The sequence below is a fragment of the Stenotrophomonas sp. TWI1151 genome (assembly GCF_039673135.1).
Classification (GTDB): domain Bacteria; phylum Pseudomonadota; class Gammaproteobacteria; order Xanthomonadales; family Xanthomonadaceae; genus Stenotrophomonas.
On the sequence record NZ_JBDJLA010000007.1, the window covers coordinates 56,584 to 112,854 of the forward strand.

The window sequence follows — 56,271 nt, forward strand, 5'->3', positions numbered from 1 at the left end:
CGCCCCCCGCCGGCGCCCGCCAAGGAGTGAAGCATGACCCGCGATCCCACGCTCCACCTGCTCATCATCGGTGGCGGTTTTGCCGGCCTCTGGGCTACCCGTGCCCTCGCCTCGGCGCACGTGCGCATCACCCTGGTGGACCGTCGCAACCACCATCTGTTCCAGCCGCTGCTCTACCAGGTGGCCACCGCCGGCCTGTCCGCGCCGGATATCGCCGCACCGCTGCGCCACATCCTCGGCGACCAGCGCAACGTTGAAGTGCGGCTGGGCGAAGTGACCGACATCGACAAGGCGGCGCGCACCGCGACCCTGGCCGATGGCACGCAGATCGCCTACGACACCCTGATGCTGTGCACCGGTGCCACCCATGCGTATTTCGGCCACGACGAATGGGCGGCTGATGCGCCGGGCCTGAAGACGCTGGACGATGCCATCGCGCTGCGCCGCAAGCTGCTGCTCGCCTTCGAGCGCGCCGAGGCCGAACCCGATCCCGCGCGCAAAGCGGCCTGGCTGAGTTTCGCCGTGGTCGGTGGCGGCCCCACCGGCGTGGAACTGGCCGGCACCCTGGCCGAGATCGCGCGGCACACGCTGCGCAATGAGTTCCGCCATATCGATCCCGCCTCGGCCAAGGTCCGCCTGGTCGAAGCCGGCCCGCGCGTGCTGTCGACCTTCCCCGAGGTGCTCTCGCTCAAGGCACGGCGGCAGCTGGAAAAGCTGGGCGTGGAAGTGCTCACCGGCACCCCCGTCAGCGACATCAATGCCGAAGGCTTCCAGCTCGGCGAGCGCTTCGTCGAGGCCCGCACCGTGGTCTGGGCCGCCGGTGTCGCCGCCTCACCGCTGGCGCGCACGCTGGACGTGCCACTGGATCGCGCCGGCCGCGTGCCGGTGCAGCCCGATCTCACCCTGGACGGCCACCCGGAGATCTTCGTCGCTGGTGACCTGGCCGCACTGACCCAGGCCGACGGCAAGCCGGTGCCCGGCGTCGCGCCGGCGGCCAAGCAGATGGGCAAGCACGTGGCCACCACGATCCAGGCGCGCCTGGCCGGCAGGCCCGCACCCGGGCCGTTCAAGTATCAGGACTTTGGCAACCTGGCGACCATCGGCCGCATGGCCGCCATCGTCCACCTCGGCCGGCTGCAGCTCTCCGGGGTGCTGGCCTGGTGGTTCTGGCTGGCCGCGCACGTGTTCTTCCTGATCGGCTTCCGCAACCGCGTGGTGGTGCTGTTGAACTGGGCGGTGGCGTACTGGAGCTACCAGCGCAGCGCCCGGATCATCTTCGGTGATGCGCAGGACGATCGCCGACCGAAACGACCGCCCACGCCCTGATCAGCCCTGCGACAGACATCCCCAGCCATCGACCTGGCCGCTGTAGGAGACCGCCTCGCTGGCGAGCAGACCTTCGAAGCCCGAGATGTTCTGGTGGGTCGGCAGCATCAGCGGATGCACCACCACCTGCCACGGGTAGTCGTCGTTGCCCTCGTACGCCGCGAAGGACACCTTCTGGTCGTTCTTGAGCAGGTGCACGGCGAAGGCGATCGCCACGTCCTGGGTCGGGAAGATCAGCGCGAAATCCACCTCGCGCGGAATCGACAGGTCGTCGCCATCCTGCAGCATGTTCCAGAGCACATCGCCATTCTCATCTTCCGGGTACAACGACAGATCGCGGGACATGGCACTCCAGGGCTTGGGCAAGCGGATCAACGAACGAGGGTCGATGGTATGCCGCCAACGAAGGCCCGAACAACCCGCACGCGGGGCTACGTGGGATCGGGCAGCGCCAGCCACGCCAGCTTGCGCTCGCGCGGTTGCCGCTTGAGCTGCCACTCGGCCTTCGACGCCGTCGCGCGGTCCGGGTAGGCGCGCATCGCCAGCACCTTCACCGGGGGGTTGGCCCGGGTGTACTTCGCCCCTTTGCCGGCGAGATGGGCCTGGAAGCGCGCGTCCACGTCGTTGCTGATGCCGGCGTAATAGCTGCCGTTGCGGCATTCAAGCAGGTACAGGTACCAGAGGGCGGGTTCAGCGGGCATACCGGGATTATCCCCCGGCACGGGCCCGGCGGCTGCTAGAATCCGCCCCGGATGCAGGAGAGAGGCGCCGCGCTGGCGCCCGCCGAAGGCGCAGGCTCCCATAATCGCTCAGGCCGGTGGCTGCACAGCCACCAACCATGCATCCGACACGCCGATCTGGAGAGAGGTCTTCAATGACCCGCCGAAGGGGCACGTGGCCTTGGCCACCGAACTCTCAGGCAAAAGGACAGCGGGAGCGGCAACGGAATCCCACCCCACGACAGTGCAGCGGCGCTGGCGTGATGCGTGTGCGTTTCCGTCCCCGCCTGACGTGCTTCCCGGAGCCACCCCCATGCTGCTCTCCCTGATCTACCTCATCGCCATCTCGGCCGAAGCCATGACCGGCGCGCTGTCGGCCGGCCGCCGCCGCATGGACCTGTTCGGCGTGGTCATCATCGCCTGCGTCACCGCGCTCGGTGGCGGCTCGCTGCGCGACATCGTGCTCGGCCATTACCCACTGGGCTGGGTGAAGCACCCGGAGTACCTGGGCTTCACCATCTGCGCGGCGCTGATCGCGACCTGGGTGGCGCGCTGGATGCACCACTTCCGGCGCACCTTCCTGGTCCTCGATGGCCTGGGCCTGATCGCGTTCACCCTGATCGGCTGCGCAGTCGCGCGCGAAGGCGGGCACACCGTGCCGATCATCCTGATCGCCGGCATGCTGACCGGTGCGTTCGGCGGCGTGCTGCGCGATGTGCTGTGCAACGAGGTGCCGTTGATCTTCCAGAAAGAACTGTATGCCGTGATCACCCTGCTCACCGGGGCGGCCTACCTGACCCTGCTGGAACTCGGTGTATCGCTCAACGCGGCCACGCTGTGGTGCCTGGGCGGTGGCTTCCTGTTCCGCCTGCTGGCCATCCACTTCAACTGGGAAATGCCGAAGTTCGTATACCGCGACGAGGTGCATTGAACGGAACGTTCAATGCACCGGTAGCACCCGACCGTTGGTCGGGTGGCCTGACACACGTTCAATGCACCGGTAGCACCCGACCGTTGGTCGGGTGGCCTGACATACGTTCAATGCACCGGTAGCACCCGACCGTTGGTCGGGTGGCGGCGTGTACCGACGGTATGCATGCGCCGCCCCGTGACCACCTTGGTCGGATGACGCAATGCACCCATCCGCCCGGGCCCTGCCCCGCCCCATGACCAAGGGCATGTGAGTGCAGGCATCCACACGAGGTACCATGACGCCCCCGCCCCTCCCGGGTCGGTATCCAGCCACGCTGCGGCATTCGACCAGCGGCCCCGCCAGACAACCCCACTTCGCCCCGCCTGCCCCCACGGGCCGGTAAACCATGGACGCGTTCGCCGTGTGGCGTGCGCGCAGGATGCCCCATGTCTGCCCCGCTCCCCTCGCGTTCCCGTCGTCTGTTCAAACCGCTGTTGGTCGTGGCCGTACTGGCCGCCGCCGTGATCGCCTGGCGGGTGTTGTCGCCCGCGCCGACCGCCGAGGCCGCGCCTGCGAGCACCGCCACCCCGGTGCGTGTGGCCACCGCGACGCGGGAAGATCTGGTGGTGCGCCTGAAAGCGCTCGGCACGGTGACCCCGTTGCATACGGTGAGCATCCGCAGCCGCGTGGATGGCGAACTGCTGCGGTTGGCATTCTCCGAGGGTCAGCACGTCACCGCCGGCGAGCTGCTGGCCGAGATCGATCCGCGCCCGTTCCAGGTGCAGCTGTCGCGTGCACTGGGCACCCAGCAGCAGAACCTGGCCGAGCTGGACAATGCCGAAAGCCAACTCAAGCGCTTCGCCGAACTGCAGACCAAGCACTTCGTCTCCGCGCAGGACCTGAGTGATCAGCAGAGCAAGGTCCGCCAGCTGCAGGGCCGCCGCCAGACCGATCAGGCGGCGGTGGATGAAGCACGCCTGCAGCTGCAGTACACCCGCATCACCGCACCGGTGGCCGGGCGCATGGGCCTGCGCAACGTCGATGTCGGCAACCTGGTGCGCAGTGGCGATACCGAGCCGCTGGCCACCATCACCCAGACCACCCCGATCAGCGTGCTGTTCACCGTGCCCGAGCCGGACCTGCCGGCGGTGGTGGCTGCGGCACGCGCCAATCCGCAGTTGACCGTGGAAGCCTGGGACCGCGAGGAGCGCACCGCGCTCGGCGACGGCGTGCTCTCCAGCCTGGACAACCGCATCGATACCGCCACCGGCACGCTCAAATTGCGCGCGCAGTTCGCCAACGCCGATGAGTCGTTGTTCCCCAACCAGTTCGTCAACGTGCGCCTGCAGGTCAGCAGCAGCGATGCGGTGGTGATTCCCAACGCGGCCGTGCAGTTCGGCAGCAAGGGCAGCTACGTCTACGTGATCGCGGCCGATGACACCTCGTCGCTGCGCACCGTGGTGCTCGGCCCGGCCGATGGCGAGCGCGTCTCGGTGCGCCAAGGCCTCAAGCCTGGCGAGCGCGTGGTGGTGGAAGGCATCGACGGCCTGCGCGAAGGCGCCAAGGTCGAGGTGGTGGAGCAGGACCCGCCGCGGACCGGCGCATGAACCTCTCGCGCCCCTTCATCGAGCGCCCGGTCGCGACCACGCTGCTGATGGTGGCGCTGCTGCTGTCCGGCGTGATGGCCTATCGCCTGCTGCCGGTCGCGGCACTGCCGCAGGTCGATTACCCGATCATCCAGATCACCACGCTGTATCCCGGCGCCAGCCCGGATGTCACCACCAGCGCGGTCACCGCGCCGCTGGAACGGCAGCTGGGGCAGATCCCGGGGTTGAAGCAGATGTCCTCGACCAGCTCCGGCGGCGCGTCGGTGATCACCCTGCAGTTCTCGCTGGAGGTCGCGCTCGGCGTGGCCGAGCAGGAAGTGCAGGCCGCGATCAACGCCGCCGACAGCTTCCTGCCCGATGACCTGCCGGTGCCGCCGGTGTACCGCAAGGTCAACCCGGCCGATACCCCGATCCTGACCTTGGCGGTGACCTCGCAGGGGCTGTCGCTGCCGCAGGTGCACGACCTGGTCGATACGCGCATGGCGCAGCGGATCTCGCAGCTGCCCGGCGTCGGCCTGGTCAGCCTGGCCGGCGGGCAGCGCCCGGCAGTCCGCATCCAGGTCAATCCCTCCGCGCTGGCCGCCAACGGCCTGAGCATGGCCAGCATCCGCACCGCGATCGGCACGGCCAACGTCAACCTGCCCAAGGGCAGCTTCGACGGCCCGACCCGCGCGATCATGCTCGATGCCAACGACCAGATGCGCTCGGTGGCCGAGTACCGCGCCCTGATCCTGGCCTGGAAGGACGGCGCACCGCTGCGCCTGGGCGATGTCGCCACCATCGAAGATGGCGCCGAGAACCGCCAGCTGGCCGCGTGGTCGGGCACCACCCCGGCGGTGCTGATCAACATCCAGCGCCAGCCCGGCGCGAACGTGATCGCCGTGGTCGACCAGGTGCGTGCGCTGCTGCCGCAGCTGCAATCCTCGCTGCCGGCCGGTGTGGATGTGGCCATCCTCAGCGATCGCACCGAATCGATCCGCGCCTCGATCCGCGGCGTGCAGCACGAGCTGCTGATCGCGATCGCACTGGTGGTGATGGTCACCTTCCTGTTCCTGCGCAACATCCCGGCCACGATCATTCCCAGCATCGCGGTCCCGCTGTCGCTGGTCGGCACGTTCGGGGTGATGCTGCTGGCCGGCTTCTCGCTCAACAATCTCACCCTGATGGCGCTGACCATCGCCACCGGTTTCGTGGTGGACGATGCGATCGTGATGCTGGAGAACATCGCCCGTCATCTGGAGCGCGGTGCCACGCCGATGCAGGCAGCGCTGAAGGGCGCCCGGCAGATCGGCTTCACCCTGATCTCGCTGACCCTGTCGCTGATCGCGGTGCTGATCCCGCTGCTGTTCATGGCCGACGTGGTCGGCAAGCTGTTCCACGAATTCGCGATCACCCTGGCGGTGGCGATCGGCATCTCGCTGCTGGTCTCGCTGACGCTGACGCCGATGATGTGCGCGCGCCTGCTCAAGGCCGGTCATGCCACCCGCCGCGACGCGGATGGGCAGGAATCGGCGCAGCAGGGTGACCCGTTCGATCGCGTCGTGGCGGTCTACGATCGTCAGCTGCACTGGGTGCTGCAACGCCAGCCGCTGATGCTGGCCGCCACCGTCGCCACCCTCGTACTGACGGCACTGCTGTACGTGTGGGTGCCCAAAGGCTTCTTCCCGGTGCAGGATGCCGGGCTGATCCAGGGCATCAGCGAGGCGCCACAGTCGATCTCCTTCCAGGCGATGGCGCAGCGCCAGCAGGCGTTGTCGGCGGCGTTGCTGGAGGATGAGGACGTGGCCAGCCTGTCCTCGTTCATCGGCGTGGACGGCAACAACGCCACGCTCAACAGCGGGCGCCTGCTGATCGAATTGAAACCGCATGCACAGCGCGCTGCCGATGCGCAGGCGATCATCGCGCGGCTGCAGCAGCGCGTGGCGCATGTCCCGGGCATCAGGCTGTACCTGCAGCCGGTGCAGGAGCTGGGCATCGAAGACCGGATCAGCCGGACCCAGTACCAGTTCACCCTGACCAGCCCGGATATCGCGCAGCTGGAGACGTGGACGCCGCGCCTGCTCGAGCATCTGCAGCAGGCACCGGCACTGGCCGACGTCGCCAGCGATCTGCAGAACCAAGGGCTGCAGGCACACGTGGTGATCGACCGGGTCGCCGCCGCGCGCCTGGGGATCAGCGTGGAGACCATCGCCGATGCGCTGTACGACGCGTTCGGGCAGCGCCAGATCTCGACCATCTTCACCCAGGCCAACCAGTACCGCGTGGTGCTGGAAGCGCGCCCGGACGTGGCCTTCGGCCCGGATGCGATCGCACGCCTGCACGTCACCGGTCCGGACGGACGGCAGGTGCCGCTGGGCGGCATCGCACGGATCGAACAGCGCCCCGCGCAGCTGCTGATCAACCATGTCGGCCAGTTCCCGGCGGTGACGTTCTCCTTCAACCTCGCCCCGGAGGCATCGCTGGGCGAAGCGGTGGAGGCCATCGAAGGCGCCCGCGCCGCGATCGGCCTGCCGGCCAGCGTCGAACTGCGCCTGCAGGGGGCGGCCGATGCGTTCCGCGCCTCGCTGTCGAGCACGTTGTGGCTGGTGCTGGCGGCGGTGGTGGTGATGTACCTGGTGCTGGGCGTGCTCTATGAGAGCTTCATCCATCCGATCACCATCCTCTCCACCCTGCCCTCGGCCACCGTGGGTGCGTTGCTGGCGTTGCTGGTCAGCGGGCGCAGCCTGGACCTGATCGCGGTGATCGGCATCGTGCTGCTGATCGGGCTGGTCAAGAAGAACGCGATCATGATGATCGACTTCGCGCTGGAGGCCGAGCGCGAGCACGGCATGGCGCCGCGTCAGGCGATCCATCAGGCCGCATTGCTGCGCTTCCGCCCGATCCTGATGACCACGCTGGCCGCGCTGTTCGGCGCGATCCCGCTGATGTTCGCCAGTGGCTCGGGCGCGGAGCTGCGCCAGCCGCTGGGCCTGGTGATGGTCGGTGGGCTGATCGTCAGCCAGGTGCTGACCCTGTTCACCACGCCGGTGATCTACCTGTTCTTCGACCGCTTCCGCCAGCGCCCGGCGCCGGTGACCGACGGGGCTGACGAGGCGCTGGCGTGAGTCCGCTGTCGCGGGCGATCGGCTGGTTCGTGCAGCATCCCGTCGCCACCGTGCTGCTGGCGGTGGCGGTGGTGCTGGCCGGCCTGCTCGGGCTGCGCCTGCTGCCGGTCGCGCCATTGCCGCAGGTTGATTACCCGGCGATCAACGTCAGTGCCAGCCTGCCGGGCGCGAGTCCGGAATCGATGGCGGCCAACGTCGCCACGCCGCTGGAGCGTGCCCTGGGCACCATCCCGGGATTGACCGGGATCGACTCGGCCAGCACCCAGGGCTCGACCCAGGTCGAGCTCAAATTCGCGCTCGGCCGCAACGTGGACGATGCCGCGCGCGACGTGCAGGCGGCGATCAATGCCGCGCGCGCGCAGCTGCCCAGCGGCATGCCGGGCATGCCCCAGTACCGCAAGGTGAATCCCTCGCAGGCGCCGATCATGGCGCTGGCGCTGAGCTCGGACAGCCTCGCGCCGGGTCAGATCTACGACGTGGCCTCCACCGTGATCGCACAGAAGCTGGCGCAGATTCCCGGCGTCGGCGAGGTGCAGGTGGGCGGCAGCTCACTGCCCGCGGTGCGCGTCTCGCTCGATCCCAATGCCCTGAACCATCAGCGCATCGCGCTGGACGACATCGCTGCGGCGATCCGCAACGCCAACGCGCTCAAGCCACTGGGCACGGTGGCCAGCCAGGCCCAGCAGTGGCAGCTGGAGGCCACGCTGCAGCTGCGCACCGCCGCTGAGTACCGCCGCCTGATCGTGGCGATGCGCGACGGCCGCCCGGTGTACCTGGAGGATGTGGCCGGGATCAGCGAAGGCGTGGAGGATCGCTATGCCAGCGGCTTCCACAACGAGCGCCCGGCGGTGCTGCTGATCGTCAGCCGCCAGCCGGACGCGAACATCATCGAGACCGTCGATGCCATCCAGGCGCAGATGGACACGCTGCAGGCACTGCTGCCGGCCGCCATCGACATGCAGGTGGTGATGGACCGCTCGCCGGTGATCCGCGCCACCCTGCGCGAGGCCGAGCTGACGCTGCTGCTGGCGATCGCGCTGGTGGTGCTGGTGGTGTTGGCCTTCCTCGGCCACTGGCGCGCGGCGCTGGTGCCGACCGTGGCGATTCCGGTCTCGCTGCTGGGCGCGCTGGCGATCATCGCCCTGCTCGGGTTCTCGCTCAACACGCTTTCGCTGATGGCGCTGATCGTGGCAGCGGTGCTGGTGGTCGACGATGCGATCGTGGTGCTGGAGAACATCGCCCGCCACCGCGAAGAAGGCGCTTCGCCGATGACCGCCGCGCTGCGGGGCGCGGGGGAAGTCGGTGCCACGCTGCTGTCGATGAACATCGCGCTGGCCGTGGTGTTCATCTCGATCCTGTTCCTGGATGACTTCGTCGAGAAGCTGTTCCGCGAGTTCTCGCTGACCCTGGTGGCGGCGATGGGCGTCTCGCTGCTGGTCTCGCTCAGCCTGACCCCGATGCTGTGCGCACGCCTGCTCGGGCAGCCGCGACCCGGCCCGGGCAATGGGCTGCAGCGCGCCGGTACCGCGCTGTTCGAACGCCTGCGCGGCGCCTATGTGGGCAGCCTGCAGACCATGCTGCGCTGGCTGGCGGTGCCGTTGCTGCTGTTCGCCGGCGTGATCGCGTTGAACGTGTGGCTGTTCCAGCAGGTGCCCAAGGGCATCGTGCCCAAGCAGGACACCGCCCAGCTGCGTGGCTTCGCGCGTGGCGACGACGGCCTGTCGTTCCAGGTCATGCAGCCCAAGATCGAGGCGTACCGCAAACTGCTGCTGGCCGACCCGGCGATCAGCGACATCATCGGGTACATCGGCGGGCGCAGCGGGGTCAACAACGCCTTCATCATGATCAAGATGACGCCGCTGGCCGAGCGCAAGGTCTCCAGCCAGCAGGTGATCGACCGCCTGCGCAGCAACATGCCGAAGATTCCCGGCGGCGGCATGTTCCTGTGGGTGGACCAGGACATCAAGCTGGAGGGCAGCGGCGACAGTGGCCAGTATGAGTTCCAGCTGCTCTCCGGCGAGCTGGAACCCCTGCGGCAATGGGCCCCCAAGGTGGCCGACGCACTGCGCGCCCTGCCCGAACTGGTGGACGTGGAATCCAAGGGCGATGAAGGCATGCGCCAGGTGGTGCTGGACATCGACCGCGACGCCGCCGCACGCCTGGGCGTGGACATGCGCATGATCGCCTCCGTGCTCAACAACGCCTTCAGCCAGCGCCAGGTCGCCACGCTGTACGACACCCTCAACCAGTACCGCGTGGTGATGGAACTGGACCCGCGCTATACCCAGGATCCCTCCACGCTGGAGCAGATCCACGTGATCGGCAAGGACGGCCAGCGCCTGCCACTGTCCTCGATTGCCAGCTGGTCCTACGGCATGGCACCGGACCGCATTTACCACAGCCAGCAGTTTGCCTCGGTCTGGATCGAGTTCGCCCTCGCACCCGGCGTCACCCTGGACCAGGCGGTGAAAGCCGTGGACCGCGCGATGGCCGGCATCATGCTGCCCACCCATGTGCAGGCCAGGCTGAGTGGCGAGGCCGGTGGCTTCGAGAAACTGCGTGAGCGCCAGCTGTGGCTGATCCTCGGCGCGATGCTGGCGGTGTATCTGGTGCTGGGCGTGTTGTACGAAAGCTTCGTGCAGCCGCTGGCGATCCTCTCCACGCTGCCCTCGGCGGGCGTGGGCGCACTGCTGGCGCTGATGGCGTTCGGCAACGAGTTGAACCTGATCTCGCTGCTCGGCCTGTTCCTGCTGGTGGGCGTGGTGATGAAGAACACCATCCTGATCATCGATTTCGCGCTGTCGGCCGAACGCGAGCGCGGGCTGTCGCCGTACGACGCGATCTGCGAAGCCGCACGGCTGCGGTTCCGTCCGATCCTGATGACCAGCGTGGCTGCCCTGCTGGGCACGTTACCGCTGATGCTGGCGACCGGTGAGGGCTGGGAGATGCGTCAGCCGTTGGGCATTGCGATTGTCGGCGGCCTGCTGGTCAGCCAGTGGCTGACCCTGTACACCACGCCGGCGATCTATCTGGCGTTGGCGAAGCTGCGGCGGGTGGCGTGATCAGCGGACGCGCGACACCCCAGGGGTAGAGCCACGCCATGCGTGGCTGCTCCTGCATGATCTGCATGAAGCTCCGCGGCGCTGTGCGCAGCCACCCATGGGGTGGCTCTACCCCGGATCAACGCACGCTTATGCCGCCTTGCTGATCCGCACCGCCCGCCGCGCACGCACCGCTTCGGCGAGGCTTTCCAGCACCGCCAGCGAGCTGTCCCAGCCGATGCAGCCATCGGTGATGCTCTGGCCGTAGGTCAGCGGCTGGCCGTCGACCAGGTCCTGGCGACCGGCCACGAGGTGGCTTTCCACCATCACCCCGACGATGCGCTCTTCGCCATTGGCCAGCTGGGCGTTGATGTCGGCGATGACCTTGGGCTGGTTTTCCGGGTTCTTGCTGCTGTTGGCGTGGCTCGCATCAATCATGATGCGCGCGGCCAGGTGCGACTTGGCCAGGGTCTGGCTGGTCGCTTCCACGTGGTCGGCATCGTAGTTCGGCGTCTTGCCGCCACGCAGGATCACGTGGCAATCCGGGTTGCCGGCGGTGGCGACGATGGCGGTGCCGCCTTCCTTGGTCACCGACAGGAAGTGATGCGGGTTGGAGGCCGCACCGATCGCATCGGCGGCGATCTTGATGTTGCCGTCGGTACCGTTCTTGAACCCGACCGGGCACGACAGCCCCGAGGCCAGTTCGCGATGCACCTGGCTTTCGGTGGTGCGCGCGCCAATGGCGCCCCAGGCCACCAGGTCGGCGATGTACTGCGGCGAGATCACATCGAGGAACTCGACGCCGGCCGGCAGGCCGAGCTTGTTGATGTCGCGCAGCAGACCACGCGCCACGCGCAGGCCCTTGTTGATGTTGAAGCTGCCATCCAGGTCCGGATCGTTGATCAGGCCCTTCCAGCCCACCGTGGTGCGCGGCTTTTCGAAGTACACGCGCATGACGATTTCCAGCTCGTTGGCGTAAGCGTCACGCAGCGGCTTGAGGCGCTGGGCGTATTCGATGGCGGCCACCGGGTCGTGGATCGAGCACGGGCCGATCACCACCGCCAGGCGGTCGTCGCGGCCGTGCAGGATCTCGTGCAGGGCCGCGCGCGAGGCGCTGACCGTATCGGAGGCTTCATCGTCGCAGGGCAGCATCGCCAGCAGCTGCGCCGGCGGGGTCAACGGTTCAATCTTGCGGATGCGCAGGTCGTCGGTATGGGGGGGCATGGGGTAACTCCTTGGCAGTGGGGGTCCCCAGCGCGGCGGCAACAAAAAAGCCGCCAGGTGCGCTGGCGGCTTTCGGGAATGCGTCTGAAGGTTTCTTCAGGGTGAGCGCATGCCTTCCTCCGCCGGTGGCTTCGGAAAGTAATACCAAAAGTAGGAATTGGCGGGGCGTGCGTTCATTGGGGAGTATTGATAACACAGGGGTTTGGAGGTGCCAACTGTTTCATTCGCAACTGCGAAGAGCATTCAGCCGCCACGCACCCGCCGTATACGATCAGCCCCGCGGCAGCGCCGCCAGCTCAGCCAGATGCTGCTGCAGGTTCCCCGCTGCACCTACCGCGTGCGTGGTGGTGAAGTACTCATGCCAGCCGGTGGCCCCGATCGCGGCCAGCAAGGCATCGGCATCCAGCCGTTCGGCGCACTGCCACACCGCATAGAACTGCTCGGCCGTGGTGTGCGGCACGTCCTGCTCGATACGGCCCATCGCTACCGGTGTGACGCGTGCGGGGTCCACGTTTTGCATACCCGCTCCGATGCGGGCGAAGAGCGCCCCGCGCGATACCGGGTCCAGCGCGGTCCAGGCAGGGGTGGCGGTATACAGCTCGATCAACATGTGCGACATGGCATTCCTTGAGGTCAGAGCGAGCGCAGTGCGCGCTTGCGGATATAGGTGTTGGCCGGATCATCGGCATGCCGCTGCTGCCATTCGCTGCAGAGCGCGCGGACCCAGTCGGGCTGGCTTTTGCCGGCGTCGTTGAGCCAGTTGCCGACCGAATCCTGCACGTAGCGCGAGGCATCGCAGCACAGCGCCTGCAGCAGCGGCAGGGCGTGCTGTGGTTCCTGCTTGAACAGCGCGATGTGGGCTGCCCAAACACCCCGCGGTCGCAGCGCTTCGCAGGCGAAGCGGCGCACGTTGGGCGAGGCGTCGGTGGTCCAGCCGTGCAGGTGCGTGAGCACCCGCAGCGGTTCGGACACGATATGCGGACGCACGGCCAGCCACGCCCACTCGCGCACGCCGAAGTGTGCGTCGTCGGCCAGCGCGCGCAGCGCATCCAGCTTGTGCTCCAGTGACAACCCCGGGTCGCTGCCAATCAGATAGCAGGCCCAGCCACGTACCGTGTCACTGGCATGGCGCGACCACCGCGCGTGATCGCCGTGTCCGTGCACGCGCAGCAGCGTGGCGGCGCCCTGCATGCGCAGGGTGATGCCGCGCTTGGCAGCGTTGCGCATCGGGGTGATCGCCGACGCGGGCAAATCAGGGGCGACATTGGCCATCAGCTTGGCGAAATCGACGGCCAGCACTTCGGTCAGATGCGTGGCTTCGGCTTCACCGCGATCCAGCTGTCCGCGTCGCTCGCGGGTGACGGGCGGTTTCATGCGGCACGTCCTGCGTCAGTGCGCGACCACACGCGTTGCAACAGCGTGCTAAGCGTGCGCCGTTCCCTGGGGCTGATGTCGGCGAACAGCGAGGCGATCCAGTCGGTCTGCTGGTCGAACAGTTGCGCAGCGAGTGCCTGACCCGCCGGGGTCAGCCGTACATGGATGCGGCGTTTGTCATCCGGATCACTGTGGCGGCTCACCAGGTGTTCGCGCTCCAGGCCATCCAGCAGGCCGGTAACGGTGGCACGGGTGACGCCGGCGCGCTCGGCCAATTGGTGGGGCGACAAGGCCGTATCCGCACCGCGCAGCAGGAACAGGAGCACGAAACGCCCTTCGCTCAGGCCCAGCGGTGCCAGACGACTCGCGCAGTCCTGGTTGATCGCGCTGGCCAGCGACAGCACCTGGAAACACAGCGCCAATTCCCCCGTATCCGGCTGGCCACGACGCGCCAGTTCGGTCAGGAAAGCCTGGTGTTTGATTTCCAGCATGCAGGCGGATCCGGGATAGTACGGCGGCTAATTATACCGCTACTGCGACTTGTCTGACACCCCGCCGCGCTTTACCTCGCCCCGGTGACAGGCGAAGATCCGGGCCAGGATCAACCACAAGGATGCGTAGATGACCCCTTCCCAAGCTGACGCGATCGCCCAGGCCATCCTGCGGCCGAACGACAAGCGCGAGGCCGTCCAGCAACGTCAGCGTGCGCAGGCGCAGCACCTGGCGCGGCAACGCGTTGCCGCCGCCGTCAGCCTGGTCGGCATGGCGCTCGGCGCGGCGGCAGCGATATGGCTGCCCATGGCGTACGCGCAGGGAATGTTGGTGGGCGGCGCACTGTCCTTCCTGCTTGCGCATCTCGGCCTCGCTTGGCGCGAGCGTAGGCGCGCGGTGCGTTCTCCGGCCTGACACATGCCGCGCCGCCCCACATGGCGGAGCGGAGGGCATGCCTACCAGCGCGTGCCGGCCGGCAGCGCCCCGTCATGCGAAGGAAACAACGGCAGTACGTACTCGGCCACTTCCTGCAGCACCTCGGCCGCCGGGCGCTGCGAGAACTGGATGCCCAGCGCAGCATGGTTCACGCCGGCACGCTGCCACTCGCCCAGCAGATCGATCAATCCGTTGCGGCCGGTTCTCAGCGTGTAGCCGCCATTGAGCGGCGTGCGGGGATGGTTCGGGTCCTCGACCAGATCCAGCCATTCGTTGGTGACATGCGGGCGGAAGCCACCGTCGGGGATGAGACGGCGCCATGCCTGGATCTTGTCGGCCAGGCGCTGCGGTCCGCCCGCGTGATGGGTTGCCTCGGGATAGGTCAGCCAGCCATCGGCATGCTGCCCGACCCAGTCCAGTGTCTGGCGCGAGGTGCCGGTCACCAGCAGGGGAATCGCCCCGGCCACCGGCTTGGGCAACAGCTCTACGCCCTGCAGCGCGCCCAGTGGCGAGTCGATATGCAAGGGACCGTGCTGCATCAGCTGCCTGACGTACAGCACCGAATCGGCGAAGCGGTGGCCGCGGTCGGCATGCTCCAGACCGTACGCGGGGAACTCGACCGGACGATCGCCGGAGGCGATGCCCAGCACCAGGCGCCCACCGGACAGCTGGTCGATGGTGGTGGCCGACTTGGCCAGATCGATCGGGTGGCGCAGCGAGAAGATCGCACTGCCCGTGGCCAGCGCCAGCCGCTTCGTGGATGCCGCCAGGAAGGCCAGATAGGTAAACGGATCGAACACCTGCCCGGCATCGCCGAACAGCGGATCGAACAGCGGCACATCGCGCACCCAGGCCGCAGCGAAGCCGTCACGGTCGAGCTGGCTCACCAGATCCGCCTGCCCGGCCAGCACCTGCATGTCGCCTTGATAGAAGCGCAGGGGCAGGAACACACCCAGCGTCAGCGCCCCCTCGCGGAACATGCGCTGGTAACCGGCATGGCGGGCGAACGTCGGTGCGGATGCGCCGGTCAGTGGCGCCTGCATCGGGGTGATATCAGTCAACAGGGTCATCGTGGTCGCTCCTGGGTCAGGGGCCGGTGGCCGGTTCGGGGAGCAGCACCCCACGCTGTACGGCGGGCCGCTGCGACATGCGCGCGTGCCACGCACTCAGGTGCGGGTAGGCGCTGAAATCGAAGCCGATGAGCCGGGCGATATGGGTCCAGCCATAGCCGGCGATATCGGCGATGGAGTACGCCTCGCCTGCCAGCCATGAGCGGCCTGTGAGGCGCTGGTCCAGGGTGGCGAAGAACTCGGCGCTCAGGCGCCGGTAGCGTTCGATGGCGGGTGCGTAGGGCGCGTCGGCGAACATCTCGAAGTGCACGCGCTGCCCCAGGATCGGCCCGACGCTGGCCGAGTGGAACATCAACCAGGTGATGGCCTCCCAGCGCGCGCGTGGCGCGTCGGGCAACAGCCGTCCGCTCTGCTCGGCCAGATACAGCAGGATGGCGGCGGATTCGAACACGGTGATACCCGTCGCCTCGTCGACCAGCACCGGAATGCGGCCATGCGGATGCCGTTGCAGGAAATCGGGATGGCGGTGCTCACCTTCGTCGATGCGCACGTGATGCAGTACGTAAGGGAGGCCGAGTTCTTCCAGCGCGATGGTGATCTTGAAGCCGTTGGGCGAGCTGTCGGTGTACAGGTGCAGCGAAACGGGGGACACAGCGGTCTCCTTGGCAGGCGGAACAGCGGGCGGGGTTCGCGCAGCAGGGCTGGATCAATGCAGCTGGACTAAACGACATCGATTCAACATGATCACGATGCTACGCAGGCCAACGCGCTCTGTAGAACGATTCTTCCTGCACTACCAAGAGAGAAAATCTAAGGTCATGGGCGCCGTCCTTCCCCTGCTCGCACTGCGCGCCTTCGTCGAAACCGGTCGTCATGGCAGCCTCAAGGCCGCTGCTGCGGTCATGGGGGTCACCCCGGGGGCGATCAGCCAGCAGCTCAAACTGCTGCAGGCGCGCACCGGCGTTGTGCTGTTCACCCGCACCCCTCACGGGGTCGCACTGACCCCGGCCGGCACACAGGTGCACCCTGCCCTGCTGCGCGCGTTCGATCAGATCCAGGACAGCATGGCCACGCTGGACGCCATCCACGCGCGGCAGACCCTCACCCTCAGCACCGTGCCCAGCTTCGCCGCCTCCTGGCTGGTGCCACGGCTGGGCCGGTTCACCGAACGCCACCCGGCGATCGAAGTGCGTGTGGAGGCCTCATCGGCGCTGGCGAATCTGCGTCGCGATCGCATCGACATCGCCATCCGCCACGGTCTCGGCGAGTATCCCGGCCTGGTCTCACGCCCGCTGGCGGCGCCGGTGCTGTTGCCGGTGGCCTGCCCGGCACTGCTCGCCGACGGTCCACCCATCCACTCGGCGGTGGACTGCCTGCAGTACCCGCTGCTGCAGGATTCAGACCGCAGTGACTGGTCGCTGTGGTTCCGCGCGCTCGGCCTGCCATCCGATCCGCGCATCGAACGTGGCCCGGCGTTCGATGATGACGTGTTGCTGATCCGCGCCGCAGAAGCGGGCCAGGGCATCGCGCTGGTGCGTGACCTGTATGTGGAATCCGAAGTCGCCAGCGGGCGGCTGGCCGTCGTACTGGATCAGCCGTGGCCGACGCGGTTTGCGTACTACGCCGTCACCCTGCCCGGCGCCGAGGAGAACCCGGCCATCGCGGCATTCCTGCGCTGGCTGGAGGATGAGATCCAGGCGCCGACCAGCGCGCTGTGAGCCCGGGATGCGCGCACAAAAAAACCCCGCCTTCCGGCGGGGTTTTTCGTACTGCGTTGGCGCATGGCGGGTACCGACCAACGGTGGGTACCTACCGCTCCGATGCGTGCCGACCGATGGCCGGCATCTACATCAGAAGTCCATGCCGCCCATGCCACCCATACCGCCCATGCCGCCGCCAGCTGCGCCAGCGCCGTCATCCTTCTTCGGGGCTTCGGCAACCATCGCTTCGGTGGTGATCATCAGGCCAGCGATCGAGGCAGCGTTCTGCAGCGCCGAACGGGTGACCTTGGTCGGGTCCAGGATGCCGAATTCCAGCATGTCGCCGAACTCGCCGGTGGCGGCGTTGTAGCCGAAGCTGCCGGTGCCTTCCTTGACCTTGTTGACGATCACGGACGGCTCTTCGCCAGCATTGGCCACGATTTCGCGCAGCGGGGCTTCCATCGCGCGCAGGGCGATCTGGATGCCGTGGTTCTGGTCTTCGTTGGCACCCTTCAGGCCGCTCAGCGCGGTGACCGCACGGACCAGGGCAACGCCGCCGCCCGGGACCACGCCTTCTTCAACGGCTGCACGGGTCGCGTGCAGGGCGTCGTCGACGCGATCCTTCTTTTCCTTCATTTCGATTTCGGTCGAGGCACCGACCTTGATCACGGCAACGCCGCCGGCCAGCTTGGCCACGCGTTCCTGCAGCTTCTCGCGGTCGTAATCCGAGGAGGTGTCTTCGATCTGGGTCTTGATCTGGGTGACACGCGCTTCGATGTTGGCCTTCTCGCCGGCGCCATCGATGATCGTGGTGTTTTCCTTGGAGACCTGCACCTTCTTGGCGCGGCCCAGGTCCTTGATCGTCGCCTTTTCCAGCGACAGACCAATTTCCTCGGAGATCACGGTGCCGCCGGTCAGCACGGCCATGTCTTCCAGCATCGCCTTGCGACGATCACCGAAGCCCGGTGCCTTGACGGCCACGACCTTGACGATGCCACGGATGGTGTTGACCACCAGGGTGGCCAGCGCTTCGCCTTCGATGTCTTCGGCGATGATCAGCAGCGGCTTGCCGGCCTTGGCGACGCCTTCCAGCACGGGCAGCAGGTCGCGCACGTTGGAGATCTTCTTGTCGTGCAGCAGCACGTACGGATCATCCAGGTCAGCGGTCTGCGACTGCTGGTTGTTGATGAAGTACGGGGACAGGTAGCCACGGTCGAACTGCATGCCTTCGACGACGTCCAGCTCGTTGTCCAGGCCCGAGCCTTCTTCAACGGTGATGACGCCTTCCTTGGTCACGCGGCGCATCGCTTCGGCGATGATGTTGCCGATCGACTCGTCCGAGTTGGCCGAGATCGTGCCGACCTGGGCAATGGCCTTGTCGTCAGCGGTCGGCTTGGAGATGTTCTTCAGCTCGGCGACGGCGGCGATCACGGCCTTGTCGATACCGCGCTTGAGGTCCATCGGGTTCATGCCGGCAGCAACGGCCTTGGCGCCTTCGCGGATCAGGGCCTGGGCCAGCACGGTGGCGGTGGTGGTGCCGTCGCCGGCGTCATCGTTGGTGCGCGACGCGACTTCCTTCACCATCTGCGCGCCCATGTTCTCGAACTTGTCAGCCAGTTCGATTTCCTTGGCGACGGAGACGCCGTCCTTGGTGATGGTCGGCGCGCCGAAGCTCTTTTCGAGCACGACGTTGCGGCCCTTCGGGCCCAGGGTAGCCTTGACGGCATTGGCGAGAACGTTGACGCCGCGAACCATGCGGGCGCGGGCGTCTTCACCGAAACGAATATCTTTGGCAGCCATTGCGATTACCTTTTTATGTAGAGCCGGGCCATGCCCGGCTGCTTGAACGGGAGGAAGTGCGGAAGCGCCGGCACGGGGCCGGCCGCATCACTCAGCCGACGATGGCGAGGATGTCGTCTTCGCGCAGGACCTTGAACTCGACGCCTTCGGACTTGTAGCTGCTGCCGGCGTACTGGCCGTAGATGACCTTGTCACCGACCTTCAGCGACGGCGCGCGCACGCTGCCGTTGTCCAGGGGCTTGCCCGGGCCGACGGCCACGACTTCACCCTTGGTCGACTTTTCCTTGGCGGAATCCGGAATCACGATGCCGCCGGACGAGATTTCGTCGGCTTCGATCGGCTTGACTACGACGCGGTCATGAAGCGGCTTGATGCTCATGTGAGACCCTTTTAAGTTGTTGATTGGTCTAGAAAAGTCTGGCGATGTTAGCACTCGCACAGGGCGACTGCCAGCCACGCTCACGAAAAAACCCGACGGTGCGGGACAGAGCAGAGATGGTGCTGGCCCCATCCCTTTCAAGGGCAGGCGACCGGTTTTTTTTGTCGATCCGGGCCCACGCGTGAATGTTTGACGCAGTTCTCAATGCGAAAGGTCGAATCCGACAGACCAATCGATGTGTCATCTGGATTGCGTAGATTCGAGCGGCACTGACCAATCACAAGGAGCCGTAGATGAGGTTGCTGACGCCGCTGTCCCTGGCCTGCCTGCTGGTGCTGGCCACCAGCCCGGCCCGGGCCGATGTATTCATCAATGAACTGCATTACGACGACAGCACCCCGGCCGGAGACGTCGGCGAGGCGATCGAAGTGGTCGCCACCGCCGGTGAAGACCTGTCCGGCTACCGGCTCTATCTCTACAACGGCAGCAACCCTTCGGCCGCCGCGGTCTACGCCAGCAACGCGGTCCCGGCCGGCACCGCCAGCTGCGGCAGCGCCCGGCTGGCCACGGTCAGCTACCCGACCAACGGGATCCAGAACGGTCCCAACGACGGCATCGCCCTGGTCGATCCCAGTGGCAAGGTGGTCCAGTTCCTCAGCTACGAGGGCACCATCACCGCCGCCGGGGGTCCTGCGGCGGGCCTGACCAGCCAGAACCTCCCGGTCAGCGAGACCAACAGCACCGCCCCGGGCACCTCCCTGCAGCTGACCGGCACCGGCAGCCAGTACGCGCATTTCACCTGGGCCGAATCGGCCCCACAGAGCTTCGGCGCCTGCAACCACGGCCAGACCTTCAGCGGCGGCGGCCCGACCGGCCCGAATACCGCGCCCTCGGTCACCGCCACCACCCCCGAGCAGGGCGCCAGCACCTTCCCGGCCGCCGCCGACCTGAGCGTCACCTTCAGTGAGCCGGTCACCCTCGCCAGCGGTGCCTTCGCGCTGAGCTGCGGCCAGTCCGGCACGGTCGTCCTGAGCCACCCGACCACCGGTACCCGCTTCACCCTGGCCACCAACACCGCGCTGGTGGCCGGTGAAGCCTGCCGCTTCGACATCCGCGCCACCCGCGTGAAGGATGCCCAGGGCGCCCGCCCGGCCGCCGATACCCGCATCGCCTTTACCGTGGCCACCGCCACCACGCCCGATCCGGGCAACCCCGGCACGCCCGGCGAGTACTACGCCCGGGTCAACACCTCCACCCCCAGCCAGTTGCGCTGCTCGCTGCACGAGACCATCAAGGGGCACACCGCCTACCCCTACAGCGGCTCGGGCACCAGCACCTGGACCATCCTGGAAATCGCCGACGAAGATCCCAACAACAGCGGCAAGATCCTCGATGCCTACCGCAACCGCAGCTACACCAAGGTCAGCGGGCGCGCAGGCACCGGCAGCGGGCTGACCTACAACCGCGAGCACACCTGGCCCAACTCGCTGGGCTTTGCCAGCACCACCGGCGACAAGGGCCTGCCGTACGCGCCGTATACCGACACCCACATGCTGTACCTGACCGATGCGCAGTGGAATGCGGACCGCGGCAACAAGCCGTTTGCCAAATGCGACAGCAACTGCGGTGAACGCGCGACCGAGGCCAACAATGGTTTCGGCGGCGGCAGCGGCGGCTACCCGGGCACCTCCAACTGGGTGCGCACGCCGGATGGCAATGGCGGCTCGTTCGAAGTGTGGGGCCACCGCAAGGGCGATATGGCGCGTGCGGTGATGTACATGGCGATCCGTTATGAAGGCGGTAAAGATGCCAAAACCGGGCAGTCCGAGCCGGACCTGGAGTTGACCGACGACCGCAGCAGGATCGTCAAAACGTCGGCCTCGCCGGCTTACATGGGCCTGCTCTCGACCCTGATCGACTGGCACCTGTCCGACCCGCCGGACGCGGCAGAACGCGCTCGCAACGAGGTGATCTTCAGTTTCCAGGGCAACCGCAATCCGTTCATCGACCACCCGGAGTGGGCCACCCCGACGCTGTTCACCTCGGCCAAGCCGACCACCTGCCAGCTGGCCAACTGAGCCCGGCCGACCGGCGCCCCCTCGCGGCGCCGGTCGGACCATTGACCTCTGGCGGTCCTATACTCGGCGGTCATGTCGATTGCCGATCCCGTCTTCCTGCTGTTCACCACCTGCCCCGACGTGGCCTGCGCCACGCGGCTGGCACACGCGCTGGTGGACGAACGCCTGGCAGCCTGCGTGACGCGCCTGGACGGGGCGCATTCGACCTACCGCTGGCAGGGCGAGGTCACCGAGGACCACGAGGTCCAGTTGCTGATCAAGACCACCGGCAGCCGCCTGGACGCCGCGATCGCGCGCGTGCAGGCCCTGCATCCGTATGAACTCCCCGAGTGCATCGCGGTCGAAACCCGCGCCGGCCTACCGGCGTACCTGGATTGGATTCGGGCGCAGACCCGTGAGGAAAGTGATTGATGACGCTGTTTCGTCGTGTTGCCGCGCTGTGCGCGTTGCTCGTGGTCTCCCTGCCGGTCTGGGCGGTCAGCGAAAAGGACCTGCTCCCGGTCGATGAAGCCTTCGGGCTGACTGCGCAGGCGCGTGACCGCGATCGCGTGGAGATCAGCTGGAAGATCGCCCCGGGCTATTACCTGTATCGCCACCGCACCACGGTCAAGGCCGATGCCGGTTTCGACGCCGAGGCGTTGCAGCTGCCAGCCGGCAAGAAGCATCACGACGATTTCTTCGGCGAGGTGGAGACCTACCGCGAACGCCTGACCGGCGTGCTGCCGGGCAAGGCTGCCGACGGCACCGACACCGTGACGCTGGAAGTGCGTTACCAGGGCTGCGCCGATGCCGGCGTGTGCTACCCGCCGCAGAAGCGCACGCTGCAGGTGAAGCTGCCGGCCGGTGGCAGCGGCGCTGGCACCGCCCCGGCCGCCGCCAGCGCTGCCGCGTCCCCGTTCAACACCCCGTTGGCCGGCAACACCGGCAGTGGCCTGCGCCTGCCCGGCACCAGCAGCACCCAGGCGCTGCCGCTGCCGTCCGAGCGCGCCTTCGGCTTCGATGCGATCGTCGGCGATGGCAACACCGTGCTGCTGCGTTTCACCCCGGCACCCGGTTACTACCTGTATCGCGACCGCACTTCGCTGGCACTGGAAGGCGCGCCGGGCATCCGCGCGGACAAGCCGACGTGGCCGGCCGCCAAGTCGCATCGCGATGAGCATTTCGGCGATGTGGCGGTGTATTTCGACCAGATCGACGTGCCGCTGCCACTGCGCCGCAGCACGGCCAACGCCACCGATGCCACGCTGGTGATCACCTTCCAGGGCTGCCAGACCGATGGCATCTGCTACCCGCCGATGACGCGCCGGGTGAAGTTGGCGCTGCCGGCCGGCACGATCAATGCCAAGGCCGATGAGGTCGCGCAGAAGACCGAGGTCATCGCGCCCCTGCCCAATCGCGATAAACGGGCACAGGCCCGCGGTGATGCCGGCACCGGCAGCCAGCCGATGCTGATCCGCCCGAACGAACCCGCGCTGGCCGTGCCGGGCGACACCGCCGCCACCCCGGATGCCAGCGCCGACAACGCGCAGCGCACCCCGCCGCCGGTCGCCCCGGCCGCCGCGCCGGGCAACCTGCTGGTGCTGCTGCTGTTCGCCGTGGCCGGTGGCCTGATCCTCAATCTGATGCCCTGCGTGCTGCCGATCCTGTCGCTGAAGGTGCTGGGCGTGGCGCAGAGCGGCGAGAGCCGTCAGCGCGCGCGCAGCCATGCGCTCTGGTACACCGCCGGCGTGCTGGTCGCCTTCGCCGCCATCGGTGCACTGGTGATCGCGCTGCGTGCGGCGGGCCAGGCCGCGGGCTGGGGCTTCCAGCTGCAGCACCCGTGGTTCATCGCCGCGTTGGTGTATCTGATGTTCGCCGTTGGCCTGAGCCTGTCGGGTGTGTTCACCCTGGGCGGCAGCATGGGCGGTGTCGGCCAGTCGCTGGCCTCGCGCAGCGGCCCGGTCGGCGATTTCTTCACCGGCGTGCTCGCCTGCGTAGTGGCCAGCCCGTGCGTGGCCCCGTTCATGGGCCCGGCCCTGGCCTACGCCTTCGCTGCCCCCGGCCTGCAGGCGATGCTGGTATTCCTGGCGCTCGGCCTGGGCCTGGCCCTGCCGTTCCTGCTGATCGGTTTCGTGCCCTCGCTGGCCCGCCGCCTGCCGCGCCCCGGCGCGTGGATGGAAACGCTCAAGCTGGTGCTGGCCTTCCCGATGTACGGCACCGCGATCTGGCTGCTGTGGGTACTGGGCAAGCAGCGCGGCGTGGACGCGATGGCGCTGGTGCTGGGTGGCCTGGTGATCCTGTCGCTGGCGCTGTGGTGGTTCGAGCGCAGCCGCTGGCGCAGTCAGCGTGTGGGCGGCCTGTTGGCCCTGCTGTTGGTCCTCGGCGCGCTGTACCCGATCTGGGGCGTGACCCGCATGGCGCCGCCGGCCAAAGCCGCGCAGGCGGCCAGCGACAACGTGGTGGAGTACTCGCCGCAGATGCTGGACCGGCTGCGCCAGGACAACCGCGTCGTGTTCGTCAACATGACGGCCGACTGGTGCGTGACCTGCAAGGCCAACGAGCGCGCCGTGCTGGGCACCAACGCGTTCCAGGACACCCTGCGCCGGACCAACGCGGTGTACATGCGCGGCGACTACACCAATGTCGACCCGCAGATCACCGCGTTCCTGGATGAGCACAAGGCCGTCGGTGTGCCGCTGTATGTGGTCTATGGCCCGGGCGCACCGCCGACAGTGCTGCCGACGGTACTGACCCAGGCGCTGGTGGAAGAAGCGCTGCTGCGGACCGCGCGATGAGCCTGCGGCCACCACGCCGGACGGTCGTGGTGGTCGTGATCGCGGCCGTGCTCGGGATCGGCGCCGGCGTCTGGTTCGCCGGGCATGACGAGCGCCCGGCCAAGGCCCCGCCACCGCCCCGGCCGGTGGTGGTCGCCGCCCAACCGGGTGATCCGATGCCGGCGATCACCCTGCCGGACCTCCAAGGGGAACCGCAGGACCTGGCCAGCTTCCACGGGCGTCCGCTGCTGATCAACGTCTGGGCCAGCTGGTGCGGCCCGTGCGTGGAGGAAATGCCCGCGCTGACCGCCTTTGCCGATGCCCAGGGCGCGACCGGCGTGCAGGTGCTCGGGCTGGCGCTGGATACGCCCGAGGGCGTGCGCGATTTCCTGACCCGCATCCCGGTCGCCTACCCGATCGTGCTCGATACCCCCGGCCCAGCCGACGCCAGCGTGCGGCTGGGCAATGCACGGGGCCTGCTGCCGTATTCAGTGCTGGTGGATGCGCAGGGGCGCATCGTGAAACAGAAGCTGGGGCCGTTTGCGGCCGGTGAGATCGAGGCCTGGGCACGGCACTGACGCACGGGGGATCGGTAACGGTTTGATCGGGATGCCGCGCTGGCCCGCCTTGGGCTATTGACCGCCCCTGCCCTGCACCCAACAATGACGAGATCCATTCTCATCTACAGCCGGGCCTGCTTCGCCTTGCCGCCGGAACCGCCCGCATGTTGAAGACCGTTGTTTTCCAGCTGCACTGGCTGTTGGGCATCACTGCCGGCACCGTGCTGGCGGTGATGGGCCTGAGCGGGGCCACGCTGGCCTTTGAAGACGAGATCATGCGCGCGGCCAATCCTGCGCTTGCGCAGGTCGTGCAACGCCATGCGGCCGGCGAGCAGCCGCTGGCGCTCACCGCGCTGTTGCCGCGGTTGCAGCAGGACATGCCACAGCCGTTGCAGCGGCTGCGCGTGGATGCCACCGGGCAGCGCCTGTCGGTCGCGCGTTTCGACGGCGGCCAGGCGAACTGGCGCTACTTCGATCCGTACACGGGTACCGTGCTGACCGAGCTGAAGGGGCTGGATTTCTTCGCCTTCGTCGAAGACCTGCACCGCCACCTGGTCAGTGGCGAACGCGGCAGCCTGATCACCGGCAGCTGCGCGATCGCGCTGGTGTTCTTCTGTCTATCCGGCCTGTATCTGCGCTGGCCGCGACGCTGGTGGCACTGGCGCACCTGGCTGGCGGTGGAGTGGTCGCGCAACGGGCGCAGTTTCCTGTGGAGCCTGCACTCGGTGGTCGGCACCTGGGTCCTGCTGGTCTACCTGATGATCGCGCTGACCGGGCTGTGGTGGTCGTTCGACTGGTACCGCAAGGGCGCCACCACGCTGCTCGGCGGGGCAGACGCAGAGCAAAGCGAGCGGCGCGCCAGCCGCGGCCCGCTGGATCTGGGCAAGGTGCAGGCGACGCTGTACGGCCTGGAGGGTGTGCGCCGCGGCTACATCGATCTGCGCTTCCCGGCCACACCGGGCCGCCCGCTGACCAGCCGCGTGCAGGGCGGCGATGCCGCCCATGACCGCGCGCAGGATATCGTCCAGCTGGATCCGGCCACCGGTGCCCTGCTCGCCTACGCGCCGTACCGCGCCAGGAATGCCGGCGGCAAGATCATCGTCAGTGTGTTCGCATTGCACTCGGGCAGCTTCTTCGGGCTGCCGGGGCGGGTCATCGTGATGCTGTCCAGCCTGGGCATGCTGGTGTTCTTCATCACCGGCTGGATGCTGTATCTGGACCGCCGCCGCAAGAAGCGCGAGGTGCGTGCCTCACGGCTGCCTCTCGCGGCGGCCGTCGGCACCGGGCAGCCGTGGCTGGTGGCGTTTGCCAGCCAGAGTGGTTTTGCCGAACAGCTGGCCTGGCGTACGGCGGCGCAGTTGCAGGCGGCTGGCCTGCCGGTGCACGTCCGGCCGCTCGCGCAAGTGGATACGGCGTTGCTCGCGGACACGGACAAGGCCTTGTTCGTCATCAGTACGTTCGGCGATGGCGAAGCGCCGGATGCGGCGCGTGCGTTCGAGCGACGGGTAGTGGCGCAGTCCACCTCGCTGCAGGGCCTGGCGTACGCCGTGCTCGGGCTCGGCGACCGCGAATACCCACGCTTCTGCGGTTTCTCGCGACAGGTGGACAGCTGGCTGGTGGCGCAGGGTGCGCAACGACTGTTCGCCAGCATCGAGGTGGACCGCACCGATGCCGTGCCGCTGGCGAACTGGCAGCAGCAGCTGGGTGTGCTGACCGGGGTGGAGGATCACACCCCGCTGCCGGCACCGGTTGAACTGCACCCCTGGGCGTTGGATGCGCGCGCGCAGCTCAATCCGGGCAGCGCCGCCGGGGCGATCTGGCAGGTGTCCCTGCGGCCGCCGGCGCACGCGCACTGGCATGCCGGCGACATCCTGGAGATGGCGCCGCGCCACGCGCGTGCGCATGTGCTGTCGGTGCTGGCTCGCAGCGGTCTGGATCCGCAGGCGCCGGTGACGGTCGATGGACGCATCACGGCATTGGTCGAGGCCGCTGCCGCGCGTGTGCTGCCTGAGACAGCGGAGGCAGTGGACGCCGCTGCAGCACCCGATGCTGCCCGCTGGCTGGCACGACTGCCTGCGCTGCCGCATCGCGAATACTCGATCGCCTCGGTGCCCGGCGATGGTGCCGTGCAGTTGGTGATCCGCCTGACCGATCTGCCCGACGGCCGCCACGGACTGGGCTCGGGCTGGTTGTGCGTGCATGCGAGGGAGGCAGACAACATTCATGCCCGCGTGCGTCACAACACCGGCTTCCATCGCCATCCCGAGCACGCCCCGATGCTGCTGATCGGCAACGGCACCGGCATCGCGGGTCTGCGCAGCCTGCTGCGTGAAGCCGACGCGCAGGGCGATCGCGGGCATTGGCTGGTGTTCGGCGAGCGCACCCGCGCGCACGATTTCCTGTACCGCGAGGAGATCGAGGCGTGGCGGGCGCAGGGTCACCTCAGCCGTGTGGACCTGGCGTTCTCGCGCGATCCGGACGGCGGCGGCTATGTGCAGGACCGCCTGCGCGCCGCACCGGAGGCGCTGCGGGCGTGGGTGGACCTGGGCGGCAGCCTCTACGTATGCGGCTCGTTGCACGGCATGGCCGAAGGCGTCGATGCCGTGCTGCGCAAGGTGCTCGGCAACGATGCCGTGGATGCCCTGCTCGACGACGGACGCTACCGCCGCGACGTGTACTGAGGTGCACGGCGCCGCTCAGGGAAACCAGCGGCGCAGATAGCGCGCGGTGGCGCCCTGCCTGGCGCGACTGACCTGGGCCGGCGTGCCTTCGGCGACGATCCTGCCGCCCTCCTCGCCCGCGCCCGGCCCCACATCGATCACCCAGTCCGCGTCGGCGACGACACGCAGGTCGTGCTCGACCACCACCACCGTGTTGCCGGCGTCGACCAGGCCGTGCAGCTGCGTCATCAGCTTGTCCACATCGGCCGGATGCAGGCCGGTGGTCGGCTCGTCCAGCACATACAGGCTGTTGCCGTGCTGGCTGCGCTGCAGCTCGGTGGCCAGCTTGATCCGCTGCGCCTCCCCACCGGACAATTCCGTGGCCGGCTGGCCCAGACGCAGATAGCCCAGGCCGATATCCCGCAGCAGTTGCAGCGGCCGCTGCACGGGCGGCTCGTCGGCGAAGAACGCCAACGCCTCCTCCACCGTCATCGCCAGCACCTGCGCGATGTTGCGGCCGTTCCATTGCACCTCCAGGGTCTTGGCGTTGTAGCGCTGCCCATGGCAGGTGGGGCATGGCGCGTAGACGCTGGGCATGAACAACAACTCGACGTGGACGAAGCCCTCGCCCTCGCAGGTTTCGCAGCGGCCTGCCGCGACGTTGAAGGAGAAGCGGCCGACGGTGTAGCGGCGCGCCTTGGCCGCGCGCGTGCCGGCGAACAGACGGCGCACATGATCGAACAGCCCCGTATACGTGGCCAGGTTGGAGCGCGGCGTGCGCCCGATCGGCTTCTGGTCGACGTTGACCAGGCGCTTGATCGCCTTGGCCCCGTTCAACCGGCCACGGGTCCGTTCGATGCGGCTGGGCTGCGGCAGCTCGCTGTCGAGCTCTTCGATCACCGGCTCCTGCCCCAGGTGCTCGCCGACCAGCTCGACCAGCGCCTGGCTGACCAGACTCGACTTGCCCGAGCCGGAGACACCGGTCACCGCCGTGAACGCCCCAAGCGGAAAACGTGTATCCACGCCATGCAGGTTGTTGCGGTGAACGCCCTGCAGGCCCAGCCAGCCGGACGGCGCGCGCGGCGTGCGGCGCGGGCCGGCACCGCTCTGGAACAGATACGGCGCGGTGACCGAGGCCTCCACCGCGCGCAGCCCCTCCGGCGGACCGCTGTAAAGCACCTGGCCGCCGTGCTGGCCCGCACCGGGGCCGACATCCACCAGCCAGTCCGCACGGCGCAGCATCTCCAGATCATGCTCCACCACGAACAGCGTGTTGCCGCCGGCCTTGAGCTGGGCCAGTGCGTCGTACAGGGCCTCGCCATCGGCCGGATGCAGGCCGGCGGTGGGCTCATCGAGCACGTACACGACGCCGAACAGGCTCGAGCGGATCTGTGTCGCCAGGCGCAGGCGCTGCAGTTCGCCCGGCGACAGCGTCGGGGTCGCGCGGTCCATCGACAGATAGCCCAGCCCCAGCGACTGCAGCGTGCCGATCCGTTCGACCAGATCGTGCGCGATGCGCTGGGCCGCGATGCGCTTCTCCTCCGACAGATCCGGCGTGCGGCGCACATCGCTGCCACCCGCATGCGCGTTGCCACCGGCGGCCACCCGCTTGGCCGTGGCCTGGCGACCGGCGCTACGGCTGCGTGTGGCGGTTGCGGCCGCTACCTCGAAATGCCCCTGCGCCGCCGGACGCAACGCCTGCGCCATGGCACTGAGCGGCAGCCGCGACAACGTGCCGATATCCATGCCGGCGAACGTTACCGACAGCGCTTCGCGCTTCAACCGGCGGCCATCGCAGACCGGACACTCGGCGCCGATCATGTAGCGAGCCACGCGCTTTTTCATCATCGCGCTCTGCGTGGTGGCAAAGGTATGCAGTACGTAACGGCGTGCTCCGCTGAAGGTGCCCATGTAACTGGGCTCCTCCTTGCGACGCACGGCGGCGCGGGTTTCGGCCGGGGTGAAGCCGGCATACACCGGCACCACCGGTTGTTCCTCGGTGAACAGGATCCAGTCGCGCTGCTTTTTCGGTAGATCGCGCCAGGGAACATCCACGTCGTAGCCCAGCGTGACGAGAATGTCGCGCTGGTTCTGCCCGTGCCATGCCGGCGGCCACGCAGCGATGGCGCGCTCGCGGATGCTCAGCGACGGATCGGGCACCATGGACTGCTCGGTCACCTCATACACGTAGCCCAGGCCGTGGCAGTTCGGGCAGGCGCCCTGCGGCGTATTCGGCGAGAAATCCTCGGCATACAGCATCGGCTGTCTGGCCGGATAGGTACCGGCGCGCGAATACAGCATCCGCAGCAGGCTGGACAGCGTGGTGACGCTGCCGACGCTGGAGCGCACGCTGGCGGTGCCGCGCTGCTGCTGCAGGGCCACGGCCGGTGGCAGCCCTTCGATCGCATCCACATCCGGCACGCCGACCTGGTCGATCAGCCGCCGCGCATAGGGCGACAACGACTCCAGGTAGCGCCGCTGTGCTTCGGCATACAGCGTACCGAACGCCAGCGAGGATTTGCCCGAGCCGGAGATGCCGGAGAACACCACCAGCGCATCGCGCGGGATGTCGACATCCACGTTCTTGAGGTTGTGTTCGCGTGCGCCCCGGACGCGCACGAAGGTATCCGGGGCAGTAGAGGGCGACGGCCGGCGCGTGGAGGTCTTCATGGATGAAGAATAGCGAACCACAGCGCCGGCTCACTGCCGGTGAAGACCCGTGAGTGCGGTGTTGACGCCGGGCTCAAGCCGTCGCCCGCACGCGCGCGCACGGCGGTGCAGTCATGACGAAGGCATCCACCGCCTCGCCCAGCAGGGAGGCCTGGCGATCCAGCGCGCGCGCCGAGGCCGAGGCCTCCTCCACCAGCGCCGCATTCTGCTGGGTGCTGCCATCCATCTGCAGCAACGTCTGGCTCACCTGCTCGATGCCCGCGGTCTGCTGCTGCGACGCGGCCGAAATGCTGGCCATGATCGATGTCACCCGCTGCACGCTGCCGACGATCTCGCCCATGGTCGCGCCTGCGCTGTCGACCTGCCGGGTACCCGCATCAACGCGCTCGACCGAGGCTTCGATCAGCTGCTTGATCTGGCGCGCGGCGTCGGCACTGCGTTGTGCCAGCAAACGCACTTCGCTGGCTACCACCGCGAAGCTGCGCCCCTGCTCGCCTGCCCGCGCCGCTTCCACGGCGGCGTTCAGGGCCAGGATGTTGGTCTGGAACGCGATTCCGTCGATCACCCCGGTGATCTCCCCGATCCGCCGCGAGGACAGGGCGATATCGGCCATGGTGGTCACCACCTGCGCCACCGATTCGCCGCCGCGGGCCGCAACCTCGGCCGCACGTATCGCCAGCTGGTTGGCCTGCTGCGCCGAATCCGCGTTCTGCCGCACCGTGGCCGCGAGCTCCTCCATCGAGGAAGCGGTTTCTTCCAGATGCGCCGCCTGGCGCTCGGTGCGATCGGAGAGGTCGTGGTTGCCGGCGACGATCTCGCCGGCGGCATGGTTGATCGCCACCGAGGCCTGCTGGATGCGCGCGACGATGTCGGTCAGCTGCATCACCGTGGCATTGGCATCGTCACGCAGGCGCGCGAACACACCGTGGAAATCGCCCTGCATGCGTACGCGCAGATCGCCCTGCGACAACGCCGAGAGCAGCCCCTGCAATCCGGACAGGTTGCTCTGGAAGGTATCGAGCAGGTGGTTGATGCTCAGCGCCAGCGTCTTTACGAAGCCCTGCTTGTCCTCGACCGCGATCCGCCCATGCAGTTCGCCCCGCGCGGCCGCATCGACCAGCGCGGCCACCTCGTTCTCCACGGTGGTTTCCAGCGCGCGGCTGCGCCACTCCACCGCCGCCCCCAGCAGCTGGTCGTGCTCCACGATCAGGGTGATCACCAGCTGGTAGCGGACGCCTGCGTGCTCGATCTCCCGGCTGGCACGCTGGCCGCGCTGCAGCCTCGGCAACAGGCTGGCGAAGGCCGGATGCAGGGCGGCCGCCGGTTGGCCGCTCCAGTCCGCGTGCGTGAGCTGCAGTTCGGTGAGCAGCGCCTGGTTGAGGAAGCCGATCCGCCCCTCGCCGTCGAGCACCATCACGCCGGTCTGCGCACTGTCCAACGCCTGGCGGGCGCGGGTGTTGTCGCGCGCGACGGCGCGCTCGGCCTCGATCCGCTCGCGCAGCCGTTGCTGCATGTGGCGCAGGCGCGCGGCCAGCTGGCCGATCTCATCGTGCGGATTGTGGATGGTCAGCACGGTGTCGAGCCGGTCATCGGCGATGTCCTCGGCAAAGCGCAGCGTGTCGCGGATCGGTTGACGGACCGCGCGCAGCACCAGCAGCAAGGTGGCGATCAGCACCACCGCCACCAGCAGCAGGGTAAACGCGAATACGACCCCCATGGTGCTGGCCCGCGCCGCCTGTCGCTCGCGTGCCGCGGCCAAGGCCAGCGTCTGCGCCTGTTGCAGCGCCTGCAGCCCGGGCCCGATCTGGGCCGCGGTCTCGGCCAGTGACTGCGCCTCCACATCCAGCCCGATGCGGGCGGCGGTGTAGGCCAGCAGCGCCCCTTGATACGCCTCCATCTGCCTTCGCAGCGCTTCCTGCGTTTCTGCATCCAGGCGCGCCTGCGCCAGGGACAGATCGAACGGCAGCTTCTGTTCGCTGGCACGATCGGTGTGCGCCGCATCACCGGTGAGCAGCAGCAGGCTTTCCTCGCGCCGCATCTTCTGCAGCTGGGCGATCACCACCGGGCGCGCGCTGGCCTCGACGCTGGCCTCCAGCGTGGCAGCCACCGCCTCCAACTGCGCACGCAGGCCAGCATCGCCGCGCCCCATCTCATCCACCCGGGCATTCAACGCGCTGATGCCCTCGGCGAAGTCACCCGCGCGGGCAGCCAGCTCGCGCAGCGCCCCGGCACTACCGGCATCGTGGGGATCGCGCTGCAGCTGGCCCAGGGTCGCCTGCAGGCGCTGCTGCGCGGCCTGCAACGCCTCGCGATCGCTGTCATCGAAGGTGCTGGCATACCGTGTCTGCAGGCGCCGCGCATCGGCGATCTCGGTCGCCAGCGTGGCCGCCAGTGCGGCCTCCTGCTGGTGCGCGGCGAAGGTTTCGGCTGCACGCTCGGTATCATGGCGCGTCCAGCCGTAGACGACGGCGACCGCAAACAGGCCCAGGCCGCAGATCAGCAGGCTGGCCCTGAGTTTCTGTGCCACGCTGAGGCGGCCGAGCGCGGCCAGCCGGGTCGGCTGGGCGAGACGGAAGCGGAACCGATCGCCCAGACGGGCGACGAACAACGACAGGCGACGGGGGACGACCGACATCACGCACTCCAGGCGGAAGGACGCACCGGTATCGGCGGGACCGCGCTGAACTTGAGGGCCGATCTCACTGAGCGCCCCTGGCGTCGCCAGTCGCTCCCGTTGTAAGGGCGCCAGACGACGAAGTGATGACGGTCAGGCGACGAGCGCCGGGCGGCTCGGGGTATCCCTCGCCGGGCGGTGGCATGCGTCGTCTTGAACGGGCGGGTTGCAGCAACACCGGGATCACACCGGCTGAACGTGCGACAGTGAAGGAAGGGACAGCGCCTTCACGGCGATTGCGCTGAACTAGCGCTGGGGTCGCGGCCGGGGCCGCTGCAGGATCCGGTGCGCGCCACCGCACCTTGGGCCGATCACGACGCACCAACGCCATACCGCACGGAGAGAGACCGCCATGAATGCCGCCTTCAAGATCTTTCTGCTCGCCGGTGCACTGCTGTACGGCCTGCCGGGGCTGGTGTGGTGGGTGAACCATCGGCGCGCCAAGCGGGCGCGGCTGGCCCAGGGCGTGGTCAGCGTCGAGGCCCGCGCGCCATGAGCGGCGGCACCGGGACGAGCGCGGCAACGCACCTGACCGACGAACAGCGGCAGATCCTGCGCGACATCAACGCCACGCGTCCGGTCAGCGATGAAGCCGCCAACTGGGCGGTCAAGGCCGGCTACGCGGCCCAGGCGGAAGACGGCGACATCGATTTGACCCAGGCTGGCCGCCAGCGGGTGGATTCCAGCACGCTGTAACACGCCGGGGCCATGTGCCTTCTGCCGTGCCCACAGGTCATCGTTCCGAATGACACTTGAAGGACGCCCCGGCCCATGCGAAACCTGGCGCCCGCTCTGGTCCGATTGAAGCAGGCACCCCCGATGACACACTGCCCCACCGCTTTCGCCGCCCTGCTCGTGGCTGCCGGCATGCTCGCGCCCCTGTCAGCGTCCGCTGGCGAGGAGGCCGTGGAGGCAGCCACCCTCACGCGCACCATCACCGCGTTGGATGACCAGGTCTTCGACGCGTACAACCGCTGCGACCTGGAGACCTTTGCCCGCTACTTTTCGCCGACCGTCGAGTTCTATCACGACAGCGGCGGGGCCAGCTTCGATCGCGACACGGTGGTCTCCAACACGCGCAAGTACATTTGCCACAAGGTCCGCCGCGAACGGGTTCCAGGGACGCTCAGGGTCTACCCGATCAAGAACTTCGGCGCGATCGAGGAAGGCGAGCACCGCTTCTGCGAGGTGGCGACCGGCCACTGCGAAGGCAGTGCGAAGTTCGTGATGGTCTGGCAGCACAAGGACGGGCAATGGCAGATGACCCGGGTGCTGAGCTACGGCCATCGCGCGTTGACCGAGGCTGAAAAGGCGGCGCTGCAGACGACGGAAACCAGATAGCGCCGGGGAGGATTCGGGCCACCCTGTCACGGTGCGCGCGAAGGCATGCCGGTGTCCCGCTCCGTCCATTCCATCCGGCGGCCAGCAAGGCACACCACCCCTGCCGCGACCGCGAAGCCACCGGTGAGCCACAGATTGGCGGTCACACCGAGCCGATCCAGTGCTTGGCCGCCCACCCACGCCCCGGATGCGATCCCGACATTGAAGGCACCGACATAGAGTGCGGAGGCGATTTCCATCGCCCTGGGCACGGCCTTCATCATCCACGTCATCAAGCCCACCGATACCCCGCCGTAGGCCAGCCCCCACGCCAGCAGCGCGACGGCACCGCCCAGGCGCGACTCCCCGAGGGTCAGGAACAGCGAGGGCGCCAGCACCAGACCCGCCGCGATCAGCGACACCGTCAGCCTGGTACGTCGTGCTGCCGCGATGCCGGCAAGGAAGTTGCCGGCCATGCCCGCGGCGCCGTAGCCGAACAACAACAGCCCCACCCAGCGCGCGTCGAATCCCGAGACCGACATCAGCAGCGGCCGAACGAACGTAAAGGCGATGAAGTGCCCGGCGACCAGCAGGAAGGTCAGCATCAACCCAAGCTGCAGCCCGCGGTTGCCCAGTTGCTGACCGAACTGGCGCACGCTGGTCGTGCCGGACGGCGGCAGCCCGGGCATCACGGCCAGGTGCAGGGCAAGGACGGCGGCCCCCAGCAGCGCCATGCTGCCGAACGCCCAACGCCATCCCAGCAGCTCCCCGATCAGCGCGCCAAGCGGAACGCCCAGCACGGAAGCAGCCGCCACGCCGCCAAAGATGAGCGATGTGGCCAGGCCGACCGATCGCGTTGCCACCAGCCGCACCGCCAGCCCGCCGGCAATGGCCCAGATGCCGCCCATGCACAGCCCGACCAGCACGCGGGCCGCCAGCATCCAGCCCAGCGTGGGGGCGAAAGCCGTACCCAGGTTGGCGATCACCAGCAGACCCAGCAGCCCGCACAGCAGCGAGCGTCGATCCACGCTGCCGGCGCTGATCACCACCAGCGGTGCGAACAGCGCTGCCAGCAGTGCGGGCAACGAGATCATCAGGCCCGCAGTGCCGGTGGTGGTGTCCAACGCTTCGGCGATCGGGGTCAGCAGGCCGACCGGCAGCATCTCCGTGGTGACGACCGAGAAGGTGGCCAGACTGACCGCGGTGACCGCCCACCACGGGTGGCGCGGTGTGGATTGCGCCTGCATCAGCAGATCCCCAGGTGGCGTGGCTCACGCGGACGCAACACGCCGTGCGCGAACGCCGCCGCCAGCAGCACCGCTCCTCCCGCACACAAGGCAACCAGGTACCCGGCGCGTGGCCCGTGTGCATCCACCCCATAGCCGGCGATCGCCGCGCCCAGCGCCACGCCCACGTTCAGCGCCGCCAGCAGCCAGGTCATGCCCTCGGTGAGCTGGCGCGGCGGGACCTGTTGCTCGATCAACGACATCGCCACGATCATCGTCGGGGCGAAGAACACACCCGCCGCGAAGACCGTCACGGCGAGTGCGGCGATGCTTCCCACCAGCAGCAGCGGCAAGGTGGTCAATGCGGTCGCGATCCCGCCCAGCAGCAACAGGCGGCGCAGTGGCGTCTGCAGCTTGAGCGCACCGAACAGTACCCCGGACAGGCAGGAGCCGGCGGCATACGCACACAGCACGACGCTGGCGGCGGCGGGCTGCCCCACGTGCGCGGCGAAGGCGACGCTGACGATATCGACGGTGCCCACGATCACGCCCATCGCGACCATCAACACGGCCAGCCACCGCACACCCGGCAGACGGATGACGGACGCAGCAGGTGCGGCATGGGGTAGTACGGCCTCGATCGGGGGCTCGGTTCGGCGCTGCGCGATCAACGCAAGCGCGCCGATCGGCAGCAGCACGGTAGCGGCGAGGACACCCGCCTGCGGAAACAGCGAGACCGCCAGGCCGATCGATAACGGCGGCCCGACGATGAAGGTGACCTCATCGAACACGGTTTCCAGCGCGTACGCGGTCTGCAGGCGCGACTGTCCGCGATAGATCGCGGTCCAGCGCGCGCGCACCATGGCCGACATGCTGGGCATCGCCCCGGCCAGCAGTGCCCCGAGGAACAGCACGGCCGCCGGCGCTTCCCACCACGAGGCCGCCAGCAGCATCAGCAGGCCGATCACGCTGACGCCGGTGGCCATCGGCACGACACGGCGCTGTCCATGCCGGTCCACCAGACGGGATACCTGCGGCGACAGCAACGCATAGGTCAGCACGAACGTCGCGGCTACCGCGCCGGCCAATGCATAGCTGCCGCGCACCTGGGCCAGCAGCGTGATGAGGCCGATGCCGGTCATCGGCAACGGCAGCCGCGCCAGCAGCCCCGCCAGCGCAAACCCGGTGGTACCGGGCGCAGCGAACAACTCTCGATAGGGACGGGTCACTGCGCGTTTCACTGGTTTTCCACCTTTTACATACACAACGTATGTTTAAAATCCTATATACATACGCTCCGGATGTAAACAGCGGTCCGCCCCGCAAGCAAGGAGATATCGATGGCCCGTCGCACCCGCGCCGACATGGAGCAGACCCGCGCCACGCTGCTGGCGACGGCCCGCGTGGTCTTCACCGAGCGTGGCTACGCCGAGACCTCGATGGACGACCTCACCGCGCAGGCCGGGCTCACCCGTGGCGCCCTGTATCACCACTTCGGTGACAAGCAGGGCCTGCTCGCGGCCGTCGTCGATGAGATCGACGCTGAGATGGACGACCGCCTCAAGGCGATCTCCGACGCCGCCGAGGATCCCTGGACGGGCTTTCGTCTTCGCTGCATGGGGTATCTGGAGATGGCCCTGGAGCCGACCATCCAGCGCATCGTCCTGCGCGATGCGCGGGCGGTGCTCGGCGGCGCCTCGCCGGAATCGCAGCGCCACTGCATCGATTCCATGCAGCGCCTGCTCGCGCACCTGATCGATCAGGGCGTGGTCGCCGAGGCCCATCCGCAGGCCCTGGCCTCCCTGGTGTACGGCAGCCTGGCCGAGGCCGCGTTCTGGATCGCCGATGGCGATGATGGCGATGCGCGGCTGGCACAGAGCGTGGCGGCGCTCGACCTGCTGCTGCGTGGGCTGCGGGTCACCACACCGCACTGACCGCTCATCCGGTCAGGCCGCCATTGGATCCGGTCCCTGACCGCAGGTCATATATCGCTCCCTGTGGCCGCGAGGCCGACGCGTTCTTCAAGGGCGCGTCCGGCACCGACGCTTCACTCGGTCGCGCAAGGAAGGCGATCAGCGCGAACAGCGACCAACCCAGCACGTGCAGGAGCCAGAACCTGAGGGTCACCGCATCGATGCGCTGGAGGGGAGCCGTACGCTGCCCGATCCGGCTGGCACGTCCCGCTCAGCGGCGCCGTGACGTCGCGCGCGGCTGCAGCGCATCCAGGGCGCCAGCATTGCGGCGCGCCCAGTCGTAGATCAGTTCGATCGGTTCGACCAGTTGCCGCCCCAGTGGGGTCAATGTGTACTCCACCGAGGGCGGCACGGTGGGGTACTCGGTGCGCAGCACGATCCCCGCATGCTCCATGTCACGCAGCGTCTGGATCAGCATCTTCTTGGAGACGGCCGGCAGGCTGCGGTGCAGCGCGTTGCTGCGGGCAATGCCGTCATGGCGCACGGCCAGGGTGTGCAGCACCATCGAGGTCCACTTGGTGCTGAACAGCTCCAGCACCCGCCGGGGGGCGCAATCCTCTCGCCAATGCGCTTCGGGAGTACCCGTTTTCATGTGTGGTTACCGTTTGGTGCCTTCTTTCGAGGCGTACCTCGATATCCTAAGGTGTGCGCCTGTAAAGCAATGAAAGAGGCGACATCGTGAAGCAGAAAGCGTTGGTGGTCGGTGCAACGGGCATCGTGGGCAGTGCACTGATACAACGACTGCTGCAGGAGGGCTGGGACGTCCACGGCCTGGCCCGTCGGCCCGATTCGCTGCCCGCCGGCGCCCACGGCGTCTGCGCCGACCTGCGCGATGCGCAGGCCACGCGCGCCGCGCTGTCCGGACTGGCCCCCACGCACGTGTTCATCACCACCTGGTCCCGGCAGGCCAACGAGGCCGAAAACATCCGGGTCAACAGCGCGATGGTGCGCCATCTGCTGGATGCACTGCAGCCAGCCGGCAGCGTGCAGCATGTGGCACTGGTCACGGGCCTGAAGCATTACCTGGGACCGTTCGAGGCGTACGCGCAGGGCAACCTGCCGCAGACGCCCTTCCGTGAAGAACAACCGCGCCTGCCCGTGGACAACTTCTACTACGCACAGGAAGACGAGGTGTTTGCCGCCGCCGCCCGCGATGGCTTCCACTGGAGCGTGCATCGCCCGCATACCGTGATCGGCGCAGCGGTGGGCAATGCCATGAACATGGGCACCACGCTGGCCGTGCATGCCACCCTGTGCCGCCACACCGGGCGCCCGTTCCAGTTCCCCGGCTCCCTCGCGCAGTGGGACGGGCTGACCGACATGACCGATGCCGGACAGCTGGCACGGCACCTGTTGTGGGCGACGCAGACCCCGGCCGCCGCCAACCAGGCCTTCAACGTGGTCAATGGCGATGTGTTCCGCTGGCGCTGGATGTGGGGCCGGATCGCCGCGTGGTTCGATATCGAGGCCGTGCCGTTCAGTGGTCAGGTCCGTCCGCTCGCCGAGCAGATGGCCGATGATGCCGCGCTGTGGTCGTCGCTGGCCGCCACCCACGGCCTGGCCGAGTCTGACATCCACCAGCTGATCTCGCCCTGGCACACCGATGCCGATCTCGGGCGCCCGCTGGAAGTGGTGACGGACATGTCCAAGAGCCGCCGGATGGGGTTCCTGGATTACCAGCCCAGTGACGATGCGTTCTTCGCGCTGTTCACGCGGCTGCGGGCGGCGCGGTTGATTCCCTGAGGCGCTGCCGCGCAGCGCTGGGAGGGTTCCACAGCGACACCCCGCAGCGATACGCTAGGGCGGCCGCCCCCCGCTGATCGCAGGTACCGCTTGAGCTCTTCACCTACCACGGGTTCCCACGGCGAACGGGATACCGAGCGCGTCAAACTGGCGCTGGCCGCCGGCGCAATCATCGGCACCTGGTTCTGGGATGTCGCCCGCGACAGTCTGACCATCGACGATGCCCTCGCCGAGGTGCATGGCCTGGACCCCGCACTCGCGCGCAGTGAACTGCGCCTGGAGCAGGTGGTGTCCGCCGTTCACCCCGAGGACCGCCCGGGTCTGGCGGAGGCGATCGCCGACGCCGTGCGCCGTGGCGGTCGCTATGCCCACCAGTACCGCACCCGCGGCGCGGACGGTGCCTATCGCTGGATCGAGGCCATCGGCCGGGTCGATCTGGATGCCAGCGGAAACGCGGTCGGGTTTCCCGGCGTGCTGATCGACATCGATGACCGCAGGCGGGTGGAGGCCGAGCGTGACCAGGCGCAGACCCTGCTGCGTTCGTTCGTGGAGGCCGCGCCGGGTGTGGTGTACGCCAAGGACCGCCAGGGCCGGATCCTGATCGGCAACCGTGGCACCACCGATCTGATCGGTCTGCCACCCGAGGTGTATGTGGGGCGCACCGATGCCGAACTGCTCAGCGACCCGGCCCAGGCCGCCACGGTGATGGCCACCGACGAGCGGGTCATGGCCAGCGGCCAGACCGAGCAGCTCGAAGAAGACGTGAGCTTTGCCGATGGCCGGCGCGCCTGCTGGCTGTCCACCAAATCGCCGTTGCGTGATGCCGACGGAACCGTGGTGGGCTTGGTCGGCACCTCGCTGGACATCACCGACCGCAAGGCGGCCGAAGCCCGTCATGCTGAAGTGGAGGAACGCTATCGGCTGGCCGCGCAGGCCACCAACGATGCGATCTGGGACTGGCGCATCTCCGATGGTCACGTGATCTGGAACGAGGCACTGACCACGCTGTTCGGCCATGCGCTGAGCGAAACCAGCGCGCAGTGGTGGCTGGACCATATCCACCCCGACGACCGGGCGCGCGTCGATGCGGATATCCATGCCGTGATCGAGGGCGACGGTACCGCGTGGAACAACGAATACCGGTTCCGCCGCGCCGATGGCAGTTTCGCCTCCGTGCTCGACCGCGGCACCGTCCTGCGTGGTGCGGTGGGCGAGCCGCTGCGGATGATCGGCGCGATGCTGGATCTGACCGTGCGTGAAGCCGCCGAGGCCGCCCTGGCCAAAAGCGAGGAGCGCCTGCGGTTTGCCACCGAGGCAGGCGACATGGGCTTCTGGGATGTCGACCTGGTGGCGGACGCCTTGATCTGGCCGCCCCGGACCAAAGCGATGTTCGGCATCTCCGCCGATGTTCCGGTGTCGCTGCGTGATTTCAACGAAGGCATCCACCCCGACGACCGTGCAGCGACCCTCGCCGCCTTTGCCGCCGCGGCTGATCCGGCCCAGCGCGCGCTCTATGACGTGGAGTACCGCACGGTCGGCAAGGAAGACGGGATCGTGCGCTGGGTCGCGGCCAAGGGCCGGGGTCACTTCGAGGGCGACCGCTGCGTCCGCGTGGTTGGGGTGGTGATCGAGATCACCGCGCGCAAGATCGCCGACGCCCGCTTGAAGGAATTGAACGAGCAGCTGGAAAGCCGCGTGCTCGAAGAGGTCGCCGAGCGCACCCGCGTGGAAGATGCGCTTCGGCAGAGTCAGAAGATGGAGGCCGTCGGCCAGCTCACCGGCGGTATCGCCCACGACTTCAACAACATGCTGGCGACCGTGATCGGCCCGCTGGATCTGCTGGCGATGCGGCTCGGCGACAACGACCCGCGCACCAAGCGCTACATCGACATGGCCATCGATGGCGCCACCCGGGCGGCACAGCTCACCCAGCGGTTGCTGGCGTTCTCGCGCCAGCAGCCATTGCAGCCGGTGCCACTGGATGTGAACCAGCTGGTGGCGGGCATGTCCGACCTGCTGGTGCATTCGCTGGGCAGCAGCATCCGCCTGCAGACCGTACTGGCCGCCGACCTGTGGCGGACGTTCGCCGATGCCAATCAGCTGGAGAACGTGATTCTCAACCTGGCCGTCAATGCGCGCGATGCGCTGCCTGGCGGTGGGCGCCTCACGGTGGAAACCGCCAACGGCGAGATCACCGCGGGCGCTGGCTCCGCCCAGGCGGAGGTTCCCGATGGCGAATACGTTCTGATCACCGTGGCCGACAACGGCAGCGGCATGCCGCCGGAGGTGGTCGCCAAGGCATTCGATCCTTTCTTCACCACGAAAAAGGTGGGACAAGGCACTGGGCTTGGCCTGTCGCAGGTGTATGGCTTCGTCAAACAGTCGGCCGGTCACGTGAAGATCCGCTCTGCCGTCGGGCAGGGAACAACGGTGACCCTGTATCTGCCGCGCCTCATGGCCGACATCGCCGCCACGCCTTCGCCGACAACCAGCGGTACCGCTCCGCTGAGCGGGGGCCGCGAGCGGGTGCTGATCGTGGAAGACGAGCCCGGCGTCCGCCAGTTCTCCATCGATGCGTTGAGCGAGCTGGGCTACCCGGTGCTCGCCGCCGAAGGGGCCGCCACCGCGCTTGCCCTGCTCGACAGCCATCCCGATATCGCCCTGCTGTTCACCGATGTGGTGATGCCCGAGGTCAACGGGCGACAGCTGGCCGATGAGGCCCTGAAGCGGCGCCCGGATCTGAAAGTGCTGTTCACCACCGGCTACAGTCGCAATGCGCTGGAGCACGACGGCGTACTGGACCCCAGCGTCCACCTGATCGGCAAACCGTTCACGCTGGAGGAGTTGGCCCTGCGGGTGCGCGCGGTGCTTGCCGAAGTGCGCTGACGGGAGAACTCCGGGAAGCGAATCCCGGAGTCCTGGAACGTACTGCACGCCGTTGATGCGACACGGATCAGGCAGCCTGCTGGCTCCTGCCTACCTGGGTCCACCATGAAACGTTCACTGCTCTGCGCCCTCTTCTCCGCCGCGCTGCTGTTCTCCCCCACCACCGTTCTGGCACAGACCAGCGACCATGACGCCGTAGACCAGGTCATGCAGAAGATGCTGCGTGGCTTCGAGGCAGGTGACCCGGCGCTGGTATTCGAGGTGCTCAGGAAAGATGGCGTGGTGGTGGGCTACTCCCCCGCCGCTGGCCGCATGGTCACCCAGACCACAGAAGAATGGGCCAAAGGCTTCACTGGCGAGCCGGCCGCGGATGAGGCGCAGCGCAAACGCAGTTACCGGATCCTGGACGTCACCCCACACGCTGCGCAGGTGAAGCTGACGCTGGATTACCCTGGTTGGGATGGCGAAGACTACCTTGCCCTGCTGAACATCGATGGCAAGTGGATGATCGTGAGCAAATCATGGAGCGGCCAACGCAAGTCGCCGGCGTCATGAGTCTTCATCCTTCACGCTCACGTACAGCGTAGGCACGGCCTTCATGAAATCCCCCAGTCGTCCCATCTGGATCTGCAGATCATCGGGGAGGACGTCGGCCGCAGCGTCGAGCAGTGCCTGGCAGTGCTGCTCGAACGGTGCGACCACGCGACGGCGTGGCTCGAGCATGAAGGAGTAACAGGCCTGGCTCGACCACGGCGGGGGCGCCAGCGCGTAGTGCGAGCTGCCCAAGGCAAACAGCGGCGCGTGGCTCTCGCCTGGCAGCGACAGCGTGATGTCGTTGGCGTTCACCTCGGCCCGGGTGTGGGTGCGCTGGATCGCCCACGCATCGAGTGTGTTGCGGCCCGGCACCGGGCCTACGGTGCCATCCACGGCGCCGGCCAGAAGGGACAGCGCGGCATCCACGCTCACACCGTAGTGGTCCAGCATGTGAGGCTCCAGCGCCATCCACAGCTGTATCGCGCCGGCCACCGGACCATACGCGTGCAGGATGTCTGCTGGTGCCAACGCCGGCAGCAGCGTGGACTGCACCAGGTGCGCGAGTTCCTCCACGCTGCGTGTGGCGCTGGTGACGGTCAGGAACAGATACGGCGCCATCCCCGCCCGCCCGGACGCCAGCGTCGGCACGGCCACCGCCCCCTCAACCGCATTGCCTTGCGCGCACGAGGGCAACAATGCGGCGCCCGCAAGCGCGGCCAACAGCCGGCGCCGCCGCGCCAGAAATTGAGTGTCATCCATGTGCAGAGAATACACGGGGGTAAAAGCGACCCGCTTGACGGGCCGCGTATTTTCTCAATACTGCGCCAATGCTCAGCCAACACTTTCTCTTCTTCTTCGCGATGCTGGGCGCCTTCAATGGCATCGTCGCGGCGTCGGTATTGTGGTGGCGCGCCAAGGGCGAGCCCACGCAGCGTTGGCTGTCGCTGCTGATCCTGATGGTGGGTGTGCGAACGGGAAAATCCGTGGCCTTCCACTTCTGGCCGGATATTCCGCTGGTCGTTCTCCAGCTCGGGCTGACCGCCTGTTTCCTGATCGGCCCCTGCCTCTACTTTCTGGTGCGCTCCAGCCAACGGGAGACTGCCGGGACGGACACGAACGGCCGGTGGCACCTCGCCGCGCTGCTGGTGCTTGCCGTGGCAGTGAATGTCCTGCTGCCGTACACCCGCAATATCGAGCTGTGGCGGTACGTCATCACGCCGGGCATCAACTATGCCTGGCTGGGCTATCTGCTGCTCACCACCGTGCAGATGTATCGCCACCGCGCCCGGCTGCTGTCCTCGCCGTCCGCCCCGCTGCTGCTCGGCGCGCTGGCGGGCATCTGGATCATCTGGATCGCGTACTACACGGCCGGTTACACGTCCTATATCGTCGGCGCGCTGTCCTTCACCTTCGTTCTGGCGGTGAGCGTTCTGGTCGGGCTCCGGCTGCGCTCGGGCCGGGCGCCGATCGAGCCCTATCAGGACCGTCGAATTCCCGCGTCCGACGCCGCCGTTCAACTCCAGGCCCTGGCCGAGCTGATGGCGCGCGAGCGGTTGCATCTGGACCCCGCCCTGACCCTGCCCCGCCTCGCCCGCCGGCTTGGCATTCCCCAGACCCGGCTGTCGCAGCTGCTCAACGACAACAACCAGACCTCGTTCAAGCAGTACCTGACCCAGCTGCGGGTGATCGAAGCCAAGGCCATCCTGCAACAGCAGCCTCCCAAGCCGCTGGATATCGTGGCGCAGGAAGCGGGCTTCCAGTCCATGTCGACCTTCTACAGCGCGTTCAAGAAGTGCGAGGGCGTCACCCCGGCGGCCTACCGCACGGCCGCCACACACTCCTAGAATCGATTTCCGCACTCCGGGAAGACGCTGCAATACATTGATTTGAAAGCGATTGGATAGGGTGCTGGCTCCTTCCTGCGAGTCAGTGCCATGCAGACGTTACGTACCATCGCCACCTTCGTATTGCTCCTGCTCAGCGTCTGGCTGGGCGGTACCTGCACCACCGACGCTGCGCCGCGGAGCACCATCCCCGCGGCCGTGGGGCAGCCCGCCGGCGGCCAGCAGGACCGCGTCCTGTTCATCCTCGCCAGCGCCACGGTGCATGGGACCTCCACGCTCCCGGCCAGCGTCAGCTTTGGCGAGGTCGTGCATGCCTGGGATGTCTTCCATGCCGCCGGCTATGCGGTGGACTTCGTATCGCCCGACGGCGGCGCCGTACCGATTCTGGATGACTACGTCAGCGACGACGTGGCGCACCGTCTGGACGATGCCCGGATCATGCGCGGGCTGCGCGGCACCGTCACCCCGGCACAGATCGATCCCACGCAGTACCGCGCGGTGTACTACGTGGGCGGCAGCAATGCCATGTACGGGGTCGCCGAGAACGTGGCGCTGCAGCGCATTGCCATGCAGGTCTACGAGGGCAACGGCGGGGTCATCTCGGCGGTCTGCCACGGAACGGCCGGCATCGTGAATCTCCAGCTTGCCGGTGGCCAGTACCTGGTCTCGGGCAAGCGCATCAGCGGCTACCCCGAAGAGCACGAACGCCAGGATGCGCCCTACTTCCACCAGTTCCCGTTCCTGATCCGCCAGACCGTCGTGTCCCGCGGCGGTGCCTTCCGGACGGTGGAAAGCGATGACCCGCATGTCGAAGTCGATGGCCGGCTGGTGACCGGGCAGAACTATGCCTCTGCCACGCCGGTGGCGCAGGCCGTGGTCGAGGCGCTTCGCGTCCACACCGTGCAGGCGTCCAACCAGGCAGCCGCTCAACCCTGATCTCCCACACACCACACCCCTGAGGAAACACCATGAAAGTATCGATTCGATCCGTTGGCCTTGCCGCCAGCCTGTTCCTGCTGCTCCCCACCTCGGCCATGGCGCAGAGCACCGATCGTGAGGCGGTGGACAAGGTCATGCAGACCTTCATGCGCGCCTACATCACTGCCGACAACACGTTGGCCAAGGACGTCTTCCGGGCAGACGGCGTGATGATCGGCTACTCCGAAGCCCGTGGCAGCGCGCTGCAGATGCGGACCGGGGAACAGTTCGCAGAAGGCTTCAACGGCACGCCGGCGGCCAACGAGGCCCAGCGCAAGCGCCGCTATGAAATCGTGGACATGGCCACCAATCTGGCCGCCGTCCGCGTGATGCTGGATTACCCCGGCTGGGACGGCGTGGACTACGTGGTCCTGCTCAAGACCGATGGCCAGTGGAAGATCATGAGCAAGTCCTGGACCGGCCAGATCAAGCCCTGAGCCGGACCTGGCGGACGTGAAACCATCGCGTCCGGGTGCAGCCCGGACGCGATGGCCGCCCCGCACCCTGCGCCGGTGTCAGTCGGCGCTCAGGTTGCTCCTGAAGAACCGCGTCAGTGTCTCGAACGGAATCAGGTCGGCGCGATCATAAAGATCCACGTGTCCAGCACCGGGAACGATATGCAGCGCTTTGGGCTGCCCGGCCAGCGCGTAGGCCTTCTGGCTGAACTCCAGCGAGTGGGCCTCGCTGCCGGCGATGAACAGCATCGGGCGTGGCGAGATCGTCTCGATGTCATTGAACGGATAGAAGTTCACGAAGCGGACTTCGCTGGTCAGCATGCGGTTCTGCGTGGTCTCCAGCGTGCGGCCCTTGGGAATGGCGATGCCACGCGGGGTACGGTAGAACGCCCAGAACTCGCGGGTCACGAAATCGGCATCGGCGGGCAGCTGGATGGGAAGATAGTCGAGGAAGATTCCCTTGCCGGTGGTGAACTCGGTGTAGCGCTGCTCGGCCGCCTTGGCCAACATCGCCTTGCGCTGTTCCAGCGACACCGACTGGCCCAGACCGTTGCGCGTCACGTCGCCCATGTCATACATGCTGACCGTGGCAATGGCCCGCAGCCGCGGATCCATCTTGGCCGCACTGATGGCGAAACTGCCGCTGCCACAGATGCCGAGCACACCGATACGCGCGCGGTCGATGAAGTCGCGGGTCCCCAGGTAGTCCACTGCGGCACTGAAAGCTTCGCTGTACATCTCGGGCGCGACCAGATTGCGCGGCTCGCCTTCGCTCTCTCCCCAGAAGGGCAGATCGATCGCCAGGGTGACGAAGCCCTGCTCGGCCAGCTTCTGCGCATACAGCATGGAGCTCTGCTCTTTGACCGCCCCCATCGGGTGGCCGACGATCACCGCGGCCGACGCGGTGGCGTTCGATGTCGCCTTGGGCCGGACGAGATTCCCCACCACCTCCATGTGGTACTGGTTCTTGAAGGTCACCCGTTCAACGGTGACCGTGTCACTTTTGTAGAAATTGTCTGCACCGGTAGGCATCGTGGCTCCCAGGGTCGTGAAGGAACTGGCGGCCAGCGCCAGCAGCAGGGCAAGTCGTTTCATGAGAGGTACTCAGTGAGAAATGCAGGGCGTTGGTAGGCCGGACCCACGGTAGCCCTCCGCAACCACCGTGATTAGCCGGGGGAATGTGGAAGGCGTGCTGAGCTCTGCTCACAATTCGTGGTGTTACTGTGGGCATCGCGCCCGACTCCTGATGCGGAATCAGCAATGGCTGTCCTGAAAACCAACGATCTGCAGGCGTTTCTGGCCGTCGCCAGGGAGCAGAGCTTCACCAAGGCCGCGGCACGGCTCGGGGTCTCTGCATCGGCGCTGAGCCACACCCTGAAACAGCTCGAGGCGCGCCTGGGGGTCCGGCTGCTGGCACGGACCACGCGCAATGTCGCGCCCACCGAAGCGGGCGAGCGGCTGATGCGCTCGATCGGCCCGCATTTCGACGCCATCGGCGAGAGCGTGGATGCGCTCGGCGATCTCCGTGACCGCCCCGCCGGCACCCTTCGCATCACCTGCAGCGACGATGCCATCGAGATGGTGATCCGGCCCAGGCTGGCGACCTTCCTGGCCGCGTACCCGGACATCACGCTGGAGTTCTACGTGGACTACGGATTCACCAACGTGGTCGAGGAACGCTTCGACGCGGGCATCCGCCTGGGCGAGGCGCTGAGCAACGACATGATCGCCGTCCGCATTGGTCCGGACTGGCGGCTGGTGGTAGTGGGCTCGCCTGCGTACTTCCAGCGCCATCCCAAACCCCGTACGCCGTACGAGATCACGGGGTTGCCCTGCGTCAACATCCGTCACCGGCCCGCAGGCAGCATCTATGCATGGGAGTTCGAAAAGGACGGCAAGGAATTCAGCGTCAAGGGAGAGGGGCAGCTGGTGTTCAACAGCATGTTCCATGTCATCAATGCCGCCGTGGATGGCATTGGACTGGCGTATGTGACCGAGGATCTTGCCGCACCCTACCTCGCCAGCGGCCAGCTGGTGCAGGTGCTGGACGAGTGGTGTCCGCTGTTTTCCGGCTACCACCTCTACTACCCCAACCGCCGGCAGGGATCGCCTGCGTTTGCCGCCCTCATCAATGCGCTGCGCCATCCCGCACTATGACGTGCGGGTGCGCGCGGTAAGTGCCGCCAGCAGCGAACCGGCAAGCAGCACCGCCGCGCTGACGATGAAAGTCGCGCGGTAGCCACTGCCGTCGAAAAGCAACCCGCCCACCGTGGAACCCAGCGCGATGGAGAGCTGCACGACCGCCACCATCAGCCCGCCACCCGCCTCGGCATCATCGGGCATGGACCGGGCCAGCCATGCCCACCAGGCGACCGGTGCAGCCGTCGCCACCAGGCCCCAGGCAGCGAGAAGCACGAAGGCCATGCGGCTGGAGTGACCGAAGACGGTAAGCCCCAGCGCGATGACGGCCATGACCAGCGGGATGATCATCAGCGGCAGGTAGACGCTCTTCCGGATGCATCCCCCGATGAGCACGGTGCCGATGAAGCCGGCCACCCCCAGCGCGAGCAGCAGCATCGACAGCGTGCCCACGCTCACATGCGTCACCGTTTCAAGGAACGGGCGCAGGTAGGTGAACAGCATGAACTGACCGCTGAAGAACACCCCGACGGCGGCCATCCCGCGCAGCACGAGCGGGCGCCGGAGAACAGCGAAGATGCTGCCGGTCGCCTGGCGAGGCGCCGGCTTCAGGGCAGGAAGACTGATCCATTGCCACACCAGTGCGATCACGGCGATCGGCAACAGGCACAGAAAGGCGCCGCGCCAGCCGATGATGCCGCCGAGGTAGCTGCCCAGCGGGGCTGCCACGACCGTCGCCAGCGCATTGCCGCCATTGAAGACGGCGAGCGCCTTGGGCACGCTCGCGGCCGGTACCACCCGTATCGCGATCGCGGCCGACATCGACCAGAAGCCGCCGATGACCACACCGATCAGCGCGCGCCCGATCATGTAGACCGGATAGCTGGGGGCGAGGCTGACGATGACACCGGAGATGCCCATCACCACGGTGAGCAGCAGAAGCAGTGTCTTGCGGTCGAGATCACCTGCGATGCGGGCGATGAACAGGCTGGTGATGACGGCGAAGGCACCGGAGATGGCAATCCCATAGCCGGCCCACCCTTCGGTAACGCCGAGCGAGGTGGCGATGGGCGTCAACAGACTGACCGGCATGAATTCCGAGGCGACCAGGCAGAACACGCACAGGGTCATGGCGAAGATGCCGGCCCAGTGCGCCGGCGCGGCGGCAGCGTGATGCGCGTCGCTCTGCGCGGGGAGGGAGGTGGCGACAGGGGGCATGGGGAGCACTCTCTGGAACAGGAATGGCGTTGCCGCCCTGCACAGTGCGCAGGGACGAGACAGGGACGTGGCGTTGGGCAGCGCGGACGACGCGCGACAGAACCCGGACGTGTTTTCAGTGGGCGCCATGGTGGCCCACGCCGCGGGGACTGATAAGCAGCCCCCGGGTTCATGGACTACTGAGGTTTTCTCAGCAGTGCGTCATCACCACCCCATCGAAGCGCTTCGACCAGCAGCGCGAACGCCGGCGAGTTCTGGCGGCGGCTTGGGTAGTAGAGATGGAAACCGGGAAAGGGCGGGCACCAATCCTGCATCGCCCGCATCAGCCGCTTGTCCGCCAATGCATCGGCCACGATCAGGTCCGGCACGCAGGCCAGGCCGCGGCCCTCCAGTGCCGCCTGGACGATCAGGCGCACACTGCTCAACGTCAGCCGCCCCTCCACCTGCACGTTCACGCTGCGGCCGTCCTTTTCGAACTCCCACGCATACAGCCCACCCTGGGTCAGCAGTCGCATGTTGATGCAGTCATGCACGGTCAGGTCCTGGGGCGTACGCGGCACCCCGCACCGCTTGAAGTAATCCGGGGCACCGACAACGGCCATCCTGAGCGGCGGCGTGACCGGGACCGCGATCATGCCCTTGGCCACCTGCTCGCCCAGGCGTATGCCCGCATCGAACCCCTCCGCGACGATGTCGGCCAGATTGGACTGGTCGGTGATCTCCACCCGGATGTCCGCGTAGGTATCCAGCAGAGGCTGCAGCTTGGGCCAGACCACCTGTTCGCTGGCCGGATCGCTGCTGTTGATGCGCAAGGTGCCACTGGGCCGATCGCGCAGTTCACTCAGGTCGTCGATAGCGCTGTCGATGCTGGCGAAGTGCGGCCCGATCTGCGCCAGCAGCCGTTCACCGGCTTCGGTCGGTGTCACGCTGCGCGTGGTGCGGGTCAGCAAGCGGATCCCCAGCCGCTGCTCCAGCACCCGCACGGTATAGCTCAGCGCAGCCTGCGACACCCCCATCCGCGCGGCGGCGCGGGTGAAGCTGCGCTCCTGGGCCACCGCCATGAGGGCGCGCAGGTCGTTGTAGTGTTCGCGCCGCATGGCCGCCCCATTGATAAGCCGCTTTTATAGCTCTATTCGTGGCCTGCAGGTTTATCCACATAAAACGGTGCGGCACCATGGGGTGCGCCCCACCTTGGGCCATCCCAGCAGGAGCGCGCGATGACCACCCCGCCTTTCCCCACCCTCGCTGTCGCTGCCCGATCGCATCATCGGATGCACGGCCGACACAGCCACCGCCCCACCGTGCGAGCCGCCGCTGCGGCCCGCCCACACCACGGATATCCACATGAACACCCAGTCGGCTCTCTCCGCACGCCAACAGGCCATCCTGCCAATCGCCGCTTTCACGGCGGCCGGCGATCTTCACCGCCTCGAACCGGCCCTGCGCGCCGCGCTGGATGCCGGGCTGACAATCAATGAGATCAAGGAAATCCTGGGTCAGCTCTACGCCTATGCAGGCTTTCCGCGCGCGTTGAATGCACTGGGCACCTTCATGACGGTGGTGGAGGACCGCAAGGCACAGGGCGTCCACGATGCACAGGGCAAGGCACCGGCCACGCTGCCCGCGCCGGACCAGATGCTGGCCGTAGGCACCGCCAACCAGACCCGGTTGTCGGGTCAACCCGTCGCAGGCCCGTTGTTCGCGTTCTCGCCTCAAATCGACCGCTACCTCAAGGAACATCTGTTCGGCGCGATTTTTGCGCGCGACAACCTCGACTGGGGTGATCGCGAGCTCGCCACCGTGGCCGCGCTGTCGGCCATGACAGGGACCGAGTCGCAGGTGCAGGCGCACATGCGCATCAGCCGGAACGTGGCGCTCAGCGAGGCGCAGCTGCAACATGTCGTGGCGGTGCTGCGCGACGTGGTCAGTGCCGAGGCCGCCGATCGCGCGGACCAGGCGCGGCGCGGCACGCTCGCCCACTGAACCCTGCGCAGGAGGAGACCATGACCGGCTGGATAGCATTGATGCTGACGTCCCTGATACTGGGAAGCACCGACGTCGCCGCACAGCCCATCGTGCGCATGTTCGAGCTGCACACCGACCCGGGCCGACAGGAGGCGTTCGACGCGGCCGGCCGGCGCAACATGGACGCCTCCCTGCAGACCGAGCCCGGTGTTCTGGCGATGCACGCCGTCACCGATCGCCAGCGGCCGGGCGTGGCGTACGTCTTCGAAATCTACGCGGATGCGGACGCCTTGAAGACGCATCTTGCGTCCGCGCACTACGCCGATTTTCTACGCGCCACGCAGCCGCTCATCGCCGACAAGACGTTGACAGAAACAACGCCCGTGTTCCTTGCCGAAAAGTCGGACCCTCTCTCGGTCATGCAGCGCGGCGACACGCCGGAGGTCCGGATAGTCGATGTGACGGTCAAACCCGCGGATATACCGGCATTCACCCGGATCGTCACGGCGGAGATGCGCGAGTCCATGCGGATCGAACCGGGCGTCCTGGCGATGTATGCCGTTACACGGCAGGAGCATCCGGAGCAGTGGATCTTCTTTGAGATCTACGCCGATGCCGCTGCCTATGACACCCACCGGCAAACGCCCCACTTCAAGGACTATCTGCAGCGGACCGCAGAGATGCTGGTGGACAAGGGGCACAGCGAGGTGAGCACCATCGCATTGAAGAGCCGTGGCGGGATGTCGTTCGATGCGACCCGCGTGCCCTGAGAGGAGGGCTTGGTTGTCCTGCCATGCGATGAACAGGCGCCACAGGCTGCAACCGCCGTGCCGCCGACGCCAGGCGGCCAACATCCATCTGCCACAACGGTCCCGCACAATTTTCAAACAACCGCTTGAAACACGCGTAACTTCGTCGAACTGGACACGATCCACCAGTTCCGCCAGACTCCGCCCTTTCCTGTTGTTCGGCACCCATGGCGAAACTGCTGGTCCTGCATGGCCCCAACCTCAACCTGCTCGGCACGCGCGAGCCGGGGGTCTATGGGCACACCACGCTGGCGCAGATCGACCAGGCCCTGCTGGCCCAGGCGCAGGCCGCCGGCCATGCCCTGCAGAGCCTGCAGTCCAATGCCGAGCACGTGCTGGTCGATCGGGTGCAGGCCGCCCGCGATGACGGCACCGCCTTCATCCTGATCAATCCGGCCGCGTTCACTCACACGTCCGTGGCCCTGCGCGATGCGCTGGCCGCGGTGGACCTGCCCTTCATCGAGATCCACCTGTCCAATCCGCACGCGCGCGAGCCCTTCCGCCAGCACAGCTATTTCAGCGACAAGGCGGTCGGGGTGATCTGTGGGTTCGGGGCGGACAGCTATCGCTATGCGATGGATGCAGCGCTGACCCGGTTGGCGGCTGCTTCGGCGTGATGACCCTGCCGCGTGTCCTGGCCAGCGTCGCGCTGTGGGGCTGCCTGTGTGGCGCCGCCAGTGCCGCTGATCGCAGCGCGGAAGGCATCGACTGCGCGCAGCCGAGCGGCACCATGGAATCGGATCTGTGCGCCTCGGATGGGGCCAGCGAGGCCGATACCGAATTGAACGCGGTGTACGCCCAGGCGCGCCAGCAGTTGCGCCGCCAGGCGGCCGAAGGCGCCTGCACGCACTGCGCCGATGCCGAAAAGCAGCTGATCCTGGCCCAGCGCGCGTGGATGCAGCTGCGCGACCACGATTGCGACGCGGTCTACGCCTTCAACGCCGATGGCACCTCGCGCAATGGCGCGCAGATGCACTGCCTGACCACCCTCGCGCGCGACCGTACGCGGCAGCTGCGCGATTTCTACGAATTGCTTTGACCCGAGCGCGCCGCGCTTCCCACCACTGACACCACGAGCCAAAGAGGCCCCTATGGATCTCCGCAAAATCAAGAAACTGATCGACCTGCTGGAAGAGTCGAACCTCGCCGAAATCGAAATCAAGGAAGGCGAAGAGTCCGTGCGTCTGTCGCGCGCGCCCGTCTCCGGCTACGGCATGGTCCAGGCCCAGCCGCAGATGATGATGGCGCCCGCACCGGCCCAGGCCGCTGCCCCGGCGATGCCGATGCAGTCGCCGACCGAAGCCTCCACCGGTGGCACCGCCAAGGCCGGCAACGCCCTGCCGGATGGCCACGTGCTGCGCGCGCCGATGGTCGGCACCTTCTATTCGTCGTCCTCGCCGGACAAGCCGGCCTTCGTGTCGGTCGGCCAGGCCGTCAAGGCCGGTGAAACGCTGGCGATCATCGAAGCGATGAAGATGTTCAACCCGATCGAAGCCGATGTTTCCGGCACCATCGTCGCCATCCTGGGCGAAAACGGCCAGCCGGTCGAATTCGACCAGCCGCTGTTCGTGATCGGCTAAGGATTAGTCCATGCTCGACAAAGTCGTTATTGCCAACCGAGGGGAGATCGCGCTGCGCATCCTGCGCGCGTGCCATACCCTGGGCATCCGCACGGTGGCTGTGCATTCCACGGTCGACCGCAACCTCAAGCACGTGGCCATGGCCGACGAGTCGGTCTGCATCGGTCCGGCACCGTCCTCGGAGAGCTACCTCAACATCCCGGCCCTGATCGCCGCGGCGGAAGTCACCGACGCCCAGGCCATCCACCCGGGCTACGGCTTCCTGTCGGAGAACGCCGACTTCGCCGAGCGCGTGGAAGAGTCCGGTTTCATCTTCATCGGCCCCAAGGCCGACACCATCCGCCTGATGGGCGACAAGGTGGAAGCGATCCGCGCGATGAAGGCCGCCGGCGTGCCGTGCGTGCCCGGCTCGGGCGGCCCGCTGACCGACGACATCGTGGCCAACACCAAGATCGCCCGTGAGATCGGCTACCCGGTCATCATCAAGGCCTCCGGTGGCGGTGGCGGCCGTGGCATGCGCGTGGTGCATGCCGAAGCCTCGTTGAAGGCGGCGATCGAGACCACCAAGTCCGAAGCCAAGGCCGCTTTCAGCAACGATCAGGTCTACATGGAGAAGTTCCTGGAGAATCCGCGTCACGTGGAAATCCAGGTGCTTGCCGATGGCCAGGGCAATGCCATCCACCTCGGTGAGCGCGACTGCTCCATGCAGCGCCGCCACCAGAAAGTGGTGGAAGAAGCGCCGGCACCGGGCATCACCGCCGAGCTGCGCGATGAGATCGGCAAGGTGTGCGTGGAAGCCTGCATCCGCATCGGCTACCGCGGCGCGGGTACCTTCGAGTTCCTGTTCGAAGACGGCCGCTTCTACTTCATCGAAATGAACACCCGCGTGCAGGTGGAACATCCGGTGACGGAGATGGTGACCGGCATCGACCTGGTCTGCGAGCAGCTGCGCATCGCCGCCGGCCAGAAGCTGACCATCAAGCAGAGCGACGTGGTGCTGACCGGCCACGCGATCGAGTGCCGCATCAACGCCGAAGACGCTGAAACCTTCGTGCCGAGCCCGGGCCAGATCACCGCGTTCCATCCGCCGGGTGGCCCCGGTGTGCGTGTGGATACCCACATCTACAGTGGTTACCGCGTGCCGCCGAACTATGACTCGATGATCGGCAAGCTGATCGTGCACGGCCCGGATCGCGAGACCGCGATCGCGCGCATGCGCGTGGCACTGAGCGAGCTGGTCGTGGACGGCATCAAGACCAACGTCGCGCTGCAGCAGCGCATCATGCGCGACAAGGGCTTCCAGGCCGGTGGGCAGAACATCCACTACCTGGAAAAGCGCCTGGCCGAACGCAAGAACAAGTCGATCGCGTTGACCTGATCGGTTGATTCACGCGTCACGTTGGACAGCAGAAAGGCGGGGATCTCCCCGCCTTTTTGTTTGCGCGAACCGGGCTGCCGGAGGGCACAAACCCGGTAGAGCCAACCCATGGTTGGCTGACGTGCTTACGGCTTGGCGGTATCAGCCGCGGTGACCTGCGAATGCTTCACCGGCTCCACGCCCAGCGACGAGGTCGGATCCACGATCACCATCGTCTCGGTGGACCCGTCCGGCCACACCACCTGGAAGGTACTGCCGGTGGGCAGCGAAGCGAACGGCATGCCACTCTGCGCGCGATACACCGCAGCGACCTGACTGGCACCGGCACGACGCACTTCGGTATCGGCCTTGACCGAGGTCAACTGCACTTTGGACAGGCTTCGGTAACGATCGTCATAGGTGTCGATCATCACCAGACCCACTGCCCCGGCCGAGTAAGCGACAAACAACGCCACCCAGAACCAGAATTTCGCACCGTGCAGGATTCGACGGTAATTCATCGCCCATTCCTCTGCTTGACCAGCTCTTCAACCAACACGTTCATTTTCCCCGCACCTTGCCGCGATACCGCGGCGTCATACACAAAAGTGGCAAAGTCCTGCCCACCGTCCTGCGAACAGATCCCTCCGTTCGCGCAGAAATTATTCATCAGCACACTGTCGGGCCCGCACGCCATGCCCAACTCGCAGGCCGCCAGCCGCCAGGCGAGTTCGCTGAACTGATCGCCGGCCACCATGCCGCTCATCGCACTGTCGCCGCTGGCGCGCTGGCCCATGCCCGGCGCCAGTGCCATGAAGGCTTCCGGATCCCGCGACTCCATCACCCGCTCGACCAGCCCGCGACGATAGGCCGGAGCGGTTTCCAGTGGATGACCTTCGGCGAACAGCGAGGCCTCGGCCGCCAGGTTGCCGGCCTTGGCGGCCTGCAGGCGCTGGGTCAGGATCAAGGACCGGCCCAGATTGTCGCTGCTGACGAAGCCGGCGCAGCGGCGCGAAACACGCTCGCGCGCGGTCACCATCGACACGGACGCTTTCATGCCCAGCCCGGTCAACACGTCGTTGTCGAGCTGGTAGCCACCCGGGTCCATGGCGTAGGTGGCGCAGTAGTCGTACACACGGCTGACCATCCACCCGGCCTCCGCATTGCCGTTGGCGGCCTGCAGCTGCAGGCGCTGCGCATACGCAAACAGATCGGTATCGCCTTCGATATCGGCGCGAAGGTCCAACGGCAGGCCGGAGGCCACGGCCGTGCCGCGCTCGCTGCCCAGCAGGCGCCGGGCGAGCTGCCGCGCTTCGGCCGGGACCGCGCTCGGCGCGCTGGCCGCCGTCGGTTCATCGCCCGGCGAGGCCACGTGCTCGGCATGCAGCACCCGATCGCCCGCGCGATAGCCCACCACCCCGAGCAACGCCAGGGCTGGCACGACCAGCAACCAGGTTTTGAGGGTGGGCACGAGCGCCATGGGCGGGACGTCAGAGGCTGTCAGCGATAGACAGCAGAAATGTAAGTTTAGCAAGCAGCCGCAACGCTGTCTGAACCGGTCGTCCGGCCGATCTTACCGGCCGGCGAGACGACCTCCCCACGGTACGCCGGGACCCGCGGGCCGCACTGGTCTAACATGCACGGTTTTCCGCCGGTCCCTGCCCC

50 protein-coding genes and 2 riboswitches are annotated in these 56,271 nt (G+C 67.4%); of the genes, 29 read left to right on the forward strand and 21 right to left on the reverse strand.

Annotated elements, in window-relative coordinates:
• The first annotated feature begins 33 nt into the window (after window positions 1-33).
• Window positions 34-1,326, forward strand: a complete 1,293-nt coding sequence (locus ABE422_RS10315) for an NAD(P)/FAD-dependent oxidoreductase (RefSeq protein WP_346482918.1) — start codon at window positions 34-36, stop codon at window positions 1,324-1,326.
• Here the strand turns inward: ABE422_RS10315 and ABE422_RS10320 are convergent, their stop codons facing one another.
• Together ABE422_RS10320 and ABE422_RS10325 are read right to left on the reverse strand one after the other, a co-directional pair.
• Window positions 1,327-1,671 (reverse strand): ribonuclease E inhibitor RraB, encoded by a 345-nt coding sequence (locus ABE422_RS10320; protein ID WP_313209039.1) that lies wholly within the window; start codon window positions 1,669-1,671, stop codon window positions 1,327-1,329.
• 86 nt (window positions 1,672-1,757) lie between these two features.
• The gene (locus ABE422_RS10325) at window positions 1,758-2,027 is read right to left on the reverse strand and encodes a GIY-YIG nuclease family protein (protein ID WP_313209038.1); all 270 of its coding nucleotides are present in this window, start codon (window positions 2,025-2,027) and stop codon (window positions 1,758-1,760) included.
• 44 nt (window positions 2,028-2,071) lie between these two features.
• Window positions 2,072-2,165: riboswitch (glycine riboswitch) on the forward strand.
• A gap of 8 nt (window positions 2,166-2,173) precedes the next feature.
• A riboswitch (glycine riboswitch) is annotated at window positions 2,174-2,265 on the forward strand.
• 93 nt (window positions 2,266-2,358) lie between these two features.
• Here ABE422_RS10325 and ABE422_RS10330 point away from each other — a divergent pair.
• The 4 genes from ABE422_RS10330 (at window position 2,359) to ABE422_RS10345 (ending at window position 10,731) form a co-directional block, all read left to right on the forward strand.
• Complete coding sequence (locus ABE422_RS10330) at window positions 2,359-2,976, forward strand: trimeric intracellular cation channel family protein (protein ID WP_313209037.1); 618 nt, start codon at window positions 2,359-2,361, stop codon at window positions 2,974-2,976.
• Window positions 2,977-3,404: 428 nt separating this feature from the next.
• Window positions 3,405-4,565 carry an MdtA/MuxA family multidrug efflux RND transporter periplasmic adaptor subunit gene (locus ABE422_RS10335; protein WP_346482919.1) on the forward strand — a complete coding sequence of 387 codons (1,161 nt, stop codon included), beginning with the start codon at window positions 3,405-3,407 and terminating at the stop codon, window positions 4,563-4,565.
• Window positions 4,562-7,669, forward strand: coding sequence for an MdtB/MuxB family multidrug efflux RND transporter permease subunit (locus ABE422_RS10340; RefSeq protein WP_346482920.1), 3,108 nt, complete (start codon window positions 4,562-4,564; stop codon window positions 7,667-7,669). The genes ABE422_RS10335 and ABE422_RS10340 overlap by 4 nt, the downstream gene beginning before the upstream one ends.
• Entirely contained in the window at window positions 7,666-10,731 is a 3,066-nt protein-coding gene (locus tag ABE422_RS10345) for an efflux RND transporter permease subunit (protein ID WP_346482921.1), read from the forward strand. The genes ABE422_RS10340 and ABE422_RS10345 overlap by 4 nt, the downstream gene beginning before the upstream one ends.
• Window positions 10,732-10,860: 129 nt before the next feature.
• On the opposite strand, the gene aroG is transcribed toward ABE422_RS10345, so the two are convergent.
• The 4 genes from aroG to ABE422_RS10365 form a co-directional block, all read right to left on the reverse strand.
• Window positions 10,861-11,934, reverse strand: coding sequence for a 3-deoxy-7-phosphoheptulonate synthase AroG (gene aroG / locus ABE422_RS10350; RefSeq protein WP_346481540.1), 1,074 nt, complete (start codon window positions 11,932-11,934; stop codon window positions 10,861-10,863).
• A 271-nt stretch (window positions 11,935-12,205) separates the two neighbouring features.
• The gene (locus ABE422_RS10355; RefSeq protein WP_265308789.1) at window positions 12,206-12,553 is read right to left on the reverse strand and encodes a DUF6616 family protein; all 348 of its coding nucleotides are present in this window, start codon (window positions 12,551-12,553) and stop codon (window positions 12,206-12,208) included.
• A gap of 14 nt (window positions 12,554-12,567) precedes the next feature.
• The gene (locus ABE422_RS10360) at window positions 12,568-13,308 is read right to left on the reverse strand and encodes a DNA alkylation repair protein (protein ID WP_313209032.1); all 741 of its coding nucleotides are present in this window, start codon (window positions 13,306-13,308) and stop codon (window positions 12,568-12,570) included.
• Window positions 13,305-13,799: a MarR family transcriptional regulator gene (locus tag ABE422_RS10365; RefSeq protein WP_346482922.1), complete on the reverse strand. Its 495-nt coding sequence runs from the start codon at window positions 13,797-13,799 to the stop codon at window positions 13,305-13,307. The genes ABE422_RS10360 and ABE422_RS10365 overlap by 4 nt, the downstream gene beginning before the upstream one ends.
• A gap of 130 nt (window positions 13,800-13,929) precedes the next feature.
• Here ABE422_RS10365 and ABE422_RS10370 point away from each other — a divergent pair, with 130 nt between their 5' ends.
• Entirely contained in the window at window positions 13,930-14,214 is a 285-nt protein-coding gene (locus ABE422_RS10370) for a hypothetical protein (protein ID WP_346482923.1), read from the forward strand.
• A 41-nt stretch (window positions 14,215-14,255) separates the two neighbouring features.
• Here the strand turns inward: ABE422_RS10370 and ABE422_RS10375 are convergent, their stop codons facing one another.
• Window positions 14,256-15,305 (reverse strand): LLM class oxidoreductase, encoded by a 1,050-nt coding sequence (locus ABE422_RS10375; RefSeq protein WP_346482924.1) that lies wholly within the window; start codon window positions 15,303-15,305, stop codon window positions 14,256-14,258.
• A gap of 16 nt (window positions 15,306-15,321) precedes the next feature.
• Window positions 15,322-15,957 carry a glutathione S-transferase family protein gene (locus ABE422_RS10380; protein ID WP_346462949.1) on the reverse strand — a complete coding sequence of 212 codons (636 nt, stop codon included), beginning with the start codon at window positions 15,955-15,957 and terminating at the stop codon, window positions 15,322-15,324.
• A gap of 166 nt (window positions 15,958-16,123) precedes the next feature.
• Between ABE422_RS10380 and ABE422_RS10385 the strand changes: the two genes are divergently transcribed.
• Window positions 16,124-17,023 carry a LysR substrate-binding domain-containing protein gene (locus tag ABE422_RS10385; RefSeq protein WP_313209028.1) on the forward strand — a complete coding sequence of 300 codons (900 nt, stop codon included), beginning with the start codon at window positions 16,124-16,126 and terminating at the stop codon, window positions 17,021-17,023.
• A gap of 132 nt (window positions 17,024-17,155) precedes the next feature.
• Here the strand turns inward: ABE422_RS10385 and groL are convergent, their stop codons facing one another.
• Complete coding sequence (groL, locus tag ABE422_RS10390; protein WP_019183552.1) at window positions 17,156-18,805, reverse strand: chaperonin GroEL; 1,650 nt, start codon at window positions 18,803-18,805, stop codon at window positions 17,156-17,158.
• Window positions 18,806-18,896: 91 nt separating this feature from the next.
• A complete protein-coding gene (locus ABE422_RS10395) occupies window positions 18,897-19,184 on the reverse strand; it encodes a co-chaperone GroES (protein WP_019183551.1) in 288 nt (95 codons plus the stop codon).
• 293 nt (window positions 19,185-19,477) lie between these two features.
• Between ABE422_RS10395 and ABE422_RS10400 the strand changes: the two genes are divergently transcribed.
• From ABE422_RS10400 to ABE422_RS10420, 5 genes are all read left to right on the forward strand, one after another.
• A complete protein-coding gene (locus ABE422_RS10400; protein WP_346482925.1) occupies window positions 19,478-21,262 on the forward strand; it encodes an endonuclease in 1,785 nt (594 codons plus the stop codon).
• 72 nt (window positions 21,263-21,334) lie between these two features.
• A complete protein-coding gene (gene cutA / locus ABE422_RS10405) occupies window positions 21,335-21,673 on the forward strand; it encodes a divalent-cation tolerance protein CutA (RefSeq protein WP_019183549.1) in 339 nt (112 codons plus the stop codon).
• Complete coding sequence (locus ABE422_RS10410; protein ID WP_346482926.1) at window positions 21,673-24,036, forward strand: protein-disulfide reductase DsbD; 2,364 nt, start codon at window positions 21,673-21,675, stop codon at window positions 24,034-24,036. The genes cutA and ABE422_RS10410 overlap by 1 nt, the downstream gene beginning before the upstream one ends.
• Window positions 24,033-24,593 carry a TlpA disulfide reductase family protein gene (locus ABE422_RS10415; RefSeq protein WP_346482927.1) on the forward strand — a complete coding sequence of 187 codons (561 nt, stop codon included), beginning with the start codon at window positions 24,033-24,035 and terminating at the stop codon, window positions 24,591-24,593. The genes ABE422_RS10410 and ABE422_RS10415 overlap by 4 nt, the downstream gene beginning before the upstream one ends.
• Window positions 24,594-24,739: 146 nt before the next feature.
• A complete protein-coding gene (locus ABE422_RS10420) occupies window positions 24,740-27,256 on the forward strand; it encodes a sulfite reductase flavoprotein subunit alpha (RefSeq protein ID WP_346482928.1) in 2,517 nt (838 codons plus the stop codon).
• 15 nt (window positions 27,257-27,271) lie between these two features.
• Here ABE422_RS10420 and ABE422_RS10425 read toward each other — a convergent pair whose 3' ends face one another.
• Entirely contained in the window at window positions 27,272-29,905 is a 2,634-nt protein-coding gene (locus ABE422_RS10425) for an excinuclease ABC subunit UvrA (protein ID WP_346482929.1), read from the reverse strand.
• 73 nt (window positions 29,906-29,978) lie between these two features.
• Window positions 29,979-32,540 carry a methyl-accepting chemotaxis protein gene (locus tag ABE422_RS10430; RefSeq protein ID WP_346482930.1) on the reverse strand — a complete coding sequence of 854 codons (2,562 nt, stop codon included), beginning with the start codon at window positions 32,538-32,540 and terminating at the stop codon, window positions 29,979-29,981.
• A 391-nt stretch (window positions 32,541-32,931) separates the two neighbouring features.
• Between ABE422_RS10430 and ABE422_RS10435 the strand changes: the two genes are divergently transcribed.
• The 3 genes from ABE422_RS10435 (at window position 32,932) to ABE422_RS10445 (ending at window position 33,920) form a co-directional block, all read left to right on the forward strand.
• A complete protein-coding gene (locus ABE422_RS10435) occupies window positions 32,932-33,075 on the forward strand; it encodes a hypothetical protein (protein ID WP_179459899.1) in 144 nt (47 codons plus the stop codon).
• Window positions 33,072-33,275 carry a hypothetical protein gene (locus ABE422_RS10440; protein WP_313209021.1) on the forward strand — a complete coding sequence of 68 codons (204 nt, stop codon included), beginning with the start codon at window positions 33,072-33,074 and terminating at the stop codon, window positions 33,273-33,275. Before ABE422_RS10435 ends, ABE422_RS10440 begins: the two co-directional genes overlap by 4 nt.
• Window positions 33,276-33,350: 75 nt before the next feature.
• Window positions 33,351-33,920, forward strand: a complete 570-nt coding sequence (locus ABE422_RS10445) for a nuclear transport factor 2 family protein (RefSeq protein ID WP_346482931.1) — start codon at window positions 33,351-33,353, stop codon at window positions 33,918-33,920.
• A 26-nt stretch (window positions 33,921-33,946) separates the two neighbouring features.
• Here the strand turns inward: ABE422_RS10445 and ABE422_RS10450 are convergent, their stop codons facing one another.
• Together ABE422_RS10450 and ABE422_RS10455 are read right to left on the reverse strand one after the other, a co-directional pair.
• Window positions 33,947-35,146: an MFS transporter gene (locus ABE422_RS10450; RefSeq protein WP_346482932.1), complete on the reverse strand. Its 1,200-nt coding sequence runs from the start codon at window positions 35,144-35,146 to the stop codon at window positions 33,947-33,949.
• Entirely contained in the window at window positions 35,146-36,354 is a 1,209-nt protein-coding gene (locus ABE422_RS10455; protein WP_313212934.1) for an MFS transporter, read from the reverse strand. Before ABE422_RS10455 ends, ABE422_RS10450 begins: the two co-directional genes overlap by 1 nt.
• Window positions 36,355-36,465: 111 nt before the next feature.
• On the opposite strand from ABE422_RS10455, the gene ABE422_RS10460 reads away from it, so the two are divergent.
• On the forward strand, window positions 36,466-37,059 hold the full coding sequence (locus ABE422_RS10460) for a TetR/AcrR family transcriptional regulator (protein ID WP_346482933.1): 594 nt from the start codon (window positions 36,466-36,468) through the stop codon (window positions 37,057-37,059).
• A gap of 250 nt (window positions 37,060-37,309) precedes the next feature.
• Here the strand turns inward: ABE422_RS10460 and ABE422_RS10465 are convergent, their stop codons facing one another.
• A complete protein-coding gene (locus ABE422_RS10465; protein WP_313212937.1) occupies window positions 37,310-37,690 on the reverse strand; it encodes a helix-turn-helix domain-containing protein in 381 nt (126 codons plus the stop codon).
• An 83-nt stretch (window positions 37,691-37,773) separates the two neighbouring features.
• On the opposite strand from ABE422_RS10465, the gene ABE422_RS10470 reads away from it, so the two are divergent.
• The 3 genes from ABE422_RS10470 (at window position 37,774) to ABE422_RS10480 (ending at window position 42,282) form a co-directional block, all read left to right on the forward strand.
• Window positions 37,774-38,841: an SDR family oxidoreductase gene (locus tag ABE422_RS10470; protein ID WP_313212949.1), complete on the forward strand. Its 1,068-nt coding sequence runs from the start codon at window positions 37,774-37,776 to the stop codon at window positions 38,839-38,841.
• Window positions 38,842-38,931: 90 nt separating this feature from the next.
• Window positions 38,932-41,727, forward strand: a complete 2,796-nt coding sequence (locus ABE422_RS10475) for a PAS domain-containing protein (protein WP_346482934.1) — start codon at window positions 38,932-38,934, stop codon at window positions 41,725-41,727.
• Between the two features lie 105 nt (window positions 41,728-41,832).
• Window positions 41,833-42,282: a nuclear transport factor 2 family protein gene (locus tag ABE422_RS10480; RefSeq protein WP_346482935.1), complete on the forward strand. Its 450-nt coding sequence runs from the start codon at window positions 41,833-41,835 to the stop codon at window positions 42,280-42,282.
• Here the strand turns inward: ABE422_RS10480 and ABE422_RS10485 are convergent.
• Window positions 42,277-42,879, reverse strand: a complete 603-nt coding sequence (locus tag ABE422_RS10485; RefSeq protein WP_346482936.1) for a hypothetical protein — start codon at window positions 42,877-42,879, stop codon at window positions 42,277-42,279. The genes ABE422_RS10480 and ABE422_RS10485 overlap by 6 nt on opposite strands.
• A gap of 209 nt (window positions 42,880-43,088) precedes the next feature.
• Here ABE422_RS10485 and ABE422_RS10490 point away from each other — a divergent pair, with 209 nt between their 5' ends.
• From ABE422_RS10490 to ABE422_RS10500, 3 genes are all read left to right on the forward strand, one after another.
• Complete coding sequence (locus tag ABE422_RS10490; protein WP_346482937.1) at window positions 43,089-44,105, forward strand: helix-turn-helix domain-containing protein; 1,017 nt, start codon at window positions 43,089-43,091, stop codon at window positions 44,103-44,105.
• Window positions 44,106-44,195: 90 nt separating this feature from the next.
• Window positions 44,196-45,041 (forward strand): type 1 glutamine amidotransferase domain-containing protein, encoded by an 846-nt coding sequence (locus ABE422_RS10495; protein WP_346482938.1) that lies wholly within the window; start codon window positions 44,196-44,198, stop codon window positions 45,039-45,041.
• Between the two features lie 32 nt (window positions 45,042-45,073).
• Complete coding sequence (locus tag ABE422_RS10500; RefSeq protein ID WP_121040371.1) at window positions 45,074-45,520, forward strand: nuclear transport factor 2 family protein; 447 nt, start codon at window positions 45,074-45,076, stop codon at window positions 45,518-45,520.
• A 78-nt stretch (window positions 45,521-45,598) separates the two neighbouring features.
• On the opposite strand, the gene ABE422_RS10505 is transcribed toward ABE422_RS10500, so the two are convergent.
• Window positions 45,599-46,633, reverse strand: coding sequence for an alpha/beta hydrolase (locus tag ABE422_RS10505; RefSeq protein WP_346482939.1), 1,035 nt, complete (start codon window positions 46,631-46,633; stop codon window positions 45,599-45,601).
• 165 nt (window positions 46,634-46,798) lie between these two features.
• On the opposite strand from ABE422_RS10505, the gene ABE422_RS10510 reads away from it, so the two are divergent.
• A complete protein-coding gene (locus ABE422_RS10510; protein ID WP_123730014.1) occupies window positions 46,799-47,695 on the forward strand; it encodes a LysR family transcriptional regulator in 897 nt (298 codons plus the stop codon).
• On the opposite strand, the gene ABE422_RS10515 is transcribed toward ABE422_RS10510, so the two are convergent.
• Both ABE422_RS10515 and ABE422_RS10520 read right to left on the reverse strand, forming a co-directional pair.
• Complete coding sequence (locus ABE422_RS10515; RefSeq protein ID WP_346482940.1) at window positions 47,690-48,808, reverse strand: MFS transporter; 1,119 nt, start codon at window positions 48,806-48,808, stop codon at window positions 47,690-47,692. The two genes, ABE422_RS10510 and ABE422_RS10515, sit on opposite strands and share 6 nt — an antisense overlap.
• 263 nt (window positions 48,809-49,071) lie before the next feature.
• Entirely contained in the window at window positions 49,072-49,992 is a 921-nt protein-coding gene (locus tag ABE422_RS10520) for a LysR family transcriptional regulator (RefSeq protein WP_313211309.1), read from the reverse strand.
• A gap of 247 nt (window positions 49,993-50,239) precedes the next feature.
• Here ABE422_RS10520 and ABE422_RS10525 point away from each other — a divergent pair, with 247 nt between their 5' ends.
• The 6 genes from ABE422_RS10525 (at window position 50,240) to accC (ending at window position 54,627) form a co-directional block, all read left to right on the forward strand.
• Window positions 50,240-50,878, forward strand: a complete 639-nt coding sequence (locus tag ABE422_RS10525; RefSeq protein WP_313219462.1) for a carboxymuconolactone decarboxylase family protein — start codon at window positions 50,240-50,242, stop codon at window positions 50,876-50,878.
• A 20-nt stretch (window positions 50,879-50,898) separates the two neighbouring features.
• Window positions 50,899-51,630, forward strand: coding sequence for an antibiotic biosynthesis monooxygenase (locus ABE422_RS10530; RefSeq protein WP_346482941.1), 732 nt, complete (start codon window positions 50,899-50,901; stop codon window positions 51,628-51,630).
• 206 nt (window positions 51,631-51,836) lie between these two features.
• Window positions 51,837-52,286, forward strand: a complete 450-nt coding sequence (gene aroQ / locus ABE422_RS10535; protein ID WP_313219460.1) for a type II 3-dehydroquinate dehydratase — start codon at window positions 51,837-51,839, stop codon at window positions 52,284-52,286.
• Window positions 52,286-52,708 (forward strand): lysozyme inhibitor LprI family protein, encoded by a 423-nt coding sequence (locus ABE422_RS10540; RefSeq protein ID WP_346462970.1) that lies wholly within the window; start codon window positions 52,286-52,288, stop codon window positions 52,706-52,708. The genes aroQ and ABE422_RS10540 overlap by 1 nt, the downstream gene beginning before the upstream one ends.
• 52 nt (window positions 52,709-52,760) lie before the next feature.
• Window positions 52,761-53,249: an acetyl-CoA carboxylase biotin carboxyl carrier protein gene (accB, locus tag ABE422_RS10545; protein WP_121040377.1), complete on the forward strand. Its 489-nt coding sequence runs from the start codon at window positions 52,761-52,763 to the stop codon at window positions 53,247-53,249.
• 10 nt (window positions 53,250-53,259) lie between these two features.
• Window positions 53,260-54,627, forward strand: a complete 1,368-nt coding sequence (accC, locus tag ABE422_RS10550) for an acetyl-CoA carboxylase biotin carboxylase subunit (RefSeq protein ID WP_313211321.1) — start codon at window positions 53,260-53,262, stop codon at window positions 54,625-54,627.
• A gap of 125 nt (window positions 54,628-54,752) precedes the next feature.
• On the opposite strand, the gene ABE422_RS10555 is transcribed toward accC, so the two are convergent.
• Both ABE422_RS10555 and ABE422_RS10560 read right to left on the reverse strand, forming a co-directional pair.
• Window positions 54,753-55,127 carry a hypothetical protein gene (locus ABE422_RS10555; protein WP_346482942.1) on the reverse strand — a complete coding sequence of 125 codons (375 nt, stop codon included), beginning with the start codon at window positions 55,125-55,127 and terminating at the stop codon, window positions 54,753-54,755.
• Window positions 55,124-56,086, reverse strand: coding sequence for a hypothetical protein (locus ABE422_RS10560; RefSeq protein ID WP_313219459.1), 963 nt, complete (start codon window positions 56,084-56,086; stop codon window positions 55,124-55,126). Before ABE422_RS10560 ends, ABE422_RS10555 begins: the two co-directional genes overlap by 4 nt.
• Window positions 56,087-56,271: the final 185 nt, after the last annotated feature.

Excerpts from the sequence above, each read along its gene's own strand:
- ABE422_RS10465 (WP_313212937.1), bottom strand. The coding sequence starts at position 37,690 with ATGAAAACGGGTACTCCCGAAGCGCATTGGCGAGAGGATTGCGCCCCC.
- ABE422_RS10500 (WP_121040371.1), top strand. The coding sequence starts at position 45,074 with ATGAAAGTATCGATTCGATCCGTTGGCCTTGCCGCCAGCCTGTTCCTG.
- ABE422_RS10385 (WP_313209028.1), top strand. The coding sequence starts at position 16,124 with ATGGGCGCCGTCCTTCCCCTGCTCGCACTGCGCGCCTTCGTCGAAACC.
- ABE422_RS10460 (WP_346482933.1), top strand. The coding sequence starts at position 36,466 with ATGGCCCGTCGCACCCGCGCCGACATGGAGCAGACCCGCGCCACGCTG.
- ABE422_RS10450 (WP_346482932.1), bottom strand. The coding sequence starts at position 35,146 with ATGCAGGCGCAATCCACACCGCGCCACCCGTGGTGGGCGGTCACCGCG.
- ABE422_RS10425 (WP_346482929.1), bottom strand. The coding sequence starts at position 29,905 with ATGAAGACCTCCACGCGCCGGCCGTCGCCCTCTACTGCCCCGGATACC.
- ABE422_RS10530 (WP_346482941.1), top strand. The coding sequence starts at position 50,899 with ATGACCGGCTGGATAGCATTGATGCTGACGTCCCTGATACTGGGAAGC.
- ABE422_RS10515 (WP_346482940.1), bottom strand. The coding sequence starts at position 48,808 with ATGACCCTGTGCGTGTTCTGCCTGGTCGCCTCGGAATTCATGCCGGTC.
- ABE422_RS10315 (WP_346482918.1), top strand. The coding sequence starts at position 34 with ATGACCCGCGATCCCACGCTCCACCTGCTCATCATCGGTGGCGGTTTT.
- ABE422_RS10420 (WP_346482928.1), top strand. The coding sequence starts at position 24,740 with ATGTTGAAGACCGTTGTTTTCCAGCTGCACTGGCTGTTGGGCATCACT.
- ABE422_RS10520 (WP_313211309.1), bottom strand. The coding sequence starts at position 49,992 with ATGCGGCGCGAACACTACAACGACCTGCGCGCCCTCATGGCGGTGGCC.
- ABE422_RS10560 (WP_313219459.1), bottom strand. The coding sequence starts at position 56,086 with ATGGCGCTCGTGCCCACCCTCAAAACCTGGTTGCTGGTCGTGCCAGCC.
- aroQ (WP_313219460.1), top strand. The coding sequence starts at position 51,837 with ATGGCGAAACTGCTGGTCCTGCATGGCCCCAACCTCAACCTGCTCGGC.
- ABE422_RS10435 (WP_179459899.1), top strand. The coding sequence starts at position 32,932 with ATGAATGCCGCCTTCAAGATCTTTCTGCTCGCCGGTGCACTGCTGTAC.
- ABE422_RS10440 (WP_313209021.1), top strand. The coding sequence starts at position 33,072 with ATGAGCGGCGGCACCGGGACGAGCGCGGCAACGCACCTGACCGACGAA.
- ABE422_RS10505 (WP_346482939.1), bottom strand. The coding sequence starts at position 46,633 with ATGAAACGACTTGCCCTGCTGCTGGCGCTGGCCGCCAGTTCCTTCACG.
- ABE422_RS10355 (WP_265308789.1), bottom strand. The coding sequence starts at position 12,553 with ATGTCGCACATGTTGATCGAGCTGTATACCGCCACCCCTGCCTGGACC.
- accB (WP_121040377.1), top strand. The coding sequence starts at position 52,761 with ATGGATCTCCGCAAAATCAAGAAACTGATCGACCTGCTGGAAGAGTCG.
- ABE422_RS10320 (WP_313209039.1), bottom strand. The coding sequence starts at position 1,671 with ATGTCCCGCGATCTGTCGTTGTACCCGGAAGATGAGAATGGCGATGTG.
- ABE422_RS10510 (WP_123730014.1), top strand. The coding sequence starts at position 46,799 with ATGGCTGTCCTGAAAACCAACGATCTGCAGGCGTTTCTGGCCGTCGCC.
- ABE422_RS10365 (WP_346482922.1), bottom strand. The coding sequence starts at position 13,799 with ATGCTGGAAATCAAACACCAGGCTTTCCTGACCGAACTGGCGCGTCGT.
- ABE422_RS10400 (WP_346482925.1), top strand. The coding sequence starts at position 19,478 with ATGAGGTTGCTGACGCCGCTGTCCCTGGCCTGCCTGCTGGTGCTGGCC.
- ABE422_RS10335 (WP_346482919.1), top strand. The coding sequence starts at position 3,405 with ATGTCTGCCCCGCTCCCCTCGCGTTCCCGTCGTCTGTTCAAACCGCTG.
- ABE422_RS10410 (WP_346482926.1), top strand. The coding sequence starts at position 21,673 with ATGACGCTGTTTCGTCGTGTTGCCGCGCTGTGCGCGTTGCTCGTGGTC.
- accC (WP_313211321.1), top strand. The coding sequence starts at position 53,260 with ATGCTCGACAAAGTCGTTATTGCCAACCGAGGGGAGATCGCGCTGCGC.
- ABE422_RS10495 (WP_346482938.1), top strand. The coding sequence starts at position 44,196 with ATGCAGACGTTACGTACCATCGCCACCTTCGTATTGCTCCTGCTCAGC.
- ABE422_RS10330 (WP_313209037.1), top strand. The coding sequence starts at position 2,359 with ATGCTGCTCTCCCTGATCTACCTCATCGCCATCTCGGCCGAAGCCATG.
- ABE422_RS10555 (WP_346482942.1), bottom strand. The coding sequence starts at position 55,127 with ATGAATTACCGTCGAATCCTGCACGGTGCGAAATTCTGGTTCTGGGTG.
- cutA (WP_019183549.1), top strand. The coding sequence starts at position 21,335 with ATGTCGATTGCCGATCCCGTCTTCCTGCTGTTCACCACCTGCCCCGAC.
- groL (WP_019183552.1), bottom strand. The coding sequence starts at position 18,805 with ATGGCTGCCAAAGATATTCGTTTCGGTGAAGACGCCCGCGCCCGCATG.
- ABE422_RS10325 (WP_313209038.1), bottom strand. The coding sequence starts at position 2,027 with ATGCCCGCTGAACCCGCCCTCTGGTACCTGTACCTGCTTGAATGCCGC.
- ABE422_RS10480 (WP_346482935.1), top strand. The coding sequence starts at position 41,833 with ATGAAACGTTCACTGCTCTGCGCCCTCTTCTCCGCCGCGCTGCTGTTC.
- ABE422_RS10430 (WP_346482930.1), bottom strand. The coding sequence starts at position 32,540 with ATGTCGGTCGTCCCCCGTCGCCTGTCGTTGTTCGTCGCCCGTCTGGGC.
- ABE422_RS10415 (WP_346482927.1), top strand. The coding sequence starts at position 24,033 with ATGAGCCTGCGGCCACCACGCCGGACGGTCGTGGTGGTCGTGATCGCG.
- ABE422_RS10395 (WP_019183551.1), bottom strand. The coding sequence starts at position 19,184 with ATGAGCATCAAGCCGCTTCATGACCGCGTCGTAGTCAAGCCGATCGAA.
- ABE422_RS10375 (WP_346482924.1), bottom strand. The coding sequence starts at position 15,305 with ATGACCCTGTTGACTGATATCACCCCGATGCAGGCGCCACTGACCGGC.
- ABE422_RS10485 (WP_346482936.1), bottom strand. The coding sequence starts at position 42,879 with ATGGCGCCGTATCTGTTCCTGACCGTCACCAGCGCCACACGCAGCGTG.
- ABE422_RS10525 (WP_313219462.1), top strand. The coding sequence starts at position 50,240 with ATGAACACCCAGTCGGCTCTCTCCGCACGCCAACAGGCCATCCTGCCA.
- ABE422_RS10360 (WP_313209032.1), bottom strand. The coding sequence starts at position 13,308 with ATGAAACCGCCCGTCACCCGCGAGCGACGCGGACAGCTGGATCGCGGT.
- ABE422_RS10340 (WP_346482920.1), top strand. The coding sequence starts at position 4,562 with ATGAACCTCTCGCGCCCCTTCATCGAGCGCCCGGTCGCGACCACGCTG.
- aroG (WP_346481540.1), bottom strand. The coding sequence starts at position 11,934 with ATGCCCCCCCATACCGACGACCTGCGCATCCGCAAGATTGAACCGTTG.
- ABE422_RS10540 (WP_346462970.1), top strand. The coding sequence starts at position 52,286 with ATGACCCTGCCGCGTGTCCTGGCCAGCGTCGCGCTGTGGGGCTGCCTG.
- ABE422_RS10445 (WP_346482931.1), top strand. The coding sequence starts at position 33,351 with ATGCGAAACCTGGCGCCCGCTCTGGTCCGATTGAAGCAGGCACCCCCG.
- ABE422_RS10370 (WP_346482923.1), top strand. The coding sequence starts at position 13,930 with ATGACCCCTTCCCAAGCTGACGCGATCGCCCAGGCCATCCTGCGGCCG.
- ABE422_RS10490 (WP_346482937.1), top strand. The coding sequence starts at position 43,089 with ATGCTCAGCCAACACTTTCTCTTCTTCTTCGCGATGCTGGGCGCCTTC.